33 protein-coding genes, 4 tRNA genes, 1 rRNA gene and 2 pseudogenes are annotated in these 40,430 nt (G+C 43.8%); 10 read left to right on the top strand and 30 right to left on the bottom strand.

What is annotated here, in order from left to right:
* The 6 genes from BMZ78_RS16710 to BMZ78_RS18920 all read right to left on the bottom strand — a co-directional run.
* Positions 1-91 (bottom strand): 16S ribosomal RNA (locus tag BMZ78_RS16710); the annotation flags it as partial.
* Positions 92-517: 426 nt separating this feature from the next.
* Positions 518-1,006 (bottom strand): acyl-CoA thioesterase, encoded by a 489-nt coding sequence (locus tag BMZ78_RS16715; protein ID WP_093231548.1) that lies wholly within the window; start codon positions 1,004-1,006, stop codon positions 518-520.
* 595 nt (positions 1,007-1,601) lie between these two features.
* The gene (locus BMZ78_RS16720; RefSeq protein ID WP_093231549.1) at positions 1,602-1,922 is read right to left on the bottom strand and encodes a hypothetical protein; all 321 of its coding nucleotides are present in this window, start codon (positions 1,920-1,922) and stop codon (positions 1,602-1,604) included.
* 329 nt (positions 1,923-2,251) lie between these two features.
* The gene (locus BMZ78_RS16725) at positions 2,252-2,542 is read right to left on the bottom strand and encodes a hypothetical protein (protein WP_093231550.1); all 291 of its coding nucleotides are present in this window, start codon (positions 2,540-2,542) and stop codon (positions 2,252-2,254) included.
* Between the two features lie 661 nt (positions 2,543-3,203).
* A complete protein-coding gene (locus tag BMZ78_RS16730) occupies positions 3,204-3,740 on the bottom strand; it encodes a helix-turn-helix transcriptional regulator (protein ID WP_175482536.1) in 537 nt (178 codons plus the stop codon).
* A gap of 4 nt (positions 3,741-3,744) precedes the next feature.
* Positions 3,745-4,308, bottom strand: a complete 564-nt coding sequence (locus tag BMZ78_RS18920; RefSeq protein WP_093231552.1) for a DUF6932 family protein — start codon at positions 4,306-4,308, stop codon at positions 3,745-3,747.
* A 59-nt stretch (positions 4,309-4,367) separates the two neighbouring features.
* Between BMZ78_RS18920 and BMZ78_RS19235 the strand changes: the two are divergent.
* A pseudogene (locus BMZ78_RS19235) lies at positions 4,368-4,613 on the top strand (recombinase family protein); the annotation flags it as partial.
* A gap of 255 nt (positions 4,614-4,868) precedes the next feature.
* Here BMZ78_RS19235 and BMZ78_RS19425 read toward each other — a convergent pair.
* Entirely contained in the window at positions 4,869-5,003 is a 135-nt protein-coding gene (locus BMZ78_RS19425) for a hypothetical protein (protein WP_281244589.1), read from the bottom strand.
* Between the two features lie 20 nt (positions 5,004-5,023).
* Entirely contained in the window at positions 5,024-5,152 is a 129-nt protein-coding gene (locus BMZ78_RS19430; protein ID WP_281244590.1) for a hypothetical protein, read from the bottom strand.
* A 924-nt stretch (positions 5,153-6,076) separates the two neighbouring features.
* Between BMZ78_RS19430 and BMZ78_RS16755 the strand changes: the two genes are divergently transcribed.
* The gene (locus BMZ78_RS16755) at positions 6,077-8,476 is read left to right on the top strand and encodes a penicillin acylase family protein (protein ID WP_093231556.1); all 2,400 of its coding nucleotides are present in this window, start codon (positions 6,077-6,079) and stop codon (positions 8,474-8,476) included.
* A gap of 122 nt (positions 8,477-8,598) precedes the next feature.
* A complete protein-coding gene (locus BMZ78_RS16760) occupies positions 8,599-9,081 on the top strand; it encodes a DUF5680 domain-containing protein (protein ID WP_093231557.1) in 483 nt (160 codons plus the stop codon).
* 44 nt (positions 9,082-9,125) lie between these two features.
* Here the strand turns inward: BMZ78_RS16760 and BMZ78_RS16765 are convergent, their stop codons facing one another.
* The 5 genes from BMZ78_RS16765 to BMZ78_RS16785 form a co-directional block, all read right to left on the bottom strand.
* On the bottom strand, positions 9,126-10,025 hold the full coding sequence (locus BMZ78_RS16765) for a DMT family transporter (protein ID WP_093231558.1): 900 nt from the start codon (positions 10,023-10,025) through the stop codon (positions 9,126-9,128).
* Between the two features lie 160 nt (positions 10,026-10,185).
* Entirely contained in the window at positions 10,186-11,553 is a 1,368-nt protein-coding gene (locus BMZ78_RS16770; protein WP_093231559.1) for an ammonium transporter, read from the bottom strand.
* 249 nt (positions 11,554-11,802) lie between these two features.
* Positions 11,803-12,330 (bottom strand): hypothetical protein, encoded by a 528-nt coding sequence (locus BMZ78_RS16775; RefSeq protein WP_093231560.1) that lies wholly within the window; start codon positions 12,328-12,330, stop codon positions 11,803-11,805.
* A gap of 356 nt (positions 12,331-12,686) precedes the next feature.
* The gene (locus BMZ78_RS16780) at positions 12,687-13,586 is read right to left on the bottom strand and encodes a BadF/BadG/BcrA/BcrD ATPase family protein (protein WP_093231561.1); all 900 of its coding nucleotides are present in this window, start codon (positions 13,584-13,586) and stop codon (positions 12,687-12,689) included.
* 68 nt (positions 13,587-13,654) lie between these two features.
* Positions 13,655-13,963, bottom strand: coding sequence for a PTS sugar transporter subunit IIB (locus BMZ78_RS16785; RefSeq protein WP_093231562.1), 309 nt, complete (start codon positions 13,961-13,963; stop codon positions 13,655-13,657).
* Positions 13,964-14,326: 363 nt separating this feature from the next.
* Between BMZ78_RS16785 and BMZ78_RS16790 the strand changes: the two genes are divergently transcribed.
* Positions 14,327-15,613 (top strand): PTS sugar transporter subunit IIC, encoded by a 1,287-nt coding sequence (locus BMZ78_RS16790; protein WP_093231563.1) that lies wholly within the window; start codon positions 14,327-14,329, stop codon positions 15,611-15,613.
* A gap of 201 nt (positions 15,614-15,814) precedes the next feature.
* On the opposite strand, the gene BMZ78_RS16795 is transcribed toward BMZ78_RS16790, so the two are convergent.
* The 3 genes from BMZ78_RS16795 to BMZ78_RS16805 all read right to left on the bottom strand — a co-directional run bounded on the left by BMZ78_RS16795 (position 15,815) and on the right by BMZ78_RS16805 (position 19,746).
* A complete protein-coding gene (locus BMZ78_RS16795; RefSeq protein WP_093231564.1) occupies positions 15,815-16,585 on the bottom strand; it encodes a 3-hydroxybutyrate dehydrogenase in 771 nt (256 codons plus the stop codon).
* 112 nt (positions 16,586-16,697) lie between these two features.
* Complete coding sequence (locus BMZ78_RS16800) at positions 16,698-18,116, bottom strand: GntP family permease (RefSeq protein ID WP_093231565.1); 1,419 nt, start codon at positions 18,114-18,116, stop codon at positions 16,698-16,700.
* A 235-nt stretch (positions 18,117-18,351) separates the two neighbouring features.
* Positions 18,352-19,746, bottom strand: coding sequence for a sigma-54 interaction domain-containing protein (locus BMZ78_RS16805; RefSeq protein WP_093231566.1), 1,395 nt, complete (start codon positions 19,744-19,746; stop codon positions 18,352-18,354).
* A 307-nt stretch (positions 19,747-20,053) separates the two neighbouring features.
* Here BMZ78_RS16805 and BMZ78_RS16810 point away from each other — a divergent pair, with 307 nt between their 5' ends.
* The 4 genes and pseudogenes from BMZ78_RS16810 to BMZ78_RS16825 all read left to right on the top strand — a co-directional run bounded on the left by BMZ78_RS16810 (position 20,054) and on the right by BMZ78_RS16825 (position 23,843).
* The gene (locus BMZ78_RS16810; RefSeq protein ID WP_093231567.1) at positions 20,054-20,482 is read left to right on the top strand and encodes a MerR family transcriptional regulator; all 429 of its coding nucleotides are present in this window, start codon (positions 20,054-20,056) and stop codon (positions 20,480-20,482) included.
* A gap of 7 nt (positions 20,483-20,489) precedes the next feature.
* Positions 20,490-21,689, top strand: coding sequence for an MFS transporter (locus tag BMZ78_RS16815; protein WP_425263948.1), 1,200 nt, complete (start codon positions 20,490-20,492; stop codon positions 21,687-21,689).
* A gap of 347 nt (positions 21,690-22,036) precedes the next feature.
* Positions 22,037-22,686, top strand: a pseudogene (locus tag BMZ78_RS19020) (RNA ligase family protein).
* The gene (locus tag BMZ78_RS16825) at positions 22,683-23,843 is read left to right on the top strand and encodes an AAA family ATPase (RefSeq protein WP_217645025.1); all 1,161 of its coding nucleotides are present in this window, start codon (positions 22,683-22,685) and stop codon (positions 23,841-23,843) included. Before BMZ78_RS19020 ends, BMZ78_RS16825 begins: the two are co-directional and overlap by 4 nt.
* 38 nt (positions 23,844-23,881) lie before the next feature.
* Here the strand turns inward: BMZ78_RS16825 and BMZ78_RS16830 are convergent, their stop codons facing one another.
* From BMZ78_RS16830 to BMZ78_RS16840, 3 genes are all read right to left on the bottom strand, one after another.
* Positions 23,882-24,106 carry a hypothetical protein gene (locus BMZ78_RS16830; protein ID WP_093231568.1) on the bottom strand — a complete coding sequence of 75 codons (225 nt, stop codon included), beginning with the start codon at positions 24,104-24,106 and terminating at the stop codon, positions 23,882-23,884.
* Positions 24,107-24,121: 15 nt separating this feature from the next.
* Positions 24,122-25,309: an ArsA family ATPase gene (locus BMZ78_RS16835; protein ID WP_093231569.1), complete on the bottom strand. Its 1,188-nt coding sequence runs from the start codon at positions 25,307-25,309 to the stop codon at positions 24,122-24,124.
* An 86-nt stretch (positions 25,310-25,395) separates the two neighbouring features.
* Positions 25,396-25,869 (bottom strand): MarR family winged helix-turn-helix transcriptional regulator, encoded by a 474-nt coding sequence (locus tag BMZ78_RS16840; protein ID WP_093231570.1) that lies wholly within the window; start codon positions 25,867-25,869, stop codon positions 25,396-25,398.
* A gap of 604 nt (positions 25,870-26,473) precedes the next feature.
* On the opposite strand from BMZ78_RS16840, the gene BMZ78_RS16845 reads away from it, so the two are divergent.
* Complete coding sequence (locus BMZ78_RS16845; protein ID WP_093231571.1) at positions 26,474-27,931, top strand: NAD(P)/FAD-dependent oxidoreductase; 1,458 nt, start codon at positions 26,474-26,476, stop codon at positions 27,929-27,931.
* Positions 27,932-28,257: 326 nt separating this feature from the next.
* On the opposite strand, the gene BMZ78_RS16850 is transcribed toward BMZ78_RS16845, so the two are convergent.
* The 6 genes from BMZ78_RS16850 to rhaI all read right to left on the bottom strand — a co-directional run bounded on the left by BMZ78_RS16850 (position 28,258) and on the right by rhaI (position 38,436).
* Positions 28,258-29,601 (bottom strand): MFS transporter, encoded by a 1,344-nt coding sequence (locus tag BMZ78_RS16850; RefSeq protein ID WP_093231572.1) that lies wholly within the window; start codon positions 29,599-29,601, stop codon positions 28,258-28,260.
* Positions 29,602-29,708: 107 nt separating this feature from the next.
* Positions 29,709-32,405 (bottom strand): family 78 glycoside hydrolase catalytic domain, encoded by a 2,697-nt coding sequence (locus tag BMZ78_RS16855; protein WP_482255532.1) that lies wholly within the window; start codon positions 32,403-32,405, stop codon positions 29,709-29,711.
* Between the two features lie 285 nt (positions 32,406-32,690).
* On the bottom strand, positions 32,691-33,455 hold the full coding sequence (locus tag BMZ78_RS16860; RefSeq protein ID WP_093231574.1) for a DeoR/GlpR family DNA-binding transcription regulator: 765 nt from the start codon (positions 33,453-33,455) through the stop codon (positions 32,691-32,693).
* A 163-nt stretch (positions 33,456-33,618) separates the two neighbouring features.
* Positions 33,619-35,667, bottom strand: coding sequence for a bifunctional aldolase/short-chain dehydrogenase (locus BMZ78_RS16865; protein WP_093231575.1), 2,049 nt, complete (start codon positions 35,665-35,667; stop codon positions 33,619-33,621).
* Positions 35,668-35,683: 16 nt separating this feature from the next.
* Positions 35,684-37,213 carry a rhamnulokinase gene (locus tag BMZ78_RS16870; protein ID WP_093231576.1) on the bottom strand — a complete coding sequence of 510 codons (1,530 nt, stop codon included), beginning with the start codon at positions 37,211-37,213 and terminating at the stop codon, positions 35,684-35,686.
* Between the two features lie 5 nt (positions 37,214-37,218).
* The gene (gene rhaI, locus BMZ78_RS16875) at positions 37,219-38,436 is read right to left on the bottom strand and encodes an L-rhamnose isomerase (protein WP_093231577.1); all 1,218 of its coding nucleotides are present in this window, start codon (positions 38,434-38,436) and stop codon (positions 37,219-37,221) included.
* A 519-nt stretch (positions 38,437-38,955) separates the two neighbouring features.
* On the opposite strand from rhaI, the gene BMZ78_RS18925 reads away from it, so the two are divergent.
* Positions 38,956-39,132 carry a hypothetical protein gene (locus BMZ78_RS18925; protein WP_175482535.1) on the top strand — a complete coding sequence of 59 codons (177 nt, stop codon included), beginning with the start codon at positions 38,956-38,958 and terminating at the stop codon, positions 39,130-39,132.
* Positions 39,133-39,306: 174 nt separating this feature from the next.
* On the opposite strand, the gene BMZ78_RS16885 is transcribed toward BMZ78_RS18925, so the two are convergent.
* The 5 genes from BMZ78_RS16885 to BMZ78_RS16905 form a co-directional block, all read right to left on the bottom strand.
* On the bottom strand, positions 39,307-39,828 hold the full coding sequence (locus BMZ78_RS16885) for a GNAT family N-acetyltransferase (protein WP_093231579.1): 522 nt from the start codon (positions 39,826-39,828) through the stop codon (positions 39,307-39,309).
* A gap of 227 nt (positions 39,829-40,055) precedes the next feature.
* A tRNA-Gly gene (locus BMZ78_RS16890) sits at positions 40,056-40,130 on the bottom strand.
* 11 nt (positions 40,131-40,141) lie between these two features.
* A tRNA-Asp gene (locus BMZ78_RS16895) sits at positions 40,142-40,218 on the bottom strand.
* 8 nt (positions 40,219-40,226) lie between these two features.
* A tRNA-Val gene (locus tag BMZ78_RS16900) sits at positions 40,227-40,302 on the bottom strand.
* A 3-nt stretch (positions 40,303-40,305) separates the two neighbouring features.
* Positions 40,306-40,381, bottom strand: a tRNA-Glu gene (locus tag BMZ78_RS16905).
* Positions 40,382-40,430: the final 49 nt, after the last annotated feature.

Below are 40,430 nucleotides of genomic sequence, written 5' to 3' on the forward strand. Positions count from 1 at the left end.
TTATTTCCCGAAGGAAATAACCCCGCTCGACTTGCATGTATTAGGCACGCCGCCAGCGTTCATCCTGAGCCAGGATCAAACTCTCCAAAAAAGTTCAATTCGACTCAAAAGAATCACGGGTCATGCTTCACTCTTCAGTTTTCAAGGAACACTTACATGTTGAATTTAATCCTATCTATTTCATGCACACGCTCTTGAAGAGCGGCGATAAATAATATAACACTTTCCATTTATAAAGTCAATACTTTTTATCTGTATTTATTTATCATACTTCATCGAATCAGGTTCTACCATTCTCCAAACGAAGCGATTTTTTTGTAATATCAGAAATCAACCATGGATCTTACAGATATGCCACCAGCTTTTTTGTAGTTGTTCGGGCCTTTTATGTCGATGCATCTCGGAGCCCCCGAATTACCAATATATTCTCTCTTCCTTGTTCAAATGACTCAATCTTTACAGAGTAACTATGAAAAAAAGCAGTCCCAAAACCTGCAGAACTGCTTCTTTCCCTCATCTATAATTCAAGAAAGCTCTCAAATTCCTTTTTACTTTGATGTCTGCGTTCTCTTCTTGCAACAGCCGTCTCAAATAACCACTTTTCCTCTTCCGTCTCCGGAATAATTTGGGGAACAGAAGAGGGCTTCCCGTTTTCATCAATAGCAACAAACGTTAAAAATGAGGTAGTTGTCAATTTTTTCACTTGTGTCTTCGGATTCTCCGAAGTGACTCTGACGAAAACTTCCATTGAAGTTTTACCCGTCCACGTCACAAATGACTCTAATGTCAAAATATCTCCAAGTTTAGCTGGATTAATAAAATGGACAGAATCAATAGAAGCGGTAACCACCAGTTTTTGAGCATGACGCATTGCGGAAATGGCGCCCACTTCGTCAATCAAAGCCATTACTTTTCCACCAAAAATGGTTCCATGCTGGTTGGTGTCAGGAGGTAAAACAAGTCCCGTTTTAATTACCCTTGACTCTGATACAGTGCGTGATTCCATTGGCTACTTCTCCCTTACTACCATGCAATATATAAATCCATCAGTTGTTTAAATTATACCAAATTGTTCCGGTATTATACCTATCCTCTCTTAAATTGGCGATCCATTAATTATATGAAGGCATGAAATTCATAAACGGATTAGATTGACCATGGATCAGTCAGAAATAAGGGGATTTCTTTTCCGGCCTCTGTATCATCTGTCCCTGAGACCGACGAACCGAAAACAGGTGAGCCACTTCAAATCGAAGCAAGCAAAGGGAGACGGTGATCCACTCCCTATTATCAACTAGAAGGGAAGCACCGTGGGGATTATGAATACAATGAGAACATAGTTTGGACATACTGGTGTGAAGTGTGTCAAGAGATCATAGCGACACAGAGCAGAGTATGGAAAAAGCCCGTTTGTCATGCGTGTGGATCAAAGGACATTCATGAAGATTGGCATTTTGCATGGGATTGAGAGCGGCTTTCACTTCAGCCGCTCTTTTTTTTCAACTACTCAAAATTGAAAGTCAGGGTGGCTACTTTACGCTCGGAATAATAGAAAGGGCTTGTCTCGCAATCTTGGCAATCTTCGATGACGGAGATTCTTGTTATTTTTTGATCTTTTTATTCTCGTACCACTTAACTATATCCTGAACAACCTCGCTATACTTTTCTTCGTCATAATTTTGGACAAGGTATCTATCTCTGAATATTCGCAAACACCCTCCCTCTCTTGTCTTGTCGGTTATTTTTACTCTCAAATATGGACGCGCTGCTCTCATTCTTGCAATATGTACATGATACTCCCCATTTTCAGTCGTCCAGCCAGATTCGTATGTTGATTTAGTGAAAAGCTTATTATAAAAAGGGTACGCCGCCGCAGCCGCAATTCCACCTACGATCGGTGCGATCCAGTTTATATCGCTCATAGTTTTTTCCTCCTTGGATATAGTTATTTCAAAATTTTAATGCATATTTCCAGGTAGATCCATAGACTTCACTATTTTTTCGATAAAATCCTAGTCCTAAGGGGTATCGCAGTAATATAAAAAAATCCCACGCTAAGCCTGGAAACCGTTCATTTTGAGCGGGATCGCATTCGTTAAGAATCGATCTGTGATGAAAAAAACAAGGGATAGTTGTCCGTATCTCATAAGGGGTAATACCAGCGAACGTGTCATTACCCGCAAAGTAGATTCCAAGTTACATGGGGTTTAATTTAGACCAAACATGTGTATATGGGGTGGATGTGTGTACATCACCCTTCTTTCCTTTTAAACCCAAACCAATTCAAAACCTTAACAACTGCCTGATACACAAGAAGAAAAGGAAATATCAATATGACAAACTCTTCATCCATAATAGTATCAAATAAATTTCTTACCTCGAACAACCAACCAATCAGAAACATAGAGATAATAATTAATAAGAAATCAAGAAACATACTTTTTAGATCAAAGTCAACAAAGTCAATGAGTAGATAATAAACAGAATAAATAAGTAGGCTAAAAGAAATTAAAAACAAAACAACATCCAGTAATTTTCTCAAATATAAACTACTCCTTTCACATAAAGATACTACAATTTGTGCTGAAAACGACAGAAAAGCGAATATTTAGAGTAGCAAAGAGAAATAGTAGAAGCTCCAGGGATTCGCGTTCCTGGGGCTAGACAATTATACGCTCGCAAAATTTGCATACGCTTAATCATTTTATCACATTTTGTTCCAGAGGGAGTATCTGGCGCTGTTTTGATATAATAATGACAGGTTAAATTATTTTCCTTTCAAAACTCAGTGCCTTGCTGAGTTTTTCTTTTTATCCATTCGGCGGATCACCTGCACTTGATGTTTTAGCTTGAGAGCTGTTTAAAACAAACCCTGCCAAGTATTGTTTTTATGGATCAAGCCAACAATGCCGGTGTTTATCACAAAACAAATGGCTCCATAATCTAACACCTTTTGAATCTTGACCTTAACTGAATCCGCTTCTATGCGGAAATAAAGGCGAATGCTGTTTCTCCATCAACTCTTCAATCCTTAGGTCAATCGACATGTCTTTCTCCTCCTCTACCCTCTTTTTTGATTTTGCCATATCCTTCTATATCATGTTCAATGCTTTTGCTATAAAATCTACGTTTTGGCCAGGAACCCTAAAACAAGAATGAAAGAAATAAAATAGACGTGGTTCATAAACCACGTCTAAAACTTTTTAACCAGCTTGTCTTTTTTCTTCACTTGTTGCAGCCATCTCATCTTTGGTATTGCTCATTTCCTGCATAGCGAATCGCCGTTTGTTCATAAATTCCCCATAGTTTGGATCAGAATATCCCGGTACAATCGTAATCTTTTCAACACCTAACACCTGTAGGATTTCATTAAGTTTGGAGAAGGGCAAACCCTGATATTCAAATCGTTCATATTTCTGTATTTGTTCCAAAGTGAATCCGACTTTTTTAGCAAGCTCTTCTTGTGAGAGTCCTCTCCATATCCGAAGTCGGATGAGATGTTTGCCAATCTGATCCAACATCACATTCTCTTTATCAAATTCACCGTTCTTTACTCTCTCATATTCTTCTACATCCCATTTTACGTCATCGTACATCATAAATCGGTAGGTCAGGAATTGTTCAATATACCCATCATCTTTTCCTTTGGCTTTTAACTCTTTACACAGCTTCTCACGATCACTTGTCATATGGGCTAGACTTTCTTTCTGACGTAAATACTGTTCTTCCGACAGTATCATTTTATCACCCCTGAATGAGTTTAATAATCCCCTTTTCAATCCCATCACGGTCATAAGTGAAAAACTCTTCGAACTTAAGCAGTTTTCCATCCTTCATTTCATACGCATACATACAGCCTGGAAATAACTCGATATTAAAATGGAACCACATCTCCGGTTTTAGTTTCCTGTCACTATTTCTCCTTCTTCTAAACCAATTCCAAACAGGATATGGATAATCCATCAGGGAGTCTAATTCATGTGCCAGAAGCACAAGCTGTTCAAACCGTTCTTCTTTATCATCAGTTCCTATTTCATATGGAAACCAAGCGTCAATGTCACTGGGATGACCCTTAATGGTAACAAATGAGCCATCTAAGTAAACACATTCGATCCCAAATTGCCAAAGAGGTCGGACTAAGATTTCTAGGTTGTTGACCAAGTTCCATCTCCATGCTTCGTTCCATAGCAGATTCATTCCATCGCCATGGACTAAGATCGATTCTTTGAGTTCATTGATAGTTAGTTCATGGTCTCCGGGTTCTAAGTATCCAAGTTCGTTAAATCTAAGCAATGTCCTCACTTCCATTTTATCCTCTTAAGCCCATCATATAACTTCTCGAATAACAAGGAAACTTCCTTTAACATAAGAGGAAGAAAATTAGTCAACGACAATTGGAAGGCATTGCACTTGCCAAATCCCAAGGAAAACATCTTGGACGACCCAAAATGGATTTATCTACCCTCACCAAAGAACAAAGAAAGATCTTAGATGAAATCTATCCGAAATGGAAAGCTGGTGAGATTACAGCTGCTAAGTTCATGCAATTGATCGGACTCAAAAAAAGTACATTTTATAAGATTATGAAGGAATATGAGAATAAGGAGGTTTAATCATGTTCAATCCATTTACGAACATCTCTAAAACGAACCCCCGTTTCCTCTAAAGAAACAGGGGTTTATGTGTTTGGTAGTATAAGTTTTTGATGTCTTTTTCGATGAGTTCAAGCCCTAATTCATTAGATAATTGCTCAAGCAAAGGGGTATAATATTTCTCTTCAAAAATACTTAATATATCTGAGGAATTGATTATCCACTCTTTAGAAAATTCATGAGAAAACTCCTCTAAATGATCCTTGTATCGTTTTATCAAATACTTCTCAATAACTCTTTCGAAATCGCAATCGCTAAATGGGTTTTGCCAAGTCCATAAGAGTTATAGGTTTGTGATAGCTCTCTTCTTCGAATTGGGTCATTCTCTAAACGAATCTCACTTTCTCCCAATCTCTGCGAGCATCCCCAAACTATTTCTCCTTGTCTACAATGTCATCGAATTGCTCCACATACTCTTTTGCCACATCAAACAATATTTGCTGGAACTGTTCTTCGATAAATTCTTCTGGGATCATGACAGACCGGAATTTTCTTTGCATATTCTCTTGAATCAAGAATTCACATGATCGAGCGGTGTTGCTTTCTTCATTGATGATGTATTTTTGATCCTTGCACTCTTTACATGGCATAACTCGATGTTTTTTGATTCGCTCGATTCGCTGCTCAACTCTTCCATTCTGGGTAAAGCCTGTTTCACGTACTATAGAACAACTCTAATATGGGATTATCATTTACTGGTTCATATTAAACATTACTAACACCCAGATGTTCTCCTAACATATAAGCGTAAGTTGTTTTGCCTATTCCAAACATACCTGCAAAACAAATCATAATAAGCTCCTTTCTTTTTAAGAAAACCCCTTCGGAACCGAATCGAAGGGCGTATCATACCTCCTATTAGTTGGAATTCGGTAAGACTTTAATATACCTTTTTTATCCCAATTTTGAAGGGTCTTAACAGTAATAACAACTCACTCATTTGTTTTGGTAAATAATGCTTCTATATTTCTTTATCATACAACATTTTTGTACATTCATTATTTTTATATAAATTAGTTAACTGTTTTTATCTCCTTCCTTGTACACTATAACCATGAGCTATAAATCGTTCCGAATGAATTGATCAATCTGTTGGAAAAAGGGTCTAAAATGGAAAAATTGTGTTACAGAAATTTACAAAGAGTATGAGTAGTTGAAAAATAACTTTCACTGAGTGCAAACATCTGACAATTCCCTATGGAATCGGTGCAGGACTCGGATGTGGAGATTGGAATGAGATATTGAATGTGATCGAAAAAGTGTCAAATCAGTTTTATCGTGATATTTATCTGTATAAGTTAGATCCTCTACGAAAACAACAACTCCACCAACCTTGCCCATGAGATCTTTTCTTGTAACACCTGTCTATGAAATTAATATAAAATAATGATTAATAATATTTTTATATAAAAAGGTTGGTTGAAATGCTTGATACATCTATTCAAAAAAGAAATCCTTTGAAAAAATGGCTCTCTATCCTCTTGATTTGTTTGCTTGGTCTTCTCGTCTTTTCAGGATTGACTGGCTACTGGTTCCTGGCAAAACGTTTACCTCAACAAAGTGGAGAAATCCATATCAAAGGATTGCAAGATTCTGTCAACGTTTGGCGAGATCAGCAAGGCGTCCCACACATTGAAGCCAAAAATGTGCATGATTTATTTAAAGTACAGGGATATATAACTGCACAGGACCGTCTCTTCCAAATGGATTTGAGTCGTCGCCAGGCTTCTGGGGAATTAAGTGAAGTGATTGGCAACAAGACAGTGAACCAGGATCGCTTCTTTCGAACCTTGGGACTGCGTAGAGCGGCTGAAGCTTCTTATTCCCGATATCCAAAAGAATATCAGACCTATCTTCAGGATTATGCGGATGGGGTCAATGCATTTATTGAACAAGCAAAAGCGGAAGGAAACTTGCCGATCGAATTTACAATACTCGGTTATGAACCAAAACCTTGGACACCATTGGATTCCCTTACGATTGGCAAATATATGGCTTATGATCTGGGTGGACACTGGGAAGGACAGGCTTTTCGTTCCTATCTGTTACAGAAGTTTCCGAAAGAAAAAGCAATGGACCTCTTTCCAGCTTACCCAGCACAAGCACCTGATATTATTGAAAAATTGCAGACCCACTCTGTCGATATTGCCAAAAGCTTTGCATTTGCCGTTACTCCTCACGAATTCAATGGCAGTAATAACTGGGTCATATCCGGAAAGAAAAGCGCTTCCAACAAGCCATTGCTAGCCAATGATCCTCACCTGGGTTTAGCCACACCCGCCATCTGGTATGAGACCCATCTGAAAGCACCTTCATTTGAAGTCAGCGGTGTTATTTTCGCAGGAGTACCTGGGATTATTGTTGGCCACACCCGTCATATCGCTTGGGGAGTAACAAATGTGGGGCCTGATGTGCAAGATCTCTATATTGAAAAGAGAAATCCAAAAAACAAAAACCAGTTCTTGTATCAGGGAAAATGGGAAAATGCAAAAATCATTCATGAACGGATCAAAGTAAAAGATGGAAAAGATATTGTCTTAACCGTACAGGTTACAAGGCATGGTCCTATCATTTCTGAATTCGCTCATCATCAAAAACCCGATACAGCCATCGCACTAAAATGGACCGCATTGGAACCAACTACCGAATTGCAAGCCGTCTTATTGTTTCCCCGGTCCAAAAACTGGAATGAATTCAAACAAGCTTTGACATATTTCCATGCTCCTGCACAAAACTTTGTCTTTGCTTCAACTGATGGAACCATTGCTTATCGGGCCAATGGAAAAATACCCATTCGAAAAAAAGGCGACAGCATGTTACCCGTCCCTGGTTGGACAGACGAATATGAATGGAAAGGATATATTCCATGGGATGAGCTGCCTACTCTTGTGAATCCGCAGCAAGGTTGGATTGCGACAGCCAATAACCGAGTGGTGGATCAACAGTATCCCTATCATCTAACCCATACCTGGGCTGAACCTTATCGGCAGCAACGTATTATCGAGGTGCTTAACCAGAAAGAAAAATTAACAGTAGAAGACATGAGAAAATTGCAAGTTGACTCTTTCAATCTGCAAGCCAAAGAGTTTCTCCCCCTGTTTATCCAGCAGTGGGAAAAACAGCAATCCAGGCTTAGAGCCATTGATCAACAAGCTCTCCAGTTATTGAAAAAGTGGAATTACCAAGATGATAAAGAACTCGGCGCTCCACTTGTTTTTCACATTTTAATGAAAAAGATACCCGCTGTGCTGTTCCAAGGACAAATTGAACCAGAGATGGACAAACTATTCGATGGAAAAGATGCGATCGTCTCTCAATTGATACGTAACGATGCCCAAGGAAAACCAGGCCCCTGGATCAGAGAGAAAGGTGGGCTGGCCAACGTGTTATTAGAAGCTTTTCAGAAAACCAATGACCATATTGCCCAATTGCAAGGAAGTGATCCATCCAAGTGGAAGTGGGGAACCTTCCATCAGATTTCATTTGCTCATCCTCTCGCTGCAGTCAAACCGCTTGATTTGCTTTTCAATCCTGCATCCGCACCATTAAGCGGAAGCCATGTTACGGTTGGAGCGGCCGGATGGGATGCACAGACCGGACAAGTCAATCATGGCGCTTCGTGGCGGACGGTCGTTGATCTCTCCAAACCTGAAGAGAGTTGGAATGTTGTTGGCCCCGGTCAATCCGGACAGGTACTTAGCCCTTGGTATGATAACCAAATAGACGACTGGATTAACGGCAGACAGCACTTAACAACCATGGATGAAAAGAAATATCGAACAAATGGGAATCACCTGATCTTTCGACCAACAAAATATGAATGAATAACCTATTATTGAAAGGTGTAAAAAAGCTTCCTTTTCTGCAGTTTCACAACAGAAACGGAAAAGGAAGCTCCATTCTAATAATGAAGCTTCGTTATTTGATCCTTCAGGAGGAATCTCACATGTCCCACCCGTTTGATCTTCAGGAGTTTATTCATTTCCTCGTTCAGGCGAAACGAAGTACATACGCTTCAGGTGCTAATGATACTTCGCCGATCTTGCCTGCATCATCCCAGTTCGAATACACAAAAAGCCCATTCTTCTATCGCGACATATATTTTGGATCCAGCCGATTTACTGGCCAAGAAATCGTTTATTATCAGGAGAAACCGGTTTGGTCAATGAATTACTATGGCGGAATCACATCACAGATAAAAGACCTCAACGAAATATCCAAAATATACCGTATATTAAAGGAAGCGCTACAACTTGTCGATGAGAATGCTCCATTTCGCGGTCCCAAGCAATGGATAAAAGGCCAACATCTATATAGTAACCACTATCAAGGAGATATCGAGTCTTTTCATGGATCGGAACATATGAAATGTATGTGTACAGGCATTTCCATTTATTCTCTCCATTATCATGGTGGTTTTCTAAAATAACAGGCTGAGAAGAGCTCTCTCGCTCTTTTCAGCCTTCCATTTGTTTAAGCTGCTTTTTGTGGGGCTGATTTGGGTTCAAACAGGAACAGCCATACTCCCATAATCGATAAAGCTCCACCGATCAGATGGAACAGGGTCATGGTTTCTCCCAATAAAAAATAAGCCAAAACGGTTGAACCAACCGGTTCACCTAATATACTTACCGATATGGTTGTCGCACTGACATATTGCATTAACCAATTGAATAATCCATGTCCAAAAATAGTAGGAACGAGTGCCAATAAAAGAAAAACAATCCATTCATTCTTTGGATAATGAATCATTTCATACCCCATATATGCATTATAAAAAAATAAAACGACTGAAGCGATTGCAAATACCAGCACATTATATAATAGCGGAGACATGCGTTTATTCAGCTCTTGGCCTGCCAGCACATAAAAGGAAACGGCCAATGTCCCAATAATGGATAAGAAATCACCATATAACGCCGTTGAAGACAATTCAATATCTCCCCATCCAACCAAAACGGTCCCTAACATCGCAATCAGCATACTGATGATTCCTTTAACATGGGTACGTTCTTTAAAAATAAAATAAGCGCCAATCATCACAAAAATCGGTTGCAGAACAAGAAGAATCGTCGAACTGGCTACAGAAGTATACTTTAACGATCCAATCCAAAATAGAAAATGAAGGCCCAAAAATAAACCAGCCAGACCCAGCTTAAAGAAGTCACGCTTCTTAACCTGACGTAACTGTTGAACATGTTTTTTTCGTAAGAAAGGAAGCATGATGATAATCGAAAAAAACAGGCGATGCATGCCCATCACCGCCGCTGGAGCATGAGACCATTTAATAAAAATAGCCGAAAAAGACACTGCAACAATCCCTATAAACAAAACAAGGACTGGTGGAACCGGGCAACGTACGGATGTGTTCATTTCAACATCACCTACATCATCAGAAACTAGTCATACATAACTGGATCTACCTTTTCATTCTACTATATTTCAAATCAGTAAACGATTAAAAAAAATCACTCTCCACATTGGAGAGCGAAATGATGAAAAACAACTATATCCTCTTACTTTGATCGATTTTCTAGTCAACTGCATCTACCAACAATGGATCCCTCTTTTGTGATGTTTTTCTTCTATTTAATATTTTCTCTTTGTGACCAAAGCCTTCTCTTAAGCCTGACCCTTCATTCCATTTGATTAAGAAAACATGTTCTGGATAACCATAGCTACCATGTTCACTCAAGTCAAGCCCCGACAATTCTTCCTCTTTGGAAACACGTAAACCCATGACTTTATCAATCACCCACAAAATGATGAAAGACACCAACGCCACATATATCGTAGCAATGGCCACCCCCAAGGCTTGTACTCCGAGCTGCTTCCATCCGCCACCATAAAACAATCCAGCACTTCCCACTCCTACCTTTTGCACAAGAACCGGTGTTGCAAACAGTCCAGTTGAAAGACTTCCCCACATACCAGCCACACCATGAACAGAGATGGCTCCAACGGGATCATCGATCTTCTGTTTTTCCAGATAGTACATGGACAGTACTGCCAACACACCTGCCACTGCTCCAATCACCACAGCAGCCCAAGTTTCAACAAAGGCACAAGCTGCTGTAATTGCAACCAAAGCCGCCAGCATACCATTAAGAATCATCGAAATATTGGCCTTTCGAGTAAGCCATACCGAAAGTCCCAAAGCCGCAACTGCCCCAGCTCCTGCAGCCAAATTGGTTGTCAGAGCGATGTATCCAAAAAACCCTTCCTTTGCTGTCAGTGTACTTCCTGGATTAAATCCAAACCATCCCAACCAAATCAATAGCACGCCTAATACCGTATACACCTGGTTATGTCCCGGCATCGTATTGGATGTACCATCTGAGCTAAATCGTCCGATCCGTGGTTTCAACAACATTGTAGCAACAAGTGCTGCTACTCCTCCCTGTAAATGCACCACAGTCGAACCGGCAAAATCCTGTTTGCCCAACGCATGTAACCAACCATCTGCTCCCCAAATCCAATGTCCGATCACTGGATAGATCAAAATACTGTATAGCAAACCAAAAAGGATGTACACACCTAATTTGGCCCGCTCGGCAAATCCGCCCCACACAATCGCCAAGGAAGCAGCCAGAAAAGATAATTGATATAAGTATGAAATTTCAACCGGTAAAGCCCCGGCTTCTTGTGGTATATTTAAAAACCAACCATTTGTACCGATCCATATGCCGTCTCCAAAAGTAAGACCATATCCTGCAACCCAAAAAGCCAATGCCGCAATCGAAATGCTAATGACTTGCTTCACCGCTATATGCCCTGCATTTTTCATTCGTGTAGAACCTGCTTCTAGCAGCACAAATCCAGCCTGCATGAAAAAGACGAACACCGCACACATCAGAATAAACACCGCATCGACCGCTAATGAAACATCTGCCACTTTCATGGTATCCCTCCCAAGATTGATGTTAACTTTCTTAACATATCTTTATTTATGAATGATATTAACATAAAAATATATGCCATTTCAAGTCTATATGTAAAATAAGTTGACATGATAACAACCTCTTATGTAAGTTATATTAACAATAAAAACACCTCTTTATTTTTGCGGGACATCGTCCCAAAAATAAAGAGGTGCCAATTTCGATTCTATTTTGACTATAATCCGCTAAAAACCGTATCGAATAGAAACCTAATTCTTCTGCGTATCGGAAATGACACTCCCCAAAATTCCATCGACCAAAGCAATCCACAAAGTAGCCAAGAACAAAGTTTTGAAAACAGTTCCTATCACATTCTGAAACTTGCAAAATGATTTGTTCTTATAACGCCGACTAACCAAAAGCAATATAATAGACCAAAAAGGATGAGAAAATAATAGAAAAACGGCAATAACCAATAAACTGATCGCTATCATTCCATATCGATCGACAGTCGGTACCAATGTAGAGGGGAGCTTTCCAAAACCTTGACAGAAATTGCAATCTCCATATTTTTCAATCGTTGCCCTGGCACTACTTCCCCCAACCCATCCATCGACATATCCCGTTGTATACAGTTTTGTTCCAGTTCCTCTACACTCCGGGCAATGAGCCTCGCCTTTATATAGACGTACTTTACTTCTTCCAGCAGTCCAACGAAGAAATCCAATTAATGCTTTTATCATTATAACTGAAAAAAAGAAACTAGTTAAAAATGCAATTTTTAAACTAGCATGCATTGATGATCCTCCTGTACCTATCCCTAAACCATTTTTCAATTAAAAATCCACAACAAATTCATACTTTAGGCAATGTAAATAATAAACATCCTATCATCACTTGTCTAGTATATAAATTTATAATATTAAACGAATTACTAAATAAATATCGACAATTATTTTAATAAAAAATAAAAAAACACTTTCTTCAAGAAAATTGAAAGAAAGTGCTCCTGTTTGAAATCGCTCATTCATTTATATACATGTTTTACTAAAAAACACCTCATGGTGCAATTGATAACCATGCGGTGTTTGATGATCCCAATCAAAGCTGACAGATCCAACCTATGAAAAAAATCAATGAGGCTATATGACCATCAAGGATGAATCTCCTGCAGAGCCAGATAATAACCACCTTTGGCAGATGATACCTGATTGGAAATGATTTGTGCTTCGGGAACCGCCCGTAGTACTTCCTGTACAAATATTTCTTGAACGCGAGGAATTTTCTGTAAAACACTCCCGCTCATGGCAACTGTTACTTGCTCACTAAATCCCAATTTTCTCCAACAATGAATCGTTATATGTGCCAAATGCTTGCCAGCCTGTTGTAAAATTTGCAAAGCACGTGAATCTCCCTCGTTGGCTGCTTCCACCACAACTGGAACCAGAGCAGCGATTTCCCCTTTTGAAGAGGCGTAAACAGGTCCTATGATTTTCCGTGCTTCTTTAACCTTTAAATAAGACAGCAATTTTCTGCTCAACAAGCTGGGTTCTTTATCCGTTTCATCTTCATAAATCAATTGGCGCAATGCTTCGATGGCGATCCAGTATCCACTCCCCTCATCTCCCAATAAATTTCCCCAACCGCCTGTAAACACGGACTTTCCATGATGAACTCCAAAACAGACCGACCCTGTTCCGGAAATCGTCAGAATCCCATCCTTTCCTTCCAAAGCAGCTGCATGGGCAATTCGCGCGTCATTGACAATGAAAAATGGAATACCAAAGTGTTGACTTAAAGCAGCTTTCAACTGATCGCGATGACTTCCGCTCTCAATACCCGCTAACCCCAAGTACATATAGATACAGGTACCTGACTTCACTTCCTGCATACATATCTGAATCGCTTCTATAATATGGCCAATCGCCTGTTTGGCTCCCATCAGGACATTGGCAAAACCGCTGACACCTCGCCCCAACTCACGGCCAGCCAGGTCAAATGCGACTGCTTCGGTTTTGGTTCCACCACCATCAACGCCAATTACATAATTCATTGGTCAGTAACTTCCTTTTTATGGTTTTTCGAAATTTCTTCTACCCATTTTGAGCAAGATTTCACTCTTCATGTATTTCTTTGATGTTTACGAATCAGGTCTAATAATTGTGGAGCACCGAGTGGCGTATAACCCATAGGCGGAATCAATTCGACGGGTTTCCCCAAACGTTTACCCACTTCCTGAAAAAATGGCAAACGATGCCTGACTTGTGGTGCCACCAATCCTAAATCATATTGGGGCAACTCTGCTTCAAATTCATGAGATCCAACGGCATTGATTTCCAAAGCAAAGCCCTGTTTTTCGGCCTCTTTTTTAATCGAATTCACCACAAAAGAGCTCGACATTCCGCCTGAGCACACCATTAGTACTTTCATCGCACATCTCCTCTTAAAGGCATCATCGTTATCAAGATTTATTCATTCATTAAAAAATGAAATCGTTTACAATTTTATATTAATTCATATTCTACTGTCTGTCTATATCATCTTTTCAGAAAAGCACTTGCAATCTATGAGGTTATAAAACCTGATCACAAAGAGAAGCCACAGAAACTCCTTTCTTATGTATCTCACCCTGGATGGGCAAGATTTTCAACAGAAATAAATATAAAAAAGTTATTATAACTCATTCTCTTGTACTAAATAAGTGAATAAATTTTGAAATAATACTAGACTATTTATTATAAAGTGATATAATATTCTAAAATGAAAACGTTTTCTTGTGCAGGGAGGTATAAGATGAACGCATTTATGAACTGGGTGGAAACCAAAATGATGCCACCCATGGCAAGGATTGCTGAGCAGAGACATTTACGCGCTATTCGTGATGGAATTATTGCTACCCTTCCTCTCATTATAGTCGGTTCTTTCTTTTTGATTATTGCCAATCCTCCAGTTGAAAGCTGGGCAAAAGCGATTGCCCCCTATAAGCCCAAGATTGTCATTCCTTATTATCTTTCTTTGGGGATGATGGCCTTATATGCTTCATTTGCCATGGGGCGAAACCTGGCCAAATCGTATGGGCTGGATGGAATTATCGGTGGACTCTTAACGACTGCTACCTTTATTATGGCCTTTATTCCTGTCAATCTCGATGATAAACTGCCCAAAGGTGAAGGGCTTGGCATGTTACTCCCCATCAATTACATGGGTGGAAAAGGGCTGTTCATCGCCATTCTAGCGATGATATTGGCTGTGGAAACCCTGCGTTTAATGAAAAGGATTGGAGCAACGATCAAAATGCCCGAATCCGTTCCTGCGTCGGTATCACGTTCTTTTGAAGCTTTAGTCCCGGCGGCAGTCATTGTCTTGATTATGTGGATCATCCGTGTATGGTTGGAAATTGACATTCCTGAAGTATTGAAAATGATCTTCAAGCCCTTAGGTATATTTGCTGGAAACACATTTCTCGGCGCCCTGATTCCTGTCCTCTTTATCATGCTACTCTGGTCCACAGGAATTCATGGTGATGCTGTTGTAGGTACATTCTTCCACCCGATCTGGCTAACTTTATTGGATGAAAATGCTGCCGCCCTGGCCGCTGGAAAAGAAATGCCCAATATGATCGTTGAGCCTTTCTTCCAATGGTTTGTTTTTATAGGCGGATCTGGTACAACCATTTCCCTTGTCTTTTTCCTGCTCTTCTCTAAATCCCAGTATTTGAAACAAGTGGGGCGACTCTCGATCATCCCCGGAATCTTTAATATTAACGAACCCGTTTCCTTTGGGGTGCCGATGGTGATGAACCCCATCATGTTCATTCCTTTCATTCTGACTCCGATCGCTTGTACCATTACAACCTATATCGCCTACTCACTGGATCTGGTCAACCGGATTGCCCTACTGCCTCCATGGACTTTACCAGCTCCCATCGGAGCATTCCTGGCTACCGGTGGAGACTGGCGAGCCATTGTCCTGCTCTTGATCAATATCGTTCTTGCTGGCCTCATCTACTATCCATTTTTCAAAGCCTATGAAAAGAAAATGGTTGAAGAAGAAAGCAAAGGGGATGCAGCAAGCGAATGATTGGACAAAGCCGATCCGTTTTTCAGGGATCGGCTTTCTTGTTTAACTGTCCATTTTCCACTTGAATTATGATGAAAAAACCGCCAACAGCATTGCGGCGGTTTTGGCAACATAGGAAGCATTTTTCCTATAACATCGATTTTCCTAAAACCAACCTTACTTTCATGAAACTACATGGGTGACCAGCTTGCGGAAGACCTTTTACCAACCCCCAGAAACACTAATCTCTTCTCCCGTCACACCCGCAGCCAGATCAGAAGCCAGATATACTGCACAAGCGGCAATCTCTTCTGGCTTGATAAACCGCTTAAGCGCTTGCTTGTTCAACAGATGTTTGTGCAATGCTTCATCTTGGGAAATCCCTTCGGTTTCGGATAACTTTTGCAACTGATTGCGAATCAGAGGTGTATCCACTACTCCTGGCAGGATGCAATTCACCGTGATGCCATCATCAGCGGTCTCCAATGCAACCGTACGTGACAATCCAACCAGACCATGCTTGGATGCGATATATGCGGATTTAAATGGAGATGCTGTTTTCCCGTGAACAGAGGAAATATTAATGATTCGACCATATTGTTGTTTCTTCATCCAGGGGACTGTATGTTTGATCAATAGAAATGGCCCTGTTAACATGACCCCGATTAAATAATTCCACTTCTCCAGCGGGAAATCTTCCACTTTATCGATATGTTGCAAACCCGCATTATTGACGATAATATCAATACTTCCTCTTTTTTCAATCACCGTCTCTACCAACCGCTTTACCTGTCCTTCATCGGTAATGTCAACTGCATAGGCGGATGCTTCATTGCCCGTTTCCTGGCTTAATTGCTTGGCCGCCTGGATTGCTCCTTCTTCATTAATGTCGACAATCACGACATGATCTCCCTCGCGTGCAAATGCCTGCGCAATGGCAAAACCAATCGTTCCTGCTGCTCCCGTTACAATCACTGTTCTTTGTTTGTTCATCTTTCCCCATCCTTTCTGATGTCAGCTTGTGGACAAAGCATTCATTATATGCCGGTTTTCCTTTTCCGGTCGTTCAACTGGAAAAGGAAAACCGGGTTTGTCATTGTAGTGTTTATACCCAACCTGTCAGTAAAGCTAAAACGATCATAACGGGTACGACCAATGTTTTAATCACCGTAATCGCAAAAATATCTCCATACGACTGGCGATGAGTCAAACCACAAATCGCCAGCAAGGTAATCACGGCTCCGTTATGCGGAAGAGTGTCCATGCCACCTGCTGCCATCGAAGCGATCCGGTGCAATAGTTCAGGATCAATGCCTGCTGCATTGGCCCATTCCAAATATTTCACTCCCATCGTATCCAGGGCAATGCTCATGCCGCCCGAAGCAGATCCTGTAATTCCGGCTAGAATATTAATGGAAAGGGCCTCGGAGACAAGCGGGCTGGTTTTCATTTGCAACAGGAAGTCGGAAATGACTTTAAAACCGGGCATGGTTGTTATGACATTTCCAAACCCTACTTCTGATGCTGTATTCATAATCGCCAACAATGAACCCATCGTCCCCGCTGTCAGCGTATGGGCCAAGTTTAGCCTGGATGAATGGGAATAAGATGACGAATCGTTTTTGTTTTTCCGCCAATAGGAGAAATAAATGACCATGGCAAATGAAATCCCTAAAATCAGTGCCAAAATCAAAGACCAAATCCCTAATACCTGCTTAATATTTAATCCTTCATATTGCTTGAGCAATGAATCGGGATACCAACCAGGCAGTACCCAGTAAGTAAATACAGCATTTCCTGCCAAAACCAGAATTAATGGTACAAGAGATAACCAAAAGTTGGGCAATACCTCTCCTTCCCGAATCTCCGGTTCATTTTGATGGTCCACTCCATATCCTTCTCCAGCCGCCACCAGTTTGTTCTTTCTTCGGTACAGCCACCACAAACCAAGTCCTGCAACCAACAATCCCCCAACCGTTCCTGTCACAGGAGCTGCAAATGCAGTCGTTTTGTAATAGGCGGTTGGAATGATATTCTGGATTTGGGGTGTACCAGGCAATGCATCCATTGTAAAGGTAAAGGAACCTAACGCAATTGTTGCCGGTATCAACCGTTTAGGAATATTGGCTTCCCGAAACAGAGCTGCGGCAAATGGATAGACGGCAAAAGCAACTACAAACAGGCTGACTCCACCATAAGTAAGTACCGCACAAGTAAGCACGACAGCCAAAATCGCCTGGTTTTTTCCAAAAGTTTGCGTCAATCCACGCGCGATGGATCGAGCTGCTCCACTGTCCTCCATCACTTTTCCAAAGATCGCTCCGAGTAAAAAGATAGGGAAATAAAGTTTTACATACCCTACAGCTTTCACCATAAAGACTTCCGTATAGGTAGGTAATAAGGGAAGACCCGACAGAAGTCCGGCAAGTACAGCAAATACAGGAGCAAATAAAATGACTGGATAGCCCCGGTAAGCGATAAAGATCAATAATCCCAGTGATAAAAAGATCGCAATTACATCCAATCAAATCCCTCCTCATCATATGAAAGCGGTTACAAACATAAAGATAAAAGCCTTTTCATCCATGGACTCACTGAGAATTAAGTGCAAGATCGATGCCAAATGGGTTGAAGGCTTTTTATAGGCAAGCACTGTCCAAAAAATTGGACACATCCCGCAAATTCTGCAAACAAAAAAAGGGCTGCTCGCCCTTTGCTTGCAGTCTATTTTTTTAGATGATGAGTCTAAATTTTTGGACTCAATAAGTCGAATATAATTGATATTTTTTCAACTTATTATAAAAGCTGGCCCGACTGATTCCCAACAATCGGATTGCTTGCTCCCGATCCCCTTGCGTGATTTTTAAAATGCATTGGATATGATCTCGTTCCGCCTGTTCAATAGCCATGCGCAAAGAATAATGGTGGTGATCTCTGGATTGATGGGTAATGAAATGATAAGGAAGGTGCTCTTTCTGTATGACACTTCCCTCCATCATATGCAACGAACGTTCCAATACATTTCGCAACTCACGGATATTCCCAGGCCAATGGTAGGATAGAAGACATTCCATCGCTTCGGGCGTGATCCCTTTTGCATAGATCCCAATCTCATGCGCCAGCTGTTCCAGCAAGTGATGGGTTAACTCTGGAATATCTTCTTTTCTTTCCCGAAGAGGAGGCAATGTAATCGTTACCACGTTCAACCGATAATACAGATCTTCACGAAAGCGGTTTTCCTTGACCATCTGCTCCAGATTCCGATTGCTGGCTGCAATAATGCGGACATCGACTTTGATGGGATGTACTGCTCCTACTGGCTCGATTTCTTTTTCTTGCAGCACGCGCAATAGCTTCGCCTGCATGGGTAAAGACAGCTCGCCAATTTCGTCAAGGAAAATGCTTCCACGATGCGCCATCTCAAATTTTCCTTTTCTACCCCCACGTACGGCTCCTGTAAAAGCGCCTTCAGCGTAACCGAATAAAACCGATTCGAGCAAACTCTCTGGGATCGCTGCACAATTCACCTTGACAAAGGGTCCGAGACGCCTTCGGCTCAATTGGTGAATCGCATGCGCCAGCATTTCTTTTCCCGTCCCACTTTCACCCCCGATAAATACTGTCGTATCACTGGTTGCCACTCTTTTGGCCATCTGTTTTACTTTTTGCATAGCGGGACTGTTGCCAATCATATCATCCAAACTGTACCGTACTCCCGCATGTTTCAAGAGTTCACCCTTATAATAGTTGAGCTCTTCTTCCAATTGTTGCACTCGTTCTGACAATGCATACAGTTCCTTTACATCTTGAAACAGGACTTTCCCCACTACTGCCACGAGTTGGCCGTCCTGAATGATCGGAATACGGTGAACCAACATGTTTCCACCGCGAATTTGCTGAACTTGGGCCAATTCCGCCTTTCCCGTTTGAGCAACAATATGCATACGTGTATTTTCAATCACTTCTGTTACATGCCGTCCAATCACCTCATTCACTTGAACTCTTAAAAACTTGGCATATGTTTCATTCATCATCAAAATGAATCCTTGTTTATCGGTAATCACAATTCCCTCATAAGCATTCTCAAAAGCTGCTTTCATCAATTCATAAGCTTCTAAAAGGTGTTGCGGTTCTTTTTCTTCTGCATGATGCATATCAACACCCCTTCTACACTTTATAATTTACAAAAAATAAGGTATCTTTAAAATATTGATTGGAAATGGAGGTATTTCCATGTATTCATATCGTACCAAAAGAATGAATGCATGAATACTCTCACACTTACGCCAAAGGGCAAGATACGGGAGTTTCTCATCTGTTAACCTTCCACAGCCCTTGATGAATGTGCTTGCCACTTTACAAGCTAGATCACCATCCAACCAGGAGGCAAATCTTTTTTCTATAAAATTAACGTTTACGTAAACGTTAATTATTTTGTATAATAAAACTCTGGGGGTGAAAATGATGTATCAAATTGATGAAGTAGCCAAAAAAACAGGATTGACCAAACGAGCCTTGAGATATTATGAAGAGTTGGGCTTAGTGACTCCTTCAGGCCGGACTGAGGGAGGTTATCGCCTCTACACGGAACAAGATATCCAACAAATCCTGCACTTGAAAAACCTTAGAGATTTACTGGGCATTTCGTTAGCAGAAATCAAGGAATTGATGATTTTGGAGAAAAAATACCAAGAATTAAAAGAAAACTACTTCCAAAAAAACAGTATATCCGAACGCCTTGAATTGTTGAAACAACTGGAAGAAACGCTCAATATCCAACAAAAGCAATTACAGGAAAAAGTGGAAAAAATGACGCGAATGATCCAAGAGAACAATCAAAAGCTAAAACGGATCCAAACAAAACGAAAGGAATTGGAAAGAGGAGTGTGAATGAAAATTGAAGGAGATCCAGCATTCGCTCGAACATGAAGATCACTCACTCAAAAGCATATTAAGACAGCCAAAAGCAGCTTGGGCAGTCGCATTTGCCTGTGTAGTTGCTTTTATGGGATTGGGCCTGGTCGATCCTATCCTGCCTGCAATCGCAAAACAGCTTCATGCCACCCCCAGTCAAGTATCGCTTCTTTTTACCAGCTATATGTTGGTAACAGGGATCGCTATGTTGATTACAGGTTGGACATCGAGTCGGATCGGAATCAAATGGACACTGCTCCTGGGACTCATCCTCATCATTCTATTTTCTTTCCTGGGTGGATTTTCCCATACCGTTAACGAAATTATCTGGTATCGGGCAGGCTGGGGATTGGGAAACGCCCTCTTCATTTCTACTGCACTGGCCGCCATTGTAACAGTAGCGACTGGTGGAACAGCTGGAGCCATTATTTTGTTTGAGGCAGCGATTGGTCTGGGAATGTCTGTGGGGCCACTTCTTGGCGGCGGGCTTGGCAGCATCAGCTGGCGCGGGCCTTTCTTTGGTGTAGCAGGATTAATGGCGATTGGTTTTCTGGCTATTTTGCTTCTCTTACAGGGAGTACCCAAACCGAAACGCCGCAGTTCCCTTCTTGATCCATTTAGAGCTTTAGGCCATCGTGGTTTATTTATCCTGGCTCTTGCATCCTTGACTTACAACTTTGGCTTTTTTACGTTGCTCGCTTTCTCTCCCTTTGTCCTTCACATGGACGAACATGGGTTAGGGCTTGTTTTCTTTTTCTGGGGTATTTTACTTGCCATTACTTCTGTCATCATCGCCCCCAAACTTCAGGAACGATATCATTCACTTCCGATTATGTATGTCATGCTTAGCTTCCTTGCTTTGGATTTGGCTATGATGGGCTTCGGCGTAGAAAATCATACCATATTGGTAGTAGCCATTGTGTTGGCTGGTGGCTTTTTAGGCATTATGAACACGGTTCTTACAACAGTCGTCATGAATGTATCACCTTTTGAACGTTCCATTGCTTCATCTGCTTACAGTTTTGTTCGTTTTACGGGTGGTGCGATCGCACCTTGGCTCGCCGGAAAACTGGCGGAATGGTTCAATCCAGCGATTCCTTTTTATGTTGGAGCCATTGCAGTAATTATCAGTATCATTACACTGATGTCAGGCAAACGCCATCTGATGCATATTGACTCCTAATCGCCTTCCTTTTCAGGAAGGTTGACATGATTTTGCGAAAAATTATTAAATGGATAAAGAATATCAATTCAGATTGTTGACAAAGTATCCGTTTTATACCGGTTTTCCTTTTCCGTTTCACTCCCGTTGCTTAAAAACGAGCAAGAAGTCGTTCAACTGGAAAAGGAAAACCGGGTTTGTCAACAGCCTCATCCAATTAAAGTACTTAGGTGAAAATCATGACCTCCATTTACAAATATCCACGCACCCCTCATATTGAAGGGTCTGGATTGCAAAAAGGCGATGAAGATCTGGATATCGTACCTTATACTTCCTTAAAGGGATCTTATCTTGTGATCGAAGAAAAAATGGATGGAGCTAACTGCGGCATCAGTTTTACGTCTGATGGCCAGCTTTTACTGCAAAGTCGTGGACATTTTCTGACAGGCGGAAACCGTGAGCGTCAATTTCATCTCTTGAAAAGCTGGGCTTACCGTTATGCAAGGGAGCTTTGGTCCTTGTTAGGTGACCGATGTACGGAGAATGGCTTTATGCCAAACATACGGTATTCTATACGGATCTTCCGCACTATTTTTTGGAGTTTGATATTTATGATAGACAGCGGCAGGTCTTTCTTTCGACTGCAGAACGGAGAAACATGTTACAATCCGCTCCCTTTATCGTCTCTGTAAAAGTTTTGCATGAAGGACAAGCTCCTTCATACAAAAAACTGAAACAACTTATCGGTTCTTCGCAATTTATTTCCCAAGACTTTTTGGACCAGTTACATCAAGTAGCAATATTCAATGGCCTTTCGCCGGAACAAGTGATGAAAGAGACAGACACCAGTGGTCTCATGGAAGGTCTTTATATCAAAAAAGAAGAAAATGGAATCGTCACAGGTCGATATAAATATATTCGAGCCGGTTTTATCCAAACCATCCTCAGCTCCCAAAGTCATTGGATGGAACGTCCCATCTTGCCCAATCAACTGCAAAAAGGAGTGACCCTTTTTTGAAAAAAGCCATCCAGCAAATCACCTGGACCTTTCCATTTGCCCCTTCTTCACATCCTTTCGAAGTCGATTGGGATGCCATGACTTCCCAATACGGCTGGCTTCAAGCACTGAAAGGCATTTCACAAGATCCCGCTTACCACGCCGAAGGGGATGTATATACCCATACCCGGATGGTTGTAGAAGAACTGATGAAATTACACGAATGGCAAAAACGTTCCGCTACCGAACAGTCCATATTATTTGCTGCTGCTCTCTTGCATGATGTAGCCAAGCCGGTTTGTACACGTCAAGAAGTTGATGGGCGCATTTCCTCACGTGGACATGCCAAACAGGGTGCGATAATGGCCCGGCAAATTTTGTGGAATTTGTCCACTCCAATCTTGATACGTGAGGCTATCGTTTCTCTCATCCGTTTTCATGGCCTGCCATTATGGTTCTTGGAAAAAGCCGATCCAGAAAAAGCGGTTTTCGCGGCCAGTTTGCAAATCCCATTGGATTGGGTGGCACTACTGGCCGAAGCCGATGTGCGAGGAAGAATCTGCGATGATCAGCAGGAATTGCTCACACGCATTCAATTGTTTCGGGAGTTTTGTCAAGAGCATCATTGCTACACTCATCCCCGCTCCTTCCCATCTGCTCATGCACGTTTTCGGTATTTTTATGGATTACAGGCAGACCCCTGTTACTCTCCTTATCTTCAGCCGACATTTGAAGTCATCATGATGGCAGGTTTACCCGGCGCCGGAAAAGATACATGGATTCACCGGCACGGGCGGGATTTGCCAGTGATTTCACTGGACCATATTCGTGAACAATACCATATCTCACCTGAAAATGCTCAAGGGAAAGTCATTCAACTCGCCAGGGAACAGGCCAAAGAATATCTCCGGCAGAAACAATCTTTCATCTGGAATGCCACCAACATAACCCAACATATTCGCAAACCATTGATTCAACTTTTTGCCTCTTATGGTGCCAGCATTCGAATCATCTACCTGGACACCCCACCATCGGTTGTCCTGGAACGTAACCATCAACGAAAAAAGCCGGTTCCAGACCATGTCATTCGCAAGCTCGTTTCCAGGCTGGAAGTCCCTCATCTCGATGAAGCACATCAAGTGGATTGGATTTCCTTGGGACACATGTCAAGAAAATAGCAAAACCCCGACATCGGAGCAGGATGTCGGGGAATCATTTATTCTTCAATATTGATCTTCTTGGCCTGCTTTTCTGGTACTTCCTCTTTCTGATCCAACTTTTCAATCCAGGAATCCAAACACACTCTCACACCCAACAGTTGTTCTTTTAACGCATTTTTAAAATGGTGCCTGGCTTCATCAGGGATCGTATCCTTTTTCAATTTCTCCCGCATATCAAGCAACAAATCGAGGACATGATGCAAATCTTGACGATTCAACATTCGTTTTATCCCCCTTTATTTTTCGACCTCACTTTCTCGCTTTCCAAAAGTGATACGCAAGCGTTGATCGGTAAAACGAGCTTCAAGAATAGGGCGTCCTGTCAACAAACGTGGCAAATAAACTTTCCGACGGTAAGATCCTACCTGAATCGTCAACTCATCACCGCGTTGCGTCAGATTCAAGTCCGTACGCTCAACAAAGGGAAACGCCAGATAAAAAACATAACCTTCCTCTGTTTTTTCAACTTCTTCCACTTTCCCTACATAAAAGATCTCCTTTGGATTTTTTTCACCAAACGCCTCATTTGCCAGCAATTGTAAAGATTCTATGCCAGCTACTTCTTTTTTCATTAAAGGAACCCGAAAAACAGGAATGGGATGGAAACTTCCCTCAATATCCTGTATATATTGGGCCTGGCGTACCTTCCAGTCTTCCCAGTAGCCGACTCCTGCTTCTTCTGGCAACATCCGGTTTACAATAATCGCATCTGTATTAAAGCCATATAAATTTAAATAAGTAAAGGCTCTTCTTGCTTCAGCGATCACAATTTTTTCAGGATTTACGACCACCCGAATCGATGTGGTTGCATGATCCAATAAAATGTTTTGGATTTCAATCACCTTGCGAAATAGTTGCTCGATCTCACTCAGTGATTCTTCATCCGGCAATTCAAAACCACCTGTGACCAATTTGGTGACAGGACGCGCCAGCCTGGCCACCCGACGTTGGAAAGGAAATATTTTATCCAACCACCAGGTAATCATATTGGGATAGCTGAGCAAACGTAAAGTCTCACCGGTCGGTGCACAATCAATGATTAACACATCATATCTTTCGCTTTTAACATGGTCAATCATTCGCAATAGACTGAATAACTCCTCCATCCCCGGAAAAGTCAAGATTTCTTCCGCACTCACATCATTCAATCCAGACCAATTCATTACGCCTTTCAACCAAGTTTGTACGGCTTTCCAATTTCGTTCCGTCTCACGTATATGATCTACTTCCTGTCCCCATAAGTTCTCTGTGATTTGCACAGGCTCTGGTCCCAAACTTTTCAGAAAACAGTCTGATAAGTTATGTGCAGCATCTGTACTCATGATGAGGGTACGCAGTCCTTCTGAAGCAAGACGAACTCCCGTCGCTGCCGCTACACTGGTTTTTCCGACGCCACCTTTTCCTGTATAAACAATGATGCGCATAAGAAGCCTCCATTTAACATCAGCTAAGGGAAAATTACTACGATATCGTAGTATTGACGTAAAAGAAAAGGAACAAATCCCTCTGTTCACTCGGTAATGTTGATTCGCCGGATCGTGGGCTGTTCCATTTTCTCCACTGGTTCCATGGTTTGAATCGCCTTCATTACTTTTACGATCAGTGTAAGCAACTGCTCCTGTTCTTCTGTAGTCAATACCTGTTCAATTCTTTTAAGGACCTGATTGACGAGTTCCATCAATTGCTGTGCCAGCTGTTCTCCATTTTCTGTCAGATGGATGATGATGTTACGTCGATCCTTGGGATCCCGCGTTCTTTCAATGAATCCTCTTCGTTTCAACCGTTGACCAATACTTGTGACGGTGCTAAGGGGTGCACCCAGTTCCGCTGCCAGCTGTGACATGGTCATTTGTCCTTTATGCTTGATCAAGATTAAAGCGATCAGTTCAGAGCGTGTAAATTTTCTCTCCAATTTACCTATCTCTGAATCAAAAAGAAGAGGTTTCAAACCATGTTGAAGTAAGAGAGTGATGAGCTGCTTCATTTATTTCTCCTTTATGTAATTTTCCCTAAAAATATTTTACTACGATATCGTAGTATTTGTCAAAGATTTATGAACCCAAAAATAAATTTGTCATCATCTCAAACCGCGTATCAAAAGCCCATTGATTTGTTTTGAGAACTGAATCTTTACGCATCTCCAATAGACCACTGATTTCCAGCTTGTTGACAAAGTATCCGTTATATGCCGGTTTTCCTTTTCCGTTTCACTCCCGCTCTATAAAAACGAGCAAGAAGTCGTTCAACTGGAAAAGGAAAACCGGGTTTGTCAACGGTCTCAATTTCTTTTCTATATAAGCTCATTTAATAAGAAAATTTATCAAATCAGAATAAAAATAAGACTGAGCGGAAACAAAAAATAAAGGATACGGACCTCGCATCAATGAAGGAAATCACGATCAAATACCCTTACAAAACAGATTGAAAGCAGATGTAAACGCTTCAAAAACGAACATTGAATAGATTTAACAAAAAATTAATTCGTTTTTTACTTGATTTCTATTTCATGGTTTGATATAGTATCTAAGGCTTGGGTAGAAAAAAATTCCTATTCAAATAGGAAAAGATGGATGTTGGAGGTTTTACATATGAAAACAAAATATGATGTAATCGTTGTAGGTGCAGGTCCAGCCGGTATCTTTACCTGCTATGAATTGACTCTGAAAATGCCTGAAGCCAAAGTGCTATTGATTGATAAAGGACATGATATTTATTCTCGCAATTGCCCCATTTTACAGAAGAAAATCCAAAAATGCCCACCTGCTGTTGGCCGAAAAGAATATGCTGGCTGTGTTCCAGCCTGTTCAATCACCAACGGTTTTGGCGGTGCAGGAGCCTATTCGGATGGAAAATTTAACATCACCAGTGAGTTTGGCGGTTGGATGACGGATTATTTGCCAACGGAAACTGTTGTTGACTTAATTAAATATGTTGATGAAATCAATCTCAAACACGGAGCTACTGAAACGATCACCGATCCGCTAACAGATAAAGTTCGTGAAATCGAAAAAAGAGCCTATTCAGCTGGGCTCAAACTGTTACGCGCTCAAGTTCGCCATCTGGGTACAGAGCAAAATCTGCAAATTTTGACCAGCATCTTTGAATACCTCAAAGAACATATCGACATGCTCTTTAAAACGGAAGTGGCCGATATTATTACCGAAAAAGTGGGTTCATCCCATCGTATAGTCGGTGTTGAACTTAAAAATGGTGAGCAGCTCTTTGCAGAAAAAGTTGTGATCGTTCCCGGACGTGACGGTTCCGCCTGGTTATCGAAAATTCTCAGAAAACGCCGGTTAAAAATGGCAGCCAATCAAGTAGATATCGGTGTTCGTGTAGAAACATCCAATATTGTGATGGAAGAGATCAATGAGCATTTGTATGAAGGTAAATTTATCTTTCATTCATCGGTTGGCACCCGTGTCCGCACATTCTGCAGCAACCCATCGGGACATGTCGTGGTAGAAAATCATTCCGGTATCATGTTAGCCAATGGACATGCTTATAAAGATCCGAAGTTAGGAAGCGAAAATACCAACTTTGCACTTCTTGTTTCCCATCAGTTCGCTGATCCATTTGATGAACCGACTGAGTTTGCCCATGATGTCTCGCGACTGGCCAATCGACTATCCAACGGGGGAGTCATTGTACAAAAATTCGGTGATATCATGAAAGGACGTCGCTCCACACCCAAACGGATCAAGGAAGGATTTATCAATCCAACGCTAAAAGAAGCCGTTCCAGGAGATCTTGGCCTTGTCCTGCCATATAACACAATGAAAAGCTTGATTGAAATGATCCAGGCCCTTGATCATGTTACACCAGGTATTGCTTCAGAGCATACCTTATTCTATGGTGTAGAAGCCAAATTCTACTCAGCCCGTCCCAAACTGAATGATCGATTTGAGTCCGAAATCGCCGGGCTATATCTGGGTGGTGACGGTGCTGGGATCACTCGCGGTCTGGCTCAAGCGGGCGCTTGTGGTGTGTGGATCGCCAGGGATATCGTCGAAAAACTAAGGAATCATTCTTCTTCTCAGGTATAGCAAGTTTAAAAAAACGCCCCTAGTGGGGTGTTTTAAGACCGTTGACCTGCATACTTTGTCAACGGTCTTTTTTGTTGAATAAACATAGAAAACTAAAAGAAAAGGAAGGTTTTCTATTTTTCGTACAAATCCAACAAGAAAACATCATCCAGAAATAAGGATAGCGTGTCCCATCCGCCACCTGGACCTGCGGAGGACGTTCCCATTGCACGTTTTTCTACAACCTCACGCTAGGACGCCTATCCGTGCGACCGTATCCTTTCCTCCCGGACAATGAGCGAGAGGAGCGTCCCTGACGAAAGGGAAAACTGTCCAAAAAAGAGTAGTCAATCCTTCTTCGGCAAGACAATCTGCTCTCCAGTCCGCTCCGCCTCAATCTCCTCTAAAGACTTTCCTCTTGTTTGTGGAGCCCAGATTAACCCAATCAAGCCACTAACAAAGAGGAATCCGGTGAGGATCCAAGCCAACGTTGTGAACCCGGTGGCTGTTAACACTGGTACAAACAAACTCCAGATGCCAAGTCCGATTCTGATGACGGCGAAAGCCAAGCCTTGGGCAGTGCTGCGTATCATGGTCGGAAACAGTTCAGAAGACCACAGTTGGAAGAACGCTTGTTGACCAAAACCACCCGCAAAGCCACCTAAAAACACATGTAGCAAAGCAACAACAGGCGTTAACGGAAAAATCGCTAAGAGTGACATGCCTATCACTTGAATCAATGCACTGACTCCGAACAAAACACGCCGGTTAACGCGATCGCTCAAAGGCATGAAGATGAGTGCAGTGCCAATTACCCCGAACAAAAATCCTAAGCACTGCATTAACACGCTGGTCGACTGACTATTTCCCCCCACTGTTTCCAAGATGTATGGTAAGAAAAATCCCGACGTTCCCGCTGTGAGATTCCAAATTCCGTACATGGAGATCAAGAAGACCAATGCTCCCAAGTGCGGCTTGGTGAAAAGGGCTCGAAAACCATTTGCAGCGCTAACATTCTTGGACACAGTCCCCGCCGCAGTTGATTGCACTGAGGTTGCGGTTTCCACTGCTGTCTGCCAGCGCACCGATTCGACCATGCCTCGACGCAATAACCACGTGACGATTGCAACGACAAAGAGATGCGCAAACAACAGCCTAGCCCCCAAGATACCAAGCGGATAAAGTGCCAAAGACAGCAACAGACAGACAATCGGTCCCATGTTCCACAGAACTTGCGCCATACCACTTAGCTTTCCGCGTGATTTAGCTGGCGCATTTTCTGCAATGATGGTCCACGATGCGGGAACATCTGCACCAACAGCTAGTCCCACAATGAAGTAGCCGACGGCTAACATCCAAGCATTAACGGCAAAAATGATCCACAACATGCCAAATGCATAAATCAGCAAATCCCAAGAATAAATCCTTTTTCGGCCAAAAAGGTCACAAATTCGCCCACCAATCAGGGATCCGATCCCAGCCGAGATGGCGTTTGAACTAAAAGCGGCCAACAGTCCGAGAGCGGTGTTGGACATGTGAAAGTAGCTCTGCCAGAGACTTAGACTGGCCGCTCCTGCCACAATCGAGCCTGAGTCAATGTAGTTGGCCATGGAAGCCAATAACGTCCACTTCCACTGCTGTTTTGAGTTTTTCGGATCCTCGAGACTAGCCACCGTAACTTCACTCTTCATAACGACACCCCCAAACAGATTCTGTTTTAAAATCTTCCGTATTCAACTGTCTGTAAGCGATTTCAATTAATCGTTAAGATGACCCTCCAGTCTTGTTCGACACCCAACTAATTTGAAACCTTATCACACAGTGGGTAGTTGAATCGGTACGTACCAGAGCCGAGTTCCATGCGTACGCCCTCATTGACTTGTTCGAAATAATGAATACCGTCGGCTTGCTCCAAGGGTCTGTCACCCTCCCTAAGAACACTTAAAGTCGCATGCGGCAAAACCACTGTTGCGATAGTGTTAGCGGGAATGCGAACAAAAACTTCCATGTGTTGTCCATCAACTATTTCCCAGTGAGAAGCAACCTCACCGTACAAGGTCTGTAGTGACGCTTTGACATACTTCAACGCCGGCTCAGGTTTCGGACAAATCAGAATATGTTTGTACCCAGGCTGCTCCTCATCGGTATCGATCCCGGCTACTACACGGTACAACCATTCTCCAACTGCGCCATACGCGTAATGGTTAAATGAATTCATGTCGTCACTCCAAAATGATCCGTCAACTTTGATGCTATCCCAATGTTCCCACATTGTGGTAGCTCCCTTTGTCACTTGATAGAGCCAAGATGGATAATCAGTCTGTAGCAGCAACCTGTATGCTAGATCGTTATATCCGTTTTGAGACAACGCATGGCATAGATACGGAGTACCGACAAAGCCGGTTGAAAGATGATAGTCGTTGTCTTCGATGTACTTTGCTAATTTTCGCGCAATATGTTTTCGATGTGTCTCGTCCACTAAATCAAACCACAAAGCGAGTACATGGGCGGTTTGCGTAGGAACAGACAGACGACCATTGGGCGTCACAAACTCTCGGCGGAAATGTTCGACGATATTTTTGTAGAGCGTTTGATATTCCTCAACATCGTTGTGCTTACAGAGTACGCGTGCTGCTTTTGCAAGCAAGCGAGTCGAATAGGCATAAAACGCGGTTGCGATATAGTCTTCGTCCGTGGCACCTTTGTAACTATTTTCTTTGGCGTCCAAACCGAGCCAATCCCCGTAGTGAGATCCAGTATTATACAAGTACTCATTGTCTCCCTGACTGCGCATGTACTCTACCCAAGCCTTCATACTGTCGTACTGTTCTTCCAATAAACGTCTGTCTCCGTAGCAGAGGTAAATCGTCCACGGGCAAATAACCGCCGCGTCTGCCCATGCCGACGATGAGCTTAAGATTTTACTATCTTCAGAAAAGATATTTGGTATGACGGATGGTACACCTCCACTTGAAAATTGATCCGCCTTAAGATCTCGAAGCCACTTAGTGAAAAATGGCGCAATATTCATGTTAAAGGCCGCCGTGCGAATAAATATTTGTACGTCACCAGTCCAACCAAGGCGTTCGTCACGTTGGGGACAATCTGTCGGAATATCCACAAAATTCCCCTTTTGTCCCCAGAGGATGTTATGCTGCAACTGATTCACAAGTTCATTGGAGCACTCAAATCGACCCGTCGGCTCCAAATCCGAGTGGATGACACAACCGATGAAGTCGTCCAGCTTTACATCCCCAGGAACACCTTCAATTTGCACGTAACGGAAACCTTGATAAGTAAAGTGAGGTTGATACCATTCTTCCCCCTTGCCCTTGCAAATGTAGCGAATCGTCTGCTTTGCCCTACGTAAATTCCCAGTGTATAAGTTACCATCCCTGTCCAAGACTTCTGCATGTTTCAAAACGATCTCGGTTCCAGCGGGCGCCGTCACTTTGAAACGGATCCAGCCGACCATGTTCTGCCCCATATCCAGCACTTTCTCACCCGCAGGCGTATATATGAGTCGGACCGGCTTAATCTCTTCCACGATGCGTGTCGGCATATTTTCTTGAGCGGTCAACATATCTTTCTCGCGCGATAATACAGTCACTCCATACCAGTCACTGTCATCATACTCTGCAGTACTCCATCCAGATCTTTCTAATCTTGCATCATATATCTCCCCATGATAAATTTCTGACATGAGAATCGGTCCAGTCTGGGATGACCACGTTTCGTCCGAAACCACGGTTTGGTTGCGCCCATCTGCATACTTGATGTGCATTTGCAGCAACACGGCTCTTTGATTTCCGTAAATGTTCCGAGCCCCTTCCCAGCCAAGCTCTCCCTTATACCAGCCATTTCCAAGGATTACACCAATCGCATTGGCACCCTCCCGCAAGTAATGAGTAACATCATAGGTTTGGTACTGCAAACGTTTGTTGTAACTGGTCCAGCCAGGTGTCAGCACCCAGTCTCCAACCCGTTCGCCATTTAGTTCGAGTTCATACAACCCCAAGCTGGTAACATACACCCTCGCTGTTTCTACTGGACCCTCAATTGTGAACGTGTTCCTTAACAGCGGGCAGACTTGCGTTTGATCTGTTTCAAATTGTGGCGTAATCCACTTTGCCCTCCACTCGTCAGCACGAAGAAGACCCATTTCAAATAGCGCAATTTCACTCCATTCCGACATTTGTCCCTCTTGGTTCCACGCTCGTACACGATAGAAATATCTCGTGCATGATTTCAAAGGAGGTCCTTCGTACACCACATGGACCGATTGATCCGATTGCACCTGACCCGTGTCCCAAATTACCTGCTGAAAATGGGGATCATTCTCGGAAACCTGGATCTGATAGGCACTCTGCATAACATCGCGAGCATGAGAATGAATTTGCCAGCTGAACCTCGGCCTCAATACGTCAATGCCAATGGGATTGTCCTTATACTCACAACGAAGTTTACACACAATGAAATTCGCCACAACTATCACCTCATACAGTGAATAGGCTATTTCTATTTTGTCGTTATTTCTACAATAGAACTAATTATCAATAATATCCGGGATGAATTACACCTCCCGTATTGAAATATGTGGAAGATTGAGGCACCGCCACGATGAACAAGTCTAACGCAGCATTGTGCCTCGCTGGATCCATCGTGAAGAGTGAAATTATGATAATCACGGAGGATAGCGCACTCTAGATCCTTCTCCCCAATCACCTCTTCATCCGCTAATTTTTTTGTCAAGGATCCAGATTCCGCTTGAAGTAATTTGTCACACCTCCGCGGTAATAACCTTGATCTGGACCTCACGGAGCGACTCGATTATGCTTGGATCAACCTCATCATCAGTTATAATGGTGTCGATATCGCTTAAATCCGTTATTGGCGCAAACGCACGCACACCGAACTTACTCGAATCGATGAGCAAAATAGTTTTGTCGCAGTTTCGAATCATCTTCTCTTTCACCCGCGCCTGCTCTTCCGTGGCCTCGCTCAACCCGTACTGAAGATGCAGTCCTTGACAGGAGAGGAAAGATTTCTGAACGTGGTAACCCTCCACGGATCGTTCCGCCAAAGGTCCGACGAACGACAGCGACCGAGGTACCAAGACACCACCGACGGAAATCACCTGGATGTTCTCCTTGTTTCTGAGCTCCATGACGACCTTAACGGAATTCGTTACTACCGTGAGCGGAATATCTGGCAAGATTCGTGCCATTTGCCAGGCCGTCGTACTTGCATCCAATGAAATGCAGTCTCCGCTCTCCACCAACCGCACCGCTTTGAGGGCGATGGCCTTTTTCTGTTCAATCCTCTCGATTTTCCGATCTTCAAAGGGAACTTCAAGGGGGAGTTCCTCCCTCGCCACCGCACCGCCATGCGTGCGAATGACCTTCCCTTCCGCTTCCAATTTATCGAGATCGCGCCGGATGGTCTCCTCCGTGACTTGGAAGAGCTTGCTCAGTTCAGCGACACGGATTCTTCCTTCGGACTGGACGAGTTCTACGATCTTTCGATGACGCTCAGCTACCAACATATCTCTTTCTCCCACCCCTTTGTTTGGCATAGAAGTCTTTTTCACCACGAATCCCATACTTGCAAGAAGGTAGATATCGATCCGCACACCTATTACCGACCTAGAATCAGATAGTATCCCGTTCCCCCGCCAACGAGGGGAACATTTACATTGTAACGGGGTTTTAACGGGGAAACGCTGCGGCCACACCACCATCGACCGTGATCATGCAACCCGTTGTTTTCGCGGACCGCTGGGACGCCAGAAACAGTATCGCTTCGGCAATGTCTTCCGGCAATACGTTGACATTCAAAATTGTGCGCTTGCGGTAATACTCTTCAAGCTCGTCCGGATGGATGCCATATGCGCGCGCCCGTTCTTCCCTCCAGCTCGAATTCCAGATGTTCGACCCTTGCAGAACGGCGTCAGGCAGAACAGAGTTGACGCGAATGCCGCGGTTTCCGCCTTCCACAGCTAGGCAACGTGCCAAGTGCACCTCTATCGCTTTTGCGCTGCTATAGGCGGAGGTGTCCTTACTGGCGTAGATGGCGTTCTTCGACGTTACGAAGACAATGCTGCCGCCGATTCCCTGTACCTCCATTATACGGAACGCCTCGCGCGCGGTCAGGAAGTAGCCGGTGCCAAGCACTGCCACGTTCTTGTTCCACTCGGCAAGCGATGTTTCCGTCACTGGTGCTGAGCTGGCGAGTCCCGCATTCGATACCAGGATGTCAACGCCTCCGTACTTGAGAATCGCTTCCGCAAGAGAGCGTCGAACCGCATCCTCGTCTGTTACATCAAGATAAACCGCAGCGGCCCGTTCCTCTCCGTACAACGCGTTCATCTCTTCAGCCAAGCGATTTGCGGTCTCTAACGCCAAGTCTGCGATCACAATGTACGCCCCTTCCTCCGCCAGCCGTTTGCAGGTCGCGCTGCCGATGCCTCCTGCGCCTCCTGTGATGAAGGCGACATATCTGGACAGCTCTTTTTCGGGCGGAGCCAGCGTGAGCTTGTACAGCTCCAATGGCCAGTACTCAACGTCGAACGATTCTTTTTCATTGAGGGAGACGAATTCGCCCAAAGTCGTGGTGCCCCGCATCACAGCCACGGCACGATGGTACAGAGCGGCTGCAATGTCAGCCATTTTCTTCGACTTGCCTGTGGCCACGACCCCGAGCCCAGGGATCAGGATGACGCGGGGATACGGATCGCTCATTTGTTCATTCCCTTCGCGGTTGCGCTCAAAGTATGCCGTATACTCCTCTTTGTAACGTGCAAGCCCGTCGCGAAGCGCCTGCACGAGGCCACCCACATCCCCCGTCGTCGGATCCCAATCCACGTAGAGCGGCACGCGCTTCGTATGCACGAGGTGATCCGGGCAGGCAGCACCGACTTGGGACAGCTTCTCTGCATCCCGACTGCCCGTAAAGCACAGGAAATCATCGCTGTCGTCGAACGTCAGAACCATACGTTTGTTTTCCGACACAATTCCGCGGATGATGGGCAGAATCCGAGCCGCGACCTCTTTCCGAACCTCTTTGGGGAGTGCCTCATACTTCACACCACCGAAGAGTTCCTGCTCATTCACGCGCTCCTCGATATATTGACGGGCTTCCTCGATGACTTTCAACGTGTTACGGTAGCACTCTTCCGAAGTATCGCCCCAGGTGATGAGACCGTGCTTCTCCATCAGGACCAGCTCGCAAGCCGGATTCGCTGCCACTGCTTCTGCGATCAGTTTGGACAACCGGAACCCTGGCCGAATGTAAGGGACCCAGACCATGCGCTGGCCGAAGATGCGCTCCGCAATCTCCCTGCCGTTTTTCGTGCAGCATAAGGAGATGATGCTGTCCGGGTGCGTGTGATCCACATGGGGAAATGGCAAAAAAGCGTGCAACAGCGTTTCAATTGACGGACGCGGATGGCGACTATCCAGCATGCAGTGTGACAGGTACTCGACCATCTCCTCGTCCGTCATAGCTTCACGCTCCATCAATGGCAACACATCGTTCAAGCGGAGTGCCGTGAAATTCTTTTCCGTCGCATCAGCCAGATCCGAGCCACTGCCCTTCACCCAGAGCACTTCCACCTTTTCACCGCGGAAGTCGGTCTCCTGAGTCTTCATGGATGTATTTCCGCCGCCCCAGTTGCAGATTGATCTGTCCGCTCCCAGGCGGTTTGACCGTTCAACGAGATCTGATAAGAAAGCATGGTGATCATAGCTGGTTTTCATATCTGTTATCCCCCTTTCAGGTATCGTGGGTGGAATTCGACAACTCAGAATCCAATTGAAATGAATTGTGCATCTCCAAGAGCCGGACAAATCTCTCGTAAGCCTCATCCCATCCTTCCCGCTGCGAGGTTGGACGGTAGACCTTCTTCTCGAAGGACCGGTCTACCAACGTGGGAATTTCTGAGATGCTGGAAAGTTCATTTGATACGATCAATTGCGCGCATAAGTTCCCAATCACCGTCGCTTCCACTGGCCCAGCGATCACGATTCGGTTCGTTGCGTCCGCCGTCCACTGGCATAAGACGGTATTCTGTACACCGCCTCCAACAATGTGAATGAACGGCAATGATTTCCCTGTGATCTCCTCAAGCCGCTCAATCACCCAGCGGTACTTCAAAGCCAAGCTTTCCAAGACGGCACGGCTGATCTCACCAGGACTCTCCGGGACAGGTTGATCCGTTCGCCTGCAGTAATCCTGGATGGCTGCAATCATATCGTCCGGCGCCAAGAAATCAGCCGCATCCGGATCAAACAGCGCCTTCAGCGCAGGCGCCTCTTCCGCTGCCTGCATCAAGCTGGAAAAATCACAGTTCACTCCCGACCGGAGAAACATGCGCCGAACTTCCTGTAGGAGCCACAAACCCATTACATTTTTTAACAGGCGGTAAACTCCGCCGACGCCGCCTTCGTTTGTGAAATTATGTTTTCTCGTCAAATCCGTGATGATCGGTTCGTTCGACAAAACGCCAACCAAAGACCATGTGCCGCTTGAGATGTACACAAAGTCATCCGTCTCATGCGGAACGGCAAGCACTGCCGATGCAGTATCGTGCTCACCGACATTGACCACGTCAATTCTCCCTGCAGCTGTCTTGGGCACCAGCTTCTTGCGAACGGACCCCAGTGTTCGTAAGGGTTGTACGACCGGTAAGAACAGGTCTTTCGGAAGGCCCAGTTTGTCGATCATGTCATACGCCCACGTCCCGAGTCTGGGATTGAAGAGCTGCGTGGTCGTGGCATTCGTGAACTCGCTGGCCATCTCCCCTGTTAAAAAGTAGTTGATGAGATCCGGAAATAGTAGCAGGTGACGGCTGCGTTCCAGGAGTTCAGGCTGATGGAGGCAGAGATACATCAATTGAAAAACGGTATTGATCTGGAGTATTTGAATCCCGGTCTGTTCGTACAGCGATTTCGCGGGAACCCGGGCGAACACTTCGTCGAGAACTGAACCGTGCTGGGGATTACGATAGTGACGTGGATTGGCCACCAGTTCGCCGTATTCATCAATGAGACCAAAATCAACACCCCATGTATCGACTCCAATGGTTGAAGGAATCAGACCCTCACTACTGGCCTTGACGAGGCCGTTCTGGATCTCGCTGAACAAGTGCAGAAAATCCCAGTACAGCGTCTCGCCAAGCCCGACAGGATTGTTCTGGAAGCGAGTGATCTCATACAGGAAAAGCCGTTTCCCGTCGTACTCACCGATGACTGTACGCCCATTGCTTGCACCCAAGTCCACCGCGAAACCACGCCATATGGCCATCTTTATCACCACCCTTGGCCGCCGATGCCGCGCTCCAGGATCTTTTTTGGATACTCGCTCTGCAAGTACGAAGCCAGCGGATCTTGCGGCAAACCCATCTCTTCCCGTACGAGAGCGAGCAGAGGACGTACATCCGTTTCAAAGGCGTCCTTCAGGATCGATTCGGAGCGAATGACATCCCCCTCTTCTTGTGCTTGTCTCAACGCATCCCGCTGCACAAGCAACGCTTTGGCAAAGGCAGTTTGAATGTTGACCACGGACTTGATCATCGCGGGAATTTTGCTCTCAATGCTGTGGCATTGGTCGATCATATACGTGATGTTCCGTGCGCACTCCGCTGTCGCCGGGTCATTTTCCCCATCAATCAGCTCGTTGCAGACCAGGAACAGCTCGTACGGATCAATGGTGCCGACCATGAGATCGTCATCCGCATATTTGCGGTTATTGAAATGAAATCCCCCGAGTTTTCCTTCGTCCAAAAGAAGTGCGACAATGTGGGGAATGTTCGTCCCTTGCGCATGATGGCCCAAGTCAACCAAGACCTGCGCCCGTTCACCGAGCTTTAAGCAATAGTTATAAGACATGCCCCAGTCCGCGAGATCTGTGTGATAGAAGGCAGGCTCAAAGAATTTGTACTCTATCAACATCCTCGCATTTTCCGGAAGTGCCTCGTAGATTTGGGATAACGCCTCTAGCATATAGCGCTTCCGCTTGCGGATGTGATCTTGTCCGGGATAGTTGGTCCCGTCAGCAAACCATAGACTGAGAACATCTGACCCAACCAACTTCATGATCTCCACGCATTCGAGAATGTGCGAAATCGCCTTCTTACGGACTTCTTCGCGAGGATGACAGACACTCCCCAACACGAAGTTGTCATCCTGGAACAGGTTTGGATTCACCGCACCGATCCCAAGTCCCAACTCGTTCGCGTAACTTTTTAAGTGACTGTAATCATCCACTTTATCCCACGGAATATGGATCGCAACCTTTGGACAAACTCCGGTCAAGCGATGAACCTCCGCAGCGTCTTCCAGTTTCTCATATGGATTGCGCGGAACGCCGACCTGTTTGTATACTTTGAAGCGGGTTCCGCAATCAGCGTATCCCCAGGAGGGTGTTTCAATCACTAAGTTCTTGAGCCGGTTTTTCACGGTCTCGACGGGGATACCCTTGTCTTCTTGAACTTTGACCCACAACTTGATTTCGGCTTGGGATATCACGATCGTCCCTCCTCTTATAATCTCCTTCGGCTTCAAATAAAAGTAATCGCTTTCAAACAAGCCTAGAACAATCAACTTCTTCAGAGACAATATCGACTGCCCACGTCGCCTGTACGATATTCCATCGTCACATTCCTGCAAACTTAGGACCAGATTCTTCGCATCCAAAACCTCGTCTTATAGATACCTGATCTTATTTGTTTATTTTGTTTTCGGATAAAACATTTATTTGATTTTGTTTTGATTATTTTTGTTTTATTTGTTTTCACGCTATTAAAATATACTATTTTTAACCTTTAGTCAATATGAAACGGCTTTCATTTTCCGCAAAAAGCCTAGATATCCCCGATGAATCGACCAATTTTAGTTAGGAAACACGTTTTTCTGTGTTTTCTTTTGTTTTTTTCTGTTTTACAACCAAATTTCTTTTATTATTTTTGTTCGACGGAAATTTTCTAAGGCGTGAAAGGAGGAATTTCTGTGCCTGACCCACAACGATAAATCATGGGGATCGCACGCATGGCACAAAGTGGGATTTGGGGATCATTGCGCTTTGAGTCCGAGATCGCTGGACTATATCTGGGTGGTGACGGAGCTGGGATCACTCGTGTTTTGGCTCAAGCGGGAGCTTGTGGTGTATGGATCGCCAGGGATATTGTCAAAAAACTAAGGAATCATTCTTCTTCTCAGGTATAGCAAGTTTAAAAAAACACCCCCAGTGGGGTATTTGAGGACGTTGACAAACCCGGTTTTCCTTTTCCAGTTGAACGACTTCTTGCTCATTTTTATAGATATGGAGTGAAACGGAAAAGGAAAACCGGCATATAACGAAACTTTGTCAACAAACTGACACTCCAATGGGGTGTTTTTTCATTTCTTATTACACTTTTGATATTCTTTCTTTAGCATGGACATGATCACCAGCGATTCAAACTGATCGCCATTTTTAAATGCCTCACGTAAAAGACCTTCTTCTACAAACCCTTCAGAGCGATAAAGAGTTCGAGCTCGAATATTATGCTCTTTCACATCCAACCACAAGCGGTGGGCATTCCATACTTCAAAACTCAGATATTTGACTGCTCGCAATGCTTCTCGTCCGTATCCCTTTCCCTTCTCTGTAATAACGATTCTCCGAAATTCAATACTTTGGTGCGGATTACTTAATCCAGCCAAAATGACAAAACCAACCCTGTTCGCTGTTATTTGGGATTCGATAATCAAATGTTTTATATCCGGATCATGAATGGCCTCGATATGTTTCTCTTGCTCCCATCGTTGAATGAATGGTGCATTTTCTGGATGATTTTCCGCCTCTAACAGAAAAGATACATCTAACTCATTTGTACACCGGAATTTAAGATTTTTTGTTTGAAACAAAATCTCTTCCATCCTCTGTCATTCCTTTCTTACCTAATGCCTAATCGATACTAATATTTGAATAAGAGAATCATTAATGCAACGACCAGGATCGTCCTAGCGATTTTCTTAATAATAAAAAATTTCTCTTTCTAAATTCACTAGTTTTTTAAACTTAACCCAAAAATATTATATATCCCAATTGGTCCATTGAATAACAAAAAAACTGCCATTCGTATAGAATGGCAGTTTTCCCTGTTTGGAGCGGAAGACGGGATTCGAACCCGCGACCCTCGCCTTGGCAAGGCGATGCTCTACCCCTGAGCCACTTCCGCATGTATTCAATTGGCGGAGCTGACGGGATTCGAACCCGCGATCTCCTGCGTGACAGGCAGGCATGTTAGGCCTCTACACCACAGCTCCATATTCCATGGTGGACGGTGACGGGATCGAACCGCCGACCCCCTGCTTGTAAGGCAGGTGCTCTCCCAGCTGAGCTAACCGTCCAAATGGTGACCCGTAGGGGATTCGAACCCCTGTATGCCAGCGTGAAAGGCTGGTGTGTTAACCGCTTCACCAACGGGCCATTCCCTGGAGCTCCCAACCAGGCTCGAACTGGTGACCTCTTCCTTACC

It is taken from the genome of Thermoflavimicrobium dichotomicum (assembly GCF_900114055.1).
Taxonomy (GTDB): domain Bacteria; phylum Bacillota; class Bacilli; order Thermoactinomycetales; family Thermoactinomycetaceae; genus Thermoflavimicrobium; species Thermoflavimicrobium dichotomicum.

Coding starts and splice junctions, on each gene's coding strand:
- BMZ78_RS16715 (WP_093231548.1), bottom strand. CDS start 1,006: ATGGAATCACGCACTGTATCAGAGTCAAGGGTAATTAAAACGGGACTT.
- BMZ78_RS16720 (WP_093231549.1), bottom strand. CDS start 1,922: ATGAGCGATATAAACTGGATCGCACCGATCGTAGGTGGAATTGCGGCT.
- BMZ78_RS16730 (WP_175482536.1), bottom strand. CDS start 3,740: ATGATACTGTCGGAAGAACAGTATTTACGTCAGAAAGAAAGTCTAGCC.
- BMZ78_RS18920 (WP_093231552.1), bottom strand. CDS start 4,308: ATGGAAGTGAGGACATTGCTTAGATTTAACGAACTTGGATACTTAGAA.
- BMZ78_RS19430 (WP_281244590.1), bottom strand. CDS start 5,152: ATGCAAAGAAAATTCCGGTCTGTCATGATCCCAGAAGAATTTATCGAA.
- BMZ78_RS16755 (WP_093231556.1), top strand. CDS start 6,077: ATGCTTGATACATCTATTCAAAAAAGAAATCCTTTGAAAAAATGGCTC.
- BMZ78_RS16760 (WP_093231557.1), top strand. CDS start 8,599: ATGTCCCACCCGTTTGATCTTCAGGAGTTTATTCATTTCCTCGTTCAG.
- BMZ78_RS16765 (WP_093231558.1), bottom strand. CDS start 10,025: ATGAACACATCCGTACGTTGCCCGGTTCCACCAGTCCTTGTTTTGTTT.
- BMZ78_RS16770 (WP_093231559.1), bottom strand. CDS start 11,553: ATGAAAGTGGCAGATGTTTCATTAGCGGTCGATGCGGTGTTTATTCTG.
- BMZ78_RS16775 (WP_093231560.1), bottom strand. CDS start 12,330: ATGCATGCTAGTTTAAAAATTGCATTTTTAACTAGTTTCTTTTTTTCA.
- BMZ78_RS16780 (WP_093231561.1), bottom strand. CDS start 13,586: ATGAATTATGTAATTGGCGTTGATGGTGGTGGAACCAAAACCGAAGCA.
- BMZ78_RS16785 (WP_093231562.1), bottom strand. CDS start 13,963: ATGAAAGTACTAATGGTGTGCTCAGGCGGAATGTCGAGCTCTTTTGTG.
- BMZ78_RS16790 (WP_093231563.1), top strand. CDS start 14,327: ATGAACGCATTTATGAACTGGGTGGAAACCAAAATGATGCCACCCATG.
- BMZ78_RS16795 (WP_093231564.1), bottom strand. CDS start 16,585: ATGAACAAACAAAGAACAGTGATTGTAACGGGAGCAGCAGGAACGATT.
- BMZ78_RS16805 (WP_093231566.1), bottom strand. CDS start 19,746: ATGCATCATGCAGAAGAAAAAGAACCGCAACACCTTTTAGAAGCTTAT.
- BMZ78_RS16810 (WP_093231567.1), top strand. CDS start 20,054: ATGATGTATCAAATTGATGAAGTAGCCAAAAAAACAGGATTGACCAAA.
- BMZ78_RS16830 (WP_093231568.1), bottom strand. CDS start 24,106: ATGTTGAATCGTCAAGATTTGCATCATGTCCTCGATTTGTTGCTTGAT.
- BMZ78_RS16835 (WP_093231569.1), bottom strand. CDS start 25,309: ATGCGCATCATTGTTTATACAGGAAAAGGTGGCGTCGGAAAAACCAGT.
- BMZ78_RS16840 (WP_093231570.1), bottom strand. CDS start 25,869: ATGAAGCAGCTCATCACTCTCTTACTTCAACATGGTTTGAAACCTCTT.
- BMZ78_RS16845 (WP_093231571.1), top strand. CDS start 26,474: ATGAAAACAAAATATGATGTAATCGTTGTAGGTGCAGGTCCAGCCGGT.
- BMZ78_RS16850 (WP_093231572.1), bottom strand. CDS start 29,601: ATGAAGAGTGAAGTTACGGTGGCTAGTCTCGAGGATCCGAAAAACTCA.
- BMZ78_RS16860 (WP_093231574.1), bottom strand. CDS start 33,455: ATGTTGGTAGCTGAGCGTCATCGAAAGATCGTAGAACTCGTCCAGTCC.
- BMZ78_RS16865 (WP_093231575.1), bottom strand. CDS start 35,667: ATGAAAACCAGCTATGATCACCATGCTTTCTTATCAGATCTCGTTGAA.
- BMZ78_RS16870 (WP_093231576.1), bottom strand. CDS start 37,213: ATGGCCATATGGCGTGGTTTCGCGGTGGACTTGGGTGCAAGCAATGGG.
- BMZ78_RS18925 (WP_175482535.1), top strand. CDS start 38,956: ATGGCACAAAGTGGGATTTGGGGATCATTGCGCTTTGAGTCCGAGATC.
- BMZ78_RS16885 (WP_093231579.1), bottom strand. CDS start 39,828: ATGGAAGAGATTTTGTTTCAAACAAAAAATCTTAAATTCCGGTGTACA.